Below are 57671 nucleotides of genomic sequence, written 5' to 3'. Positions count from 1 at the left end.
GAAATATGTGGCCGAGCAGTTGAAAGAGGTCATGGCCGAGGCCAAAGGCCGCGGTTACGACACCAAAGTCCTGCGTAAGATCATCGCCCTGCGCAAGCGTGATCAGAATGATCTGGCCGAAGAAGAAGCGATCCTCGACCTTTATAAACAAGCGCTTGGGATGTAATCAGCGGCCCGATATGGCCATGGCGGCGGCATGGGCGGATGACCACGCCCATTGGAAATTATAGCCGCCGAGCCAGCCGGTCACATCCACGCATTCACCGATGCAGTAAAGGCCGGGGACGGCCTTTGCCTCCATCGTGCGGGACGACAGCGCATTGGTGTCGATGCCGCCGATGGTGACTTCGGCGGTGCGATACCCTTCAGATCCCGTCGGGCGCAACTGCCAATCGCCAAGGCGCTGGGCCATGTCCTGCAGCGCTTTGTCGGACAGATCGGCGTAATTGCCGCCAAGGCCCCAGTCTTCCAACAGCACATCCACCAGTTTACGCGGCAGCAGGCCGCCTAGCACGCTGGCGATAGATTTCGCGCCCGCGCCTTTGCGCTGCGCGCGCAATTGGTCGATCACTGGTGCGCCGGGCAGCAGGTTGATCGCGATATCCTCGCCCGCCTGCCAATAGCTGCTGATCTGCAAAATCGTCGGGCCTGACAGGCCGCGATGGGTGAACAGCAGCGCCTCGGGGAAGGCAGGGCCGCGCGCGGCGCGGGCGATGACGGGCGTTGCGACCCCCGCAAGCGGCGCCATCTGATTGTCGGAAAAGGTCAGGGGCACAAGGCCTGGGGTGGTTTCGGTCACCGGCAGGCCAAAATCCTCGGCCACGCGATAGGCAAAGCCCGTCGCGCCCATTTTGGGAATGGATTTGCCGCCACTGGCCAGCACCAGATTTTGCGCGGTGACCTGCGTCCGCTCGCCTGCCTGTTCCAGCGTGACGCGGAAATGGGTGCCGTCATGCGCCACATCGACGACCGAGGTTTCCAGCCACAGGGCCGCGCCCGCGCGTTCGACCATACTGGTCAGCATGGCGATGATATCCTTGGCCGAGCGGTCGCAGAACAGCTGTCCCAGCGTTTTCTCGTGCCAGGGGATGCGGTGCGCCTCGACCAGCGCCAGGAAATCGGCGGCGCTGTGGCGCGACAGCGCGGATTTCACGAAATGCGGGTTCTGGCTGATGTAGTTTTGCGGGGCCGCATGGATATTGGTGAAATTGCAGCGCCCGCCACCTGAGATCCGGATCTTTTCGCCCGGCGCGCGCGCGTGATCAACCAGCAACGTGCCGGGACCCGCATGGGCGGCGCAATAAAGACCGGCAGCACCGGCACCAATGATCAATGTATTCACCTGCATAAGCCCTGATGCCTTGACCGCGCGCGCGGCGCAAGAGGCCGCTTTACACTGGCTTTTGCGCTGGATCGACGGGCCTGTTCGCGCTATCCTGACCGGACAGACCCGGAAAACGGGCGGTTTCGAGGCATTTTCAGGCGGAGAGCGGTGATACCATGACAGACATGGTCTATCGCGCGGCGGCGGTGCAGCAGGTCGGCGACCCTGTTCTGCCGCGCTGGTGGCGCACAATCGACAAGCTGACATTCGGATGCATTCTGGTGCTATTCGCGCTGGGGCTATTGCTGGGGCTTGCGGCCTCGGCCCCGCTGGCGCAGCGGCTAGAGCTCGACTCATTCTATTTTGTGGTGCGTCAGGCGGTCTTTGGGATCGCGGCGATCACGCTGATGCTGATGGTCTCGATGCTGTCGCCGCGGATGATCCGCCGCCTTGGGGTGGTGGGATTCGTTTTTGCTTTTGCCTCGCTGGCGGCGCTGCCTTTTGTCGGCACTGACTTTGGCAAGGGTGCGGTGCGGTGGTTTTCGCTGGGGGTGGCCAGTTTCCAGCCGTCCGAAGTGCTCAAGCCGTTCTTTATCGTCGTGACCGCTTGGCTGCTGGTTGCGGGCGGGCAAGAGGGCGGACCGCCCGGCAAGCGCATTTCGCTGCTGCTGACCGCTGTTATTGTCATCATGCTGGCACTGCAGCCAGACTTTGGCCAAGCGGCGCTGATCATCTTTACCTGGACTGTGATGTATTTCGTGGCGGGCGCGCCGATGGTGCTGTTGATGGGCCTTGCAGGCATCGTCGCGGGCGGCGGTGTGATCGCCTATAACAGCTCGGACCACTTCGCGCGGCGGATTAACAGCTTTTTGGCCGAGGAATTCGACCCGCGCAGCCAGATCGGTTTTGCCACCAATGCGATCCGCGAGGGCGGCTTCTTTGGTGTCGGTGTGGGGCAGGGCCAAGTGAAATGGTCGCTGCCCGATGCGCATACCGACTTTATCATCGCCGTCGCTGCCGAAGAATACGGCCTGTTGCTGGTCGGTGCGATCATCCTGCTGTTTTTGGTTATCGTTGTGCGCTCGCTGTTTCGCCTGATGCGCGAGCGCGATCCCTTTATCCGTCTGGCGGGCACCGGTCTTGCGACCGTTTTCGGGGTGCAGGCCATGATCAATATGGGCGTTGCGGTGCGCCTGCTGCCGGCCAAGGGGATGACGTTGCCGTTCGTCAGCTATGGCGGCTCGTCGCTGATGGCCGCAGGGCTGTCCGTGGGGATGCTGATGGCACTGACCCGCGCCCGCCCGCAGGGTTTGATCGGAGATATTCTGTTGCGTCAGGGGCGCCGATAAATGGCTGATAGATCGCCGCTTTTGATTATCGCCGCCGGTGGCACCGGCGGCCATATGTTCCCCGCGCAGGCCCTAGCCGAGGCGATGCTGGCCCGCGGCTGGCGTGTGCGTCTGACCACGGATGCGCGCGGTGCGCGCTATGTCGGCGGCTTTCCCAGTGCGGTTGAAATTGTGCAACTGAAATCCGGCACTTTCGCGCGCAAAGGGGTGCTGGGCAAGCTGCTGGCGCCCTTTGCCATTGGCGCGGGGGTGATCTCGGCTGTCGCGCAGATGATTGCGCAGCGCCCTGCCGTGGTGGTCGGGTTTGGCGGCTATCCGTCGATTCCCGCGATGGCGGCGGCCTGGCTGCTGCGTCTGCCGCGCATGATCCACGAACAAAACGGCGTGCTGGGCCGGGTGAACCGGGTCTTTGCGCCGCGCGTGAATGCTGTGGCCTGCGGCACCTGGCCGACCGATCTGCCCAAGGGGGTCGAGGGTATTCATACCGGCAACCCCGTCCGCGCCTCGGTCCTGCTGCGGGCGGGCGCGCCCTATATCCAGCCCGGCGATTATCCGATGTCGGTGCTGATCATTGGCGGCAGTCAAGGCGCGCGCATTCTGGCGGATGTCGTGCCGCCCGCGATTGCCGCGCTGCCAATGCCGCTGCGCCATAATATCCGCGTCTCGCAGCAGGCCCGTCCCGAGGATATCGACCGCGTCACCGCGCTTTATGCGGCCGAGGCGATCCCCGCCGAAATCGCGCCGTTCTTTAACGATATCCCGACCCGGATGAGCGAGGCGCAGATCGTTATCACCCGCGCAGGCGCATCGACCATTGCCGATCTGACCGTGATTGGCCGCCCCGCCATTCTGGTGCCCTTTGCCGCCGCGACGGGCGATCATCAGACCGCCAATGCCGCAGGCCTTGTTCAGCAAGGTGCCGCCGCTTTGCTGCCCGAGCGCAGCTTTGAGGTTGATGCCCTGTCGCAGCTATTGGAAGGCATCCTCAGCGATCCGCCAAAGGCGCTGGCTATGGCGCGGGCGACATTGGCGCAGGGACGCCCTGACGCCACCGACCGGTTGGTCGAACTGGTTGAAGGGCTGGCGAAACCCGCTAAATACGCCGTGAGTGAAGCAAAGGAATAAAGATGTTGCCCGCAGTGCCAGCCGTGCCCGGAATGAGAATGCCCAAAGATGTCGGCCCCCTTCATTTCGTCGGCATCGGGGGAATTGGCATGTCCGGTATTGCCGAGGTGCTGCTGACCCTTGGCTATCAGGTGCAGGGATCGGATCTGAAATCCAGCGCGATTACAGAACGGCTGGCGGGCCTCGGCGCCACGATTTTCACCGGTCAGCGGGCCGAGAATATCGACGGCGCTGGCGTGCTGGTGATCTCTAGCGCGATTAAGGCGGGTAACCCCGAGCTGGACGCGGCGCGCGCACGCGGCATTCCCGTGGTGCGCCGCGCCGATATGCTGGCGGAACTTATGCGCCTGAAGTCCAATGTCTCGGTTGCCGGGACGCATGGCAAGACGACGACGACTACGATGGTTGCGACGCTGCTGGATGCGGGCGGCATTGATCCCACGGTAGTGAATGGCGGCATTATCCACGCCTATGGCTCGAACGCGCGGGTGGGGCAGGGCGAATGGATGGTGGTCGAGGCGGACGAGTCCGACGGCACCTTTATCCGCCTGCCGACGACGATCGCGATCGTGACCAATATCGACCCCGAACATATGGAGCATTGGGGCACGATCGAGGCGTTGCGCAAAGGCTTTACCGATTTCGTGACGCAAATCCCCTTCTATGGTCTTGCCGTCCTGTGCACCGACCACCCCGAGGTGCGGGCGCTGGCCGCACGCGTCACCGACCGCCGTGTGGTGACCTTTGGTTTTAACGAAGATGCGGATATTCGCGCGGTGAACCTGACCTATGAAAAGGGACAGGCCCATTTCGATATCGCGCTGCCCGATGGTGTGATTGCGGGCTGCACCCTGCCAATGCCCGGCGATCATAACGTCTCGAACGCGCTGGCGGCTGTGGCTGTTGCGCGGCACTTGGGGATGGATCACGATGCGATCAGTGCGGCGCTGGCGGGATTTGCCGGTGTCGGGCGGCGCTTTACCAAGGTGGCCGAAGTTGATGGTATTACGATCATCGACGATTACGGTCACCACCCGGTCGAGATTGCGGCAGTCATGCGCGCCGCGCGCCAAGCCACCAGTGGCAAGGTCGTCGCCGTGCATCAGCCGCACCGCTATTCGCGCCTTGCGCATCTGTTCGACGAATTCAGCGCTTGCTTCGATCTGGCCGATTATGTCGGGATCACCGATGTATACGCGGCGGGCGAAGATCCGATCCCGGGCGCCAGCCGCGACGATTTGGTCGCGGGCATCACCGCCCACGGCCATCCCCATGCCTTTGCTGTGACATCCGAGGCTGATCTGGCCGATGTCGTGCGCAAGTATATGGCGCCCGGCGATATGCTCGTATGCCTTGGGGCAGGGACGATTTCCGCTTGGGCCTATAACCTGCCAAAGGCGCTGGCGCATGACTGATATGCCATCCGTGCGCGGCACGCTGACCGCTGACCGGCCTTTGGGCGATCTGACATGGATGCGCGTTGGGGGGCCCGCGGATTGGCTGTTCCAGCCCGCCGATCACGATGATCTGGCGGATTTCCTCAGCGCACTGCCTGCCGATGTGCCGGTGTTCACCATGGGCGTTGGGTCGAACCTGATCGTGCGCGATGGCGGGATGCGCGGCGTGGTGATCCGCATGGGGCGCGGCTTTAACGGCATTACGATTGAGGAAGGCGGCGTCGTGCGCGCAGGTGCAGCCGCGCTTGATTCTTTTGTGGCGCGCAAGGCGGCGGATGCGGGGCTGGATCTGACCTTCCTGCGCACCATTCCCGGCACGATTGGCGGCGCTGTTGCAATGAATGCAGGCTGTTATGGGCAATATGTTGCCGACCGCTTGATCGAGGTGACCGTGATTACCCGCACGGGCGAGCGGCAGGTGATCGCCGCCAAGGGCCTTGGCCTGGCCTATCGCCAAAGCGCGCTGCCGGACGGCGCCGTCGTGGTCGAGGCTGTATTCAATGCCCCCGCCGCCGCGCCCGAGGATTTGCACGCCACAATGGACGCGCAGCTGAAAAAGCGCGATGAAACCCAGCCCAGCAAGGATCGCACGGCGGGATCGACCTTTCGCAATCCGGCGGGGTTTTCCTCGACCGGCAAGGCGGATGACGTCCATGATCTGAAGGCGTGGAAGCTGATCGACGACGCAGGCATGCGCGGCGCAACCCTTGGTGGCGCGATCATGAACCCCAAACATGCCAATTTCCTGACCAATGCCGGTGGGGCAAGTGCTGCCGACCTCGAGGGTTTGGGCGAGCGCGTTCGAAAAGCTGTTTACGACGCAAGCGGCATCACGCTAGAGTGGGAAATTAAGAGAGTTGGCGAGCCAATCGTTAATTCCTAAAACAAAAATTAAAACAGGGTCATAAAATGACCCGATCACGAGGCGGTGGGAATGTCGGGCAGGACTGTTCCCAGGGTTGCTGTTCTGATGGGTGGATTCTCGGCCGAGCGCGAGGTCTCTCTGTCTTCAGGGCGCGAATGCGCAAAGGCCCTGGTCGAGGCGGGATATGATGTGGTCGAGGTGGACGCAGATGCGACCCTCGTGGATCGTCTTGCGCACGTAAAACCCGATGTCGTTTTCAATGCATTGCATGGCCGTTGGGGCGAAGATGGCTGTGTGCAGGGCATTTTGGAATGGCTGCGCATTCCCTATACGCATTCGGGGGTGCTTGCCTCGGCGCTTGCGATGGACAAGCAGCGCACGAAATCCACCTATCAAGCCGCTGGCCTGCCGGTCGTGCCCAGCCTTTTGGCGGCGCGTGACGAGGTCAGCCAGCGCCATATGATGGACGCGCCCTATGTGGTGAAGCCCGCGAATGAGGGATCGTCCGTCGGCGTCTATATCGTCCATGCGGGCGCGAACCGCCCGCCGCAACTGTCGCCCGAAATGCCCGATGTCGTGATGGTCGAGGCCTATGCCGCAGGGCGCGAGTTGACCACCGCTGTGCTGGGCGATCGCGCGCTGACTGTGACGGATATCATCACCGACGGCTGGTATGATTATAACGCCAAATATTCCGTCGGCGGATCGCGCCATGAAATCCCCGCGAATATCCCAGTGCAGATTTATGATGCATGCATGGATTATGCCCTGCGCGCGCATCGTGCCTTGGGCTGTCGCGGCCTGTCGCGCACTGATTTTCGCTGGGACGAGACGCGCGGCCTTGATGGGTTGATCCTGCTGGAGACGAATACCCAGCCGGGGATGACGCCGACCTCGCTTGCGCCTGAACAGGCGGCTTGGGCGGGGATCAGCTTTCCCGAGCTTTGCCGTTGGCTGGTCGAGGATGCGTCATGCGGCCGGTAGATAAAAAGCCGGTAGATCGAAAGATCGAGCGCGAGACCCGTTACCTGCGCCGTGATCCCGCGCCGTCGCGTTGGTCCTATCGCTATCAACGCCTGATGCTAACGCCGGCTTTTCGCGCGGGCGTGCGGCTGGGCACCCCCGTCATCATTATCGCGCTGGCCGTCGCCGTTGTCTTTGGTCGCGCTGATAGCCGCGACTGGATCATGGGGCATTACAATGCCGCGATTGCCGCTGTGACGCAGCGGCCCGAATTCATGGTCGGCAGTTTTGCCATCACGGGCGCAAGCCCTGACCTTGCATTGGCGATCGAGGGGTTGGTGGATATTCCCTTTCCGATCTCGACCTTCAACCTCGATCTGCAGGATCTGCGCACCAATATCGCGGCCCTCAGCCCGGTGCGGAATGTGAACGTGCAGGCTGGCGGCGGCGTGTTGCAGATCGTGATCGAGGAACGTCAGCCGGTTGCTGTCTGGCGTCATGTCGATGGCCTGCGCCTGATGGACGGCGAGGGCATCGCCACTGGCATGATCCTGAACCGCGCCGACCGGCCAGAGCTGCCGTTGATCGCCGGAGATGGCGCGCAAGCGGCCATCCCCGAGGCGATGGAGCTTTTCCGCATCGCCTCGCCCTTGGGGGCGCGGGTGTTGGCGCTGGTGCGCATGGGCGAGCGGCGCTGGGATCTGGTGCTGGATCGCGAACAGATTGTGCAGCTTCCCGCCGTGGATGCTGTCGCGGCCCTTCAGCGCGTCATTGCGCAAGAGGAGGCGCAGCAACTGCTGTCGCGCGACGTGGCGGTGGTCGATATGCGCAACGACGCGCGCCAGACGATCCGCATGACGCAGCGCGCCCGCGATGCGTTGCGCAGTATGCCGGGTCGCAGCGCGGGGCGTGGGTGAAAGAATGAATAAGAACGGGGCAAAGCAATGACCGACCTATACCAGAACCAGCGCGCAATGCGCCACATGCGCACCGTTGCTTTGCAACGTGGCTATGTCGCGGTGCTGGATATTGGAACGTCGAAAATTGCTTGCCTGATCCTGAAAATCGGGGCCCCGCGGCGCGGCGATCTGTCCGACAGCGTCGGCGCATTGGGCGGGCAGAACGCCATCCGCGTCATTGGCGCGGCAACCACCCGTTCGCGCGGCGTCCGCTTTGGCGAGATCAACGCGTTGGCTGAAACGGAAAAGGCGATCCGCACCGTCATCACCAGCGCCCAGACCGAGGCGCAGATGCGCGTCGATCACGTGATCGCCTGTTTCTCGGGCGCGCAGCCACGCTCGTATGGGCTGGAAGGCGCGGTCGATCTGGCGGGTAAAACGGTGGATGAGGGCGATGTCGGCCGTGTTCTGGCCGCCTGCGAGGTGCCGGACTTTGGCGATGGGCGCAATGTACTGCATGCGCAGCCGGTGAATTTCTCGCTTGATCACCGCTCGGGCCTGTCGGACCCGCGCGGGCAGGCGGGCAGCAAATTGGCGACCGATATGCATGTGGTGACCGTGGATGGGGCTGTGGTCGATAGCGTGCTGCGCGCCATCTCGCGCTGTCATCTGGAATGCGCGGGGATTGCGTCGTCCGCCTATGTGGCAGGCCTTGCAAGTCTGGTCGAGGACGAGCAGGAGCTGGGCGGTGCCTGCATTGACATGGGCGGCGGCTCGACCGGGATCTCGATCTTTATGCGCAAGCATATGATCTATGCCGATGCGGTGCGGATGGGCGGCGATCACGTCACCGGCGATATCGCGATGGGCCTGCAGGTGTCGATGGCACAGGCCGAGCGGATCAAGACTGTCCACGGCGGTGTTGTCGCCACCGGCCGCGATGATCGCGAGATGATCGACATCGGCGGCGAGACGGGCGACTGGGATCGTGACAGCCGCCGGATCAGCCGGTCCGATCTGATCGGCATCATGCGTCCGCGCCTGGAGGAAATCCTGGAAGAAGTGCGTGCGCGGCTGGATGCGGCATGGTTCGACTCGCTGCCCTCGCAAAGCATCGTGCTGACCGGCGGCGCCAGTCAGATCCCCGGCCTTGACGGGCTTGCGACGCGGATTCTGGGCCAGCAGGTACGCCTTGGTCGCCCCCTGCGGGTGCAGGGGCTACCGCAAGGCGCGACAGGGCCGGATTTCTCGGCCTCGGTCGGCCTCGCGCTGTTCGCGGCGCATCCCCAAGATGAATGCTGGGACTTTGAAATCCCGGCGGAACGCTATCCGGCGCGCTCGCTGCGGCGGGCAATGCGCTGGTTTCAGGATAATTGGTGAGGGCGGCCCGCGGCGGCAGGAATTCGCGCATTAACCACTAGGACTGGTCTGAATCGGCCCATTTGCCCCTAGATAACGCGTGAAACGCGGGTTTGGGCTGATGATTTACGGTGACGTCGGGGTTAAAGCGCGCTAGAATCGCCTGAAAGGGCACCACACCCAAGGCAGCAAGAGCCCGATACGGGCCAAACCACGAGGCGGAGAGCACAGATGCCAGAAAATACGGGCGGTCAGCGCATGAATATCACGAGTCTCTCGATGCCGGGGCATGACGAGTTGAAGCCGCGGATCACGGTTTTTGGTGTCGGCGGTGCAGGCGGCAATGCTGTCAACAATATGATCGAGCAAGAGCTGGAAGGCGTCGAATTCGTCGTGGCGAACACCGACGCGCAGGCGCTGGTGGCCTCGAAGGCCGCGTTGCGTATCCAGATCGGTCTGGAAGTGACACAGGGCCTTGGCGCGGGTGCGCGCCCCGCCGTGGGTGCGGCTGCCGCCGAAGAGTCGCTGGACCAGATCATTGATCATCTGGCGGGTTCGCATATGTGCTTTATCACCGCCGGTATGGGCGGTGGCACCGGCACGGGTGCGGCGCCGATCATCGCGCAAGCCGCGCGTGAAATGGGTGTGCTGACGGTTGGTGTGGTGACCAAACCCTTTATGTTCGAGGGTGCAAAGCGCATGCGTCAGGCCGAGGAGGGCGTTGCCGCCCTGCAAAAGGTCGTCGATACGCTGATCATCATCCCGAACCAGAATCTGTTCCGCATCGCCTCGGAAAAGACCACCTTTACCGAAGCCTTCATGATGGCGGATGATGTGCTGTATCAGGGCGTCAAGGGTGTGACGGATCTGATGGTGCGCCCCGGCCTGATCAATCTCGATTTTGCCGACGTGCGTTCGGTCATGGACGAGATGGGCAAGGCGATGATGGGCACTGGCGAGGCCGAGGGTCCGACCCGCGCCATCGACGCCGCCAAGAAAGCCATTTCCAACCCGCTGCTGGATGAAATCAGCCTGAACGGCGCGCGCGGCGTGCTGATCAATATCACCGGCGGCTATGACATGACCCTGTTCGAGCTGGACGAGGCCGCAAACCACATCCGCGAAGTGGTCGATCCCGAGGCGAATATCATCGTCGGCTCGACCCTCGATCCCGATATGGTTGGCAAGATCCGCGTTTCGGTTGTGGCCACGGGCATTGATGCCGCTGAAAAGGCGCCTGAAATGCCGGTTCCGCGTCGTTCGGTGCAGCAGCCGCTGGTGCAGCAACAGCCCCTTCAGCAGCCGGTGATGCAGCCCGCCGTCGAGGCCGTGGTGCGTGCCGAAGCGCAGCGCAACGAGCAGTTCCGCACCGAGCAATACCGCGATCCCGCGCCGCAGCCGCGTCAGGAATATGCGCCGCAGCCCGAGCCTGTCCGTCAGGAGCCGGTTCGTCAGGAGTTGGTCCGCCAAGAGCCGCGCCAGACCTATGCGCCGACACCGCGTCCGGCGGCAGAACCCTATGAAGAGGTTCCGCCCATGTATACGCCGCGTCCGCAGCCGACCATGTCGCAGCCTGCAGCCCCCGCGCACCAACCCGATCCGCGCTACATTGCGCCGCAACGTCCCGCGACCTCGGCTGCTGAGGCGCTGCAGCGCCTCAGCAACGCGGTTGATCACAATCCGGTCGCCGATCAGCGCCGCGCCCCCGAGCCGCAGCCGCGTTTTGGCATCGGCAATATTATCGGACGCATGGCGGGTGGGAACCAGGACGGGCAGGGCGCAGCCCCCGCGCGTCCCCAACCCAGCGCCTCGCGCGAAGAGCCGTCCTCTGACCCGGAGCGTGAGCGGGTGGAAATCCCCGCTTTCCTGCGTCGCCAAGCGAATTAATAGGCTGATTTCAAACGCCTTCATCAATTCAAAAGCCGTCCCAATCGGGGCGGCTTTTGATTATTTGGTTGAATTATAACAAAATTTTAACTACCGGCCTGATCTGGCTAAGCTATTGTTTCAACTCGTCGCAATCTGTGAATTGAGGGTTCGGGCGCTGATCACTACTTGCTTAACGTAAGATGATCAAAAGGCATTCTCCCGTGCAAACAACGCTTCAACAGCCGGCCACCTTTACAGGCGTAGGCCTTCATTCCGGGCAGCAGGTTTCGCTGACCGTGCTGCCCGCTGGCGCAGATCACGGCATCGTTTTCCGCCGCACGGATGCGGCTGGTGGCGGCGCTGTTATCCCGGCCTTGTGGAACCACGCGGTGCAGACCCCGCTTTGCACCCAGCTTGAGGATGCGGCCGGTCACACGATCTCGACGATCGAGCATGTGATGGCCGCCCTTGCGGGCTGCGGTATCCACAATGCGATGATCGAAATCGATGGTGCTGAAGTGCCGATCCTTGACGGATCGAGCCGCCCCTTTGTGATGGGTTTCCTGCGCGCCGGTATCGCGCAGCTGCGCGCGCCGATTCGCGCGATCGAGATCCTGCATGAGGTTTCCGTCACGCATAATGGGGCAACGGCACGCCTTTCCCCCGCGACCTCGATGCAGATCGACTTTGAAATCGATTTTCCGGATGCTGCAATCGGTCATCAATCGATGCTGCTCAACATGTCGCGCGATGCGTTTCAGCGTGAACTTGCCGATGCGCGCACCTTTTGCCGGCTCTCGGATGTCGAGGATATGCGCACGCATGGCCTCGCCCTGGGCGGCACGATGGAAAATGCGGTCGTCGTCGACGGCGACCGGATTGTGACACCTGGTGGTCTGCGTTACGCGGATGAGCCGGTGCGTCACAAAATGCTGGATGCGCTTGGCGACCTTTATACCGCAGGCGCGCCTATTATTGGTCGCTACACGGGCCTGAAGGCGGGCCATGCGCTGACGAACCGTCTGCTGCGCGCCCTTTTTGCCGATCCGACCGCTTGGCGTCGTGTCAGCTGCAATCGGGCCATGGCGGCGCGTTTGCCGGGGCAGGGCGGTTTGTTGCACGCGACCGCGCGCGTTGCTTAACCATTTGGCGGCGGTTTATCGGCATGGTTTGGTTCAGGCTGCGGCCTGATCTGGCAAAAGCCATTTTGCCGCCGGAAAATTCATGCTACAGCGTCCTGAAGTGAGGACGTGAACGGAGCCGGGACATGACAATGGCAGGCCTGATCAAGGCAACAGGCGGTCGGGGGATGTTTCTGGTGGCGGCGCTAAGCGCCACCTTGCTAGCAGCCTGTAGTAGCAACGAATCTTCGGTTCTGCGCCAACCCGGCGCATTGGATGCTTATAGCGCGGAACAGGTTTTTGACCTGGGCGAGCAGCAGCTGAACGAGAACCGCCTTGATGATGCGGCTTTCTTCTTTGGCGAGATCGAGCGCCTGTATCCCTATTCCAGCTGGGCGCGTCGCGGTCTGATTATGCAGGCTTTTGCCTATCACCGTGCACGCGACTATGAAAACAGCCGCTCGGCCGCGCAGCGGTATGTCGATTTCTATCCGACGGACGAAGATGCGGCCTATGCGCAATATCTGCTGGCCTTGTCCTATTACGATCAGATCGACGACATCGGCCGCGATCAGGGTGTGACCTTCCGCGCGCTGCAAGAGCTGCGCCGCGTGATCGAACTCTATCCCGACAGCGAATATGCGACGGCTGCAGTGCAGAAATTCGACCTGGCCTTTGACCATCTGGCTGGCAAAGAAATGGAAGTCGGGCGGTATTACCTGAGCCGTGGCAACTTTACCGCAGCGATCAGCCGTTTCCGCGTTGTTGTCGAGGATTTCCAGACCACTACCTACACGCCCGAGGCGTTGATGCGTCTGGTCGAGGCCTATATGGCCCTTGGTCTAACCGACGAGGCAAGATCCGCTGCCGCGATTCTGGGCCATAACTATCAATCGACACCTTTCTATGCAGATGCCTATGCGCTGCTGACCGGGCGCGGTCTGTCGCCCGAGGCGTCTGGAGATAACTGGCTGGTCGCGATCTATCGTCAGGTCGTGCGCGGCGAGTGGATGTAACGCGCGGGGATGCTGCGCGCCCTTGAAATCCGCGATATGGTCATCATCGACCGGCTGGACCTTGCGTTCCAGCCGGGGCTGAATGTGCTGACGGGCGAGACAGGGGCGGGCAAATCCATTTTGCTCGATGCTTTGGGGTTTGTGCTGGGTTGGCGCGGCCGGGCCGAGGTTGTGCGACAGGGCGCGGATCGCGCCGAGGTCACCGCCTTGTTTGATTTGCCAGCGGGCCATCCGGCACGTGCGATCCTGACCGAGGCAGGTTGGGACGACACCGACGAGCTGATCTTGCGCCGCACCGCCAGTCCCGATGGCCGCAAACAGGCCTGGGTTAATGATCGCCGCGCCGGGGCCGAGGTGCTGCGCGCCCTTGCCGACCATCTGATCGAATTGCACGGCCAGCAGGACGACCGCGGGTTGTTGGATGTGAAAATGCATCGGCAGTTGCTGGATCAATTCGCCGTTGCCGAGCCATTGCTGGCCGAGGTCCGCGCCGCTTGGACCGATCTGCGCCGCCTGTCGCAGCGCGCGGCCAGCCTTGCTGCCGAACGCGCCGCCCTTGCCGCCGAAGAGGATTTTCTGCGCCATGCCGTGGCCGAGCTGCAAAAGCTGGAACCGCAGACGGGCGAAGAGCAGGAGTTGGACACTGCACGCCGCCTGATGCAGGCGGCTGCGCGCATTGGCGATGATATTTCCCGCGCGCGTCAGGCGATTTCGTCCGACGGGGCCGAAGGGCTAGTCGCCAATGCGATCCGCTGGCTGGACGATGCCGCGGGTCAAGCCGAGGGACGGCTGGATAGCGCGCTGGATGCGCTGGCACGGGCGCTCGATGCCTTGGGCGAGGCCGAGCAGGGGATCGAGACCTGTCTGGATGCGCTGTCGTTCGACCCGATGCGTCTTGAGCAAATCGAAGAGCGGCTGTTTGCCATTCGCGCGCTTGCCCGCAAGCATAATGTGCTGGCGGATGAATTGCCGGTGCTGGCGGAAACGCTGGCGGGACGGCTGAATGATCTGGACAGCGCCGAGGCGCAGGATGCCGAGCTGGCCGCCGCCCTCAGCACCGCCCAGAAAGCCTATGACGCCGCCGCTACCCGCCTGACCGCGCTGCGCCAGCGCGAGGGCGCGCGCCTTGCCACGATGATCGAGGCCGAGCTTGCCCCCCTACGGATGGAGCGGGCGCGCTTTTTCGTCGAAATCGCACCTGCGTCGCGTGGCCCCGATGGCATGGACGAGGTGACATTTATTGCCGCCACCAACCCCGGCGCACCTGCGGGCCCCCTGAGCAAAGTTGCATCGGGCGGCGAGCTTAGCCGTTTTCTGCTGGCGCTAAAGGTTTGTCTGACCAAAGATCAGACCGGCCTCACGATGATTTTTGACGAGATTGACCGCGGCGTTGGCGGCGGCACGGCGGACGCGGTGGGCCGCCGTCTGCGCGCGCTAGCTGAGGGCGGTCAGGTGCTGGTCGTCACGCACAGCCCGCAGGTCGCCGCACTGGGTGCGCATCATTGGCGCGTCGAAAAGCATGTGACGGATGGTGTGACAACATCGCGGGTCGTGCCACTGGATGAAGACGCGCGGGTCGAGGAAATCGCCCGCATGCTCTCGCGCGAGCCGGTCAGCGAGGCGATGCGCATCGCCGCGCGCGAATTGATGGCGGCGGGCCGCTAGGCAGCCCGCCCGTATTGCTCAACCGCGATTCATGCGGTTTTCGATCAGATCCTCCACAACCGACGGATCGGCCAAGGTCGATGTATCGCCCAAGCTGCCAAAGTCGTTTTCGGCAATCTTGCGCAGAATGCGGCGCATGATCTTGCCTGAACGGGTTTTGGGCAGGCCGGGGGCCCATTGGATCAGATCGGGGGTGGCAATTGGGCCGATCTCGGCGCGTACCCATTTGATCAGGTCTTTGCGCAGATCGTCCGAGGGTTCTTCGCCGTTCATCAGCGTCACATAGGCATAGATGCCCTGACCTTTGATCGCATGCGGATAGCCGACCACGGCGGTTTCGGCGACGGCGGGATGGGCAACCAGCGCGCTTTCGACCTCGGCGGTGCCCATACGGTGGCCCGAGACGTTGATCACGTCATCGACGCGGCCGGTGATCCAATAATAGCCATCCTCATCGCGGCGACAGCCATCGCCGGTAAAGTAATAGCCTTTGTAATCACTGAAATAGGTCTTTTCGAACCGCGCATGATCGCCCCAGATCGTGCGCATCTGGCCGGGCCAGCTGTCTTTGATACACAGCACGCCCTCGGCGGCCACATCGGTTTGTTCGGCGCCGCTGGTCGGATCAAGGATCACCGGCTGCACGCCAAAGAATGGCAGCGTAGCAGATCCCGGCTTGGTCGGGGTCGCGCCGGGCAGCGGAGTGATCAGATGGCCGCCGGTTTCAGTCTGCCACCATGTATCGACGATGGGGCAATTGCCCTTGCCGATCGTCTCGTTGAACCAGTTCCACGCCTCGGGGTTGATCGGCTCGCCCACGGTGCCAAGGATGCGCAGCGAGGACAGGTCATACCCCTGCACCGGCCCGTCGCCATGCGCCATCAGCGCGCGGATCGCGGTGGGCGCGGTGTAATAGATGCTGACCTTGTGATCTTGCACGATCTGCCAGCTGCGGCCCGCGTCCGGATAGGTTGGAATCCCTTCGAACATCAGGGTCGTCGCGCCATTCGCCAGCGGGCCGTAAACCAGATAGCTGTGCCCCGTGACCCAGCCGACATCGGCGGTGCACCAGTAAACCTCGCCCGGTTTATAGTCGAAGGTGTATTCATGGGTCATCGCGGCATAGGTCAGATAGCCGCCGGTGGTATGCACGACGCCCTTGGGCTGACCGGTCGAGCCGGATGTATAAAGGATGAACAGCGGATCTTCTGCGCCCATCTCTGCGGGCGTGCAATAGGGCGAGGCGCTCGCTGCAAGGGCGTTGTAATCGTAATCGCGCCCCTCAAGCCACGAGATCTGATCGCCTGTGCGTTTGACCACCAGCATTTTCACATCGTCATCGCAGTGCAGCAAGGCGGCATCGGCGTTCGATTTCAGCGGCGTCTTGCGGCCGCCGCGCGGGGCGTAATCGGTGGTGACCACCAGCTTTGCGCCCGAGCCATTGACGCGCGCGCCCAGCGAATCGGGCGAGAAACCCGCAAAAACAACCGAGTGGATCGCGCCAATACGGGCGCAGGCCAGCATGGCATAGGCGGCCTCGGGCACCATCGGCATATAGAGGATCACACGGTCGCCGCGTTTGACGCCCAGACCTTTCAGCACGTTCGACATCCGGCCCACGTTTTCAAACAGGTCGCGGTATGTGATATGCTGGGCATCGGCACCGGGATCATCGGGCACCCAGATGATTGCAGTCTGATCCGCCTTGTCGACCAGATGGCGATCAATGCAGTTCGCCGCGACATTCAGCGTGCCATCGCCAAACCATTCGATATTCACCGCCCTGGGAGCAAAGCTGGTGTTTTTCACGCGGCTGAATGGTTTGATCCAATCAAGGCGCTGGGCCTGATGTCCCCAAAATGTGTCGGGGTCGCTGACCGATGCGGCATACATCTGGTCATAGGTTGCCTTATTGGCATGGGCGTTGTCCGCCAGATCTTGGCTTGGCGGATAGGTTTTGATGATCATAGGTCCCCCGGTAAATCCGCGGGGCCGGGCCCGCGCGGACAAGCAATACGTCGGACTGCGCCTGTTAGCGGTCGCAGCCTCCTCCTATCCTGAAGGGTCGTGGACAAACCGCACAGTGTCAAGCGCTGCAACCTCGGGCGAAATGCCGCGCAATTGGGCGAAATGAAAACCCGCACCGCAGGGGGCGGCGCGGGTCTTTGGGGTTATTCCAGCTCGATCAGCAGGTCTTTGGCGTCGATTTGGCTACCGGGGCCGACGTGCACCGCCTTGATCACGCCGTCGCGTTCGGCGTGGATGCCGGTTTCCATCTTCATCGCCTCGATCGTCAGCAGCAGATCGCCCGCCTTGACGGGTTTGCCGACCTGCGCCGCGATGGTGGCCACGACGCCCGGCATCGGCGCGCCGATCTGGTTCGGATTGCCTGCCGTGGCCTTGGGCCGTGCGATCAGCGTGCTGACCTTGGTGCGGTCGGCAATGCGCACGGTGCGGGGCAGACCGTTCAATTCGAAGAAGACCTTTACGTCGCCTTCCTCGGTCGTCTCGGCCACGGCTTGCAGGCGCACTTCCAGCGTCTTGCCGGGGTCAATCTCGACCGAAATCTCGTCGCCCGGACGCATGCCATAGAAAAACGTCTCAGTCGGCAGCGTGCGGACGGGGCCATAGTTGCGGTGGCGGCCCATGTAATCCAGGAAGACCTTGGGATACATCAGATAGCTGTTCAGATCCTCGTCATCGATCTTGCGCCCCTCGAGTTCTGCCGAGAGTTTGGCGCGCACGCCCTCCAGATCGACCGGCGGCATGGATGCGCCGGGGCGATCCAGCATAGGCGCTTCGCCTTTCAGGATCTTGGCCTGCAATTCGACCGGCCAGCCGCCGGGGGGCTGACCCAGATTGCCGCGCATCATATCGACGACCGAATCGGGGAAGGCGACCTCGACGGCGGGGTCCTCGACCTGCGTGCGGGTCAGGCCCTGCGCCACCATCATCAGCGCCATGTCACCGACGACCTTGGACGAGGGCGTCACCTTGACGATATCGCCGAACATACGGTTCACCTCGGCATAGGTCTTGGCGACCTCGTGCCAACGTTCCTCAAGGCCAAGGCTGCGGGCCTGCGCCTTGAGATTGGTGAACTGGCCGCCGGGCATTTCATGCAAGTAAACCTCGGAGGCGGGGGCCTGCAGGCCGGATTCGAACGCGGCATATTGTGCGCGGACCTGTTCCCAATAATTGGAAATGTCGCGGATCGCCTCGACATCCAGCGCGGTGTCGCGTTCGGTGCCGCGCATCGCCTCGACGATCGAGCCCAAAGTCGGCTGCGAGGTATTGCCCGAAAACGCATCCATCGCCGCGTCAACCGCATCAACGCCCGCGGCGCTGGCCGCCATGATCGTCGCGATCGAGGCGCCTGAGGTATCATGCGTATGCAGGTGGATCGGCAGCGAAACTTCTTCCTTCAGCACGCGGACAAGCTGGGCGGCAGCGGCGGGTTTCAACAGGCCCGCCATATCCTTGATCCCCAGCACATGCGCGCCTGCGGCCTCGAGTTCCTTGGCCATGGCGACATAGTATTTCAGGTCGTATTTGGGTCGCGCACTGTCCAGCATATCGCCGGTATAGCAGATCGAGGCTTCGAGGATTTTATTGCTGTCGACAACCGCATCCATCGCGACGCGCATGTTTTCGACCCAGTTCAGGCTGTCAAACACGCGGAACACATCAACGCCGGTTTCCGCCGCCTGTTTCACAAAGAACTGCACGACGTTGTCGGGATAGTTGGTGTAACCCACGCCATTGCTGGCGCGCAGCAGCATCTGTGTCAGCACATTGGGCATTTTGGCGCGGATATCGCGCAGGCGCTGCCACGGGTCCTCTTGCAAAAAGCGGAAGGCCACATCGAATGTCGCGCCGCCCCAGCATTCGACCGAGAACAGTTCAGACATCTTATGCGCATAGGTCGGCGCGATGCGGATCATGTCGATCGAGCGCATCCTTGTGGCCAGCAGTGACTGGTGCCCGTCGCGCATCGTCGTGTCGGTGATCAGCAGCCGCTTTTGTTTCAGCATCCAATCGGCAACGGCCTTTGGCCCCTCACTGTCCAGCAGCTGGCGCGTTCCGGCGGGCGGCGCGTCAATGGACACCTTGGGTACGCGGGGCAGTTTGATATCGGCGGGGCGGGGGCGGCCCTTGGTCTCGGGGTGACCGTTGACGGTGATATCCGCGATATAGGTCAGCAGTTTCGTCGCGCGGTCTTTGCGCTTTTTGAAATGGTAGAGGTCGGGCGTCGTGTCGATGAACTTCGTGGTATATTCATTGCCAAGGAAGACGGGGTGCTTCAGCAGGTTGATCACGAAATCAATATTGGTCGAGACGCCGCGAATGCGGAATTCGCGCAGGGCGCGGTCCATGCGGGCGATCGCCATTTCGGGCGTCTGGCCGCGCGCCGTCACCTTGGTCAGCAGCGAATCGTAATAGCGCGTGATGACCGCGCCGGAATAGGCGGTGCCGCCATCCAGCCGGATGCCCGCACCGGTGGCGCTGCGATACATCTGGATACGGCCATAATCGGGGATAAAGTTGTTCAGCGGGTCCTCAGTGGTGACGCGGCATTGCAGCGCATGACCCTTGAGCTGCACATCGGCCTGCGATGCGGCGCCCGTGGCATCTGCCAGCGACTTACCCTCGGCAATCAGGATTTGCGCGCGGACGATGTCGATGCCGGTGACTTCCTCGGTCACGGTGTGCTCGACCTGCACGCGGGGGTTCACCTCGATGAAGTAGAATTTGCCGCTGTCCATATCCATAAGGAATTCGACCGTGCCGGCGCATTCATAGTTCACATGTTGGCAAATGCGGCGGCCAAGATCACAGATCTCTTCGCGCTGTTCCTGGGTCAGGTAGGGGGCGGGGGCGCGCTCGACCACCTTTTGGTTGCGGCGCTGGACCGAGCAATCGCGCTCCCACAGGTGATAGATTTGGCCATGCTTGTCGCCCAGGATCTGCACCTCGACGTGGCGGGCGCGCAGGATCATCTTTTCCAGATAACCCTCGCCATTACCAAAAGCGGCTTCGGCCTCGCGGCGGCCTTCGCGCACCTTTTCAGCCAGTTCCTCGGGGCCGTTGATCGGGCGCATACCGCGACCGCCGCCACCCCACGAGGCTTTCAGCATCAGCGGATAGCCGATTGCCGCGGCCTCGTCGCGGACGGCGTCGATGTCCTCGCCCAGCACTTCGGTTGCGGGGATGACCGGCACGCCTGCGGCAACCGCCACTTTGCGGGCCGAGGCCTTATCCCCCAGCGCGCGCATCGTCTCGGCCTTGGGGCCGATAAAGGTGATGCCGGCCGCGTCGCAGGCTTCGACGAATTCGGGATTCTCGGACAAGAGGCCATAGCCGGGATGGATCGCATCGGCGCCGGACATTTTGGCAACGCGGATAATCTCGGGGATCGACAGATAGGCCTGCACGGGGCCAAGGCCCTCGCCGATGCGATAGGCCTCATCCGCCTTAAAGCGGTGCAGGCCCAGCTTGTCCTCCTCGGCGTAGACGGCGACGGTTTTCTTGCCCATCTCGTTCGCGGCCCGCATGACGCGGATCGCGATCTCGCCCCGATTTGCTACCAGAATCTTTTGAAATTCGGCCATTTCTGTCTGCCTCCCCATTGCAGTTGCGCTATGCGTAGGAAGTTTCCGCAGCGTCCGCAATGAAATTGCGACGTTTTGGTAAGATTGATGAACCAATCGCGCGAATTTTGCCCATGTTCACCTTTTGCAAGCGAATTCGAACGGAACGGGAACATGGGGCTTTCCAGCCATGGCGCGCTTGGATATGGTGCAGCCATGACCGAGAATAGCCCCAATATCAGCCTTTCGCAGCGCGCCATGGGCGTGCGCCCCTCGCCCTATCTTGAGGGGCTGAACCCCGCGCAGCGCGCGGCGGTCGAGACATTGGACGGGCCGGTGCTGATGCTGGCGGGGGCGGGAACGGGCAAAACGCGGGCGCTGACGGCGCGGATCGTGCATATCCTGAACACGCAGCGCGCCTATCCGCGCCAAATTCTGGCGGTGACCTTTACCAATAAAGCCGCGCGCGAGATGCGGTTGCGCATCAATGCGATGCTGGGCGATCAGGCCGAAGGGATGGCGTGGCTGGGCACCTTCCACTCGGTCTGTGTCAAGCTGCTGCGCCGCCATGCGGAACTGGTCGGCCTGCGCCCCGATTTCACGATTCTGGATTCGGATGATCAATTGCGCCTGATGAAGCAGTTGATCATCGCCGCCAATATTGACGAAAAACGCTGGCCCGCGCGGGCTTTGGCCAATGTCATCGACGGCTGGAAGAACAAGGCGATCGCGCCTGATAGCATTCCGACCTCGGATGCCAGCTTTTATGACGGGCGCGCGATGCGGCTATACGCCGAATATCAGGAACGCCTGCGCCAATTGAACGCGGTCGATTTTGGCGACCTGCTGATGCATATGGTGCGCATTTTCCAAAAGTATCCCGATGTGCTGCAGAAATACCAGCAGGATTTCAAATACATCCTCGTCGACGAATACCAAGATACCAATGTGGCGCAATATCTGTGGCTGCGCCTGCTCGCGGGCGGGCATAGCAATATCTGCTGCGTCGGCGATGATGACCAGTCGATCTATGGCTGGCGCGGCGCCGAGGTGGGCAATATTTTGCGGTTTGAACGCGACTTCCCCGGCGCGACGGTGATCCGGCTGGAGCAGAACTACCGCTCGACCGGACATATTCTGGCGGCAGCCTCGGGCGTGATTGCCAAGAACGGCGGGCGGCTGGGCAAGACGCTGTGGACGCAGTCCTATATGGGCGAAAAGGTCCGTCTGATCGGCCACTGGGATAACGAGGAAGAGGCGCGCTGGGTCGGCGAAGAGATCGAGGCCCTGCAACGCGGCACGCGCGGCATTGGCCCGTTCGAACTGGATGATATGGCGATTTTGGTGCGCGCGTCGCACCAAATGCGCGGGTTCGAGGATCGCTTTTTGGCGATTGGTCTGCCCTATCGCGTCATCGGCGGCCCGCGTTTCTATGAACGGCTCGAGATTCGCGATGCGATGGCCTATTTCCGGCTGGCGGTCTCATCCACCGACGATCTGGCGTTCGAGCGGATCGTGAATACGCCCAAGCGCGGCCTTGGAGAAAAGGCGGTGCAGACCATCCAACGCACCGCGCGCGAGCGTGGCATGTCGCTGTTGGATGCGGCGGGGGTTGTGGTGGAACAGCGCCTGCTGGGCGGTAAGGCCCTTGCCTCGCTGGGCGGGCTCGTGCAGCAGTTCTACCGCTGGCATGATGCCGTACTGGCGGGCCGGTCGCATATCGAGATTGCGGAAGAGATCCTCGACGGTTCTGGCTACACGACTATGTGGCAGAACGAGAAGACCCCCGACGCCGAGGGGCGGCTGGAGAACCTGAAAGAATTGGTCAAGTCGCTGGATAATTTCGAGAATATGCAAGGTTTCCTTGAGCATGTCTCGCTGGTGGCGGAAAACGAATCGGACGATAGCCAGCCGCAAATCTCGATCATGACGCTGCATGCGGCCAAGGGGCTGGAGTTTCCCGTCGTCTTCCTGCCGGGGTGGGAGGACGGGATTTTCCCCTCGCAAAGATCGCTGGACGAAAGCGGGCTTGCCGCGCTCGAGGAGGAACGCCGTCTGGCCTATGTCGGCATCACACGCGCCGAGCGGGTGGCGATCATCAGTTTCGCCGCGACGCGGTTCTTCCATGGGCAACGGCAGTCGATGCTGCCCTCGCGCTTTATCGACGAGTTGCCGCATGATGATGTCGAGGTGCTGACACCGCCAACGCTGAACAACGGCCATTACGGAGCCGCCAGTTCTAGCCCCGCGCAGGTCGAGGAACGTGCCGCAAAGGCCGATGTCTATAATTCCCCCGGCTGGCAGCGGATGCAGTCACGCAGCGTTCAGCGCGGCGCGGGCGGGATGAAATCCGCCCGTAATGTGGTGATTGATGCGGTGGCCAGCCCGGTGTTCGAACTGGGCCAGCGCGTGTTCCACCAAAAGTTCGGCTATGGTGCGGTCACGGCGCTGGATGCGGGCAAGGTGATGGTGGCCTTTGACAAGGCGGGGGAAAAGCACCTGATGGCGCATTTCCTGGTCCCCGCTGCACAGGCTGACGACATCCCGTTCTGATTACAGCATCAGGATCGGGATCAGCGACAGCAGCAATAACACCGCCATGGTAATGTTGAACGCGCGCAGGCGGGCCGGCGTGTTCAGCAGGCGGCGCATTTCCTGCCCCGCGACGCACCACAGCGTGACCGAGGGCAGCGCCGCGATGATAAAGGCGATCCCGACCCAGAACGTGCTGATGAACGATCCGCTGGGGGCATAGGCTGCCACGGCGGTCACGGCGCCCGCCCATGCCTTTGGGTTCACCCATTGGAAGGCGGCGGCTTGCAAAAAGGTCAGCGGCTGCGCGGTGCTGACCGTATCGTCAACCGGTGCGGCATTGGCGATTTTCCACGCCAGATAGACCATGTAAGCCACGGCCGCGACTTTCAGGATCACATGCAGCGTCGGCATGATGGCGGTGATCCCCGCCAGCGCGATGCCAAGGGTAAAGACCATCACGGCAAAGCCCAGCGTGATGCCCCACAGATGCGGCCATGTGCGCTTGAGGCCAAAATTCGCGCCTGATGCCATAACCATCAGGTTGTTCGGCCCCGGCGTGATCGAATTCACAACGGCAAAAGCCAAAACGGCAAAGAATACGGCGATCGTCATTTACGGGTCTTTCTGGTCGTTACATCGCTGGCATGGACAATTAGCCCCGCTATGAGGCCCCAAAAGGCAGCGCCAACGCCGAAAAAGCTGACGCCACTGGCGGCGACAACGATTGTGACGGTGGCCGCCAATCTTTCATCTGCCTTTGCCATTGCTGTGCCCAAAGCGCCAGCTAAAGGTGCAAGCAGCCCCAGCGCGACGACCGCCGCCAGCAATTGCGGCGGCAGGCCTTGCAGCAAGGTGATCAGCCACGGGCCGGACAAAGCCAGGATCAGCCACAGCGCGCCATAGGGCAAGGCGACCTTCCAGCGCTGGGCGGGGTCTGGGTGGGTTGCGGGGTCCATGCAAATCGCGGCGGTAATCGCGGCCATATTATGCGTATGCGCGCCGAACAGGCCCGTGATGGCCGATCCTGCGCCGGTGACCAGCAGGCTGCGCCCGACCTGCGGCTCATAGCCTGCGGCGCGCTGCACGGCGAAACCGGGCAAGTTTTGCGCCGCCATCGTGACAATATAGAGGGGCAGCGCCAGGCCAAAGACGGTGCCAAGGTTAAAGCTGGGCGTGATGAACACTAGATGGGGAAGGGCGAAACCCTGCGTGGGCAGGGTAATCTGCCCCGAGAGCGCTGCCGCCAGCAGTCCTGCAACCAATGCGACCAGCACCGCCGATGCCGCATTGATCAGCCGCATGATCAGATACACCACCAGCATCACGCCCACGACCAGCGGTGCGGCCGACAGCGCGCCGGTCACTTGCAGGCAGAATGGCAGCAGCACCCCCGCCAGCATCGCGCCTGCGATAGAATCAGGGATCATGGCGATCAGACGCCCCAATGGGCGCACAATACCCGTCAAGGCAATCAGCAGGCCCACAAGGATAAAGGCGCCGACGCCCTCGGCCATGGTGATCCCCTCGGTTGCCGCAATCAGCGCGGCGCCGGGGGTCGACCAGGCTAGAACGGTTGGGATGCGCGTCCACACCGATAGAATCACGCTGCCTGCCGCCTTGCCAAGGCAAAGCGCGAAAACCCAAGATTGCGTCTGTTCAGGCGTTGCGCCCAGGGCCTGCGCAGCGGCCAGAACCAGGGCGATGGTTGATCCATAGCCGATCAGCGCGGCAAGGATGGCAGGCGGGAAAAGCGAGGCGCGCATGAATAGTCCTGTCGTCATCGGCCCCGCGTATGCGAAGCTTATGAAACAGAATGCCATTCATATTGAAAACGCAAGCCAGCGTTCCAGCAGATGTCTTTTGCGTATTTGGGGTTTTAGAAAATACGAGACGGTGGCGCCGGGAGGAGGTGACGCCACCGTCTTGTGGCAACCTGCGATGGGAGGAGGAGGCGCAGGTTGCGGGTCCACGGGTCTCTCGAGGGAGGAGGAGAGAGAGCTCCGGGAGATGTTTGCCTTGGCGCTTTCGATCTGGCTGCTTGCCTGTTTCGTTAGCGCCCTTGCTTGAGACCATATGTAAACGAATTGACGGCCCGCACAATCGACGCCTTTACAAGGCCGCCATGCGCTGGATGCATAGGCCGCAAGCGCCTTATTTTACTGGCAAAGCGCTCTTGCGGGTTTTCCAGAAATAGGATGCTATCAAGCTGCGCATTCACAGGGGATTATTGCCCTTTTTTTGGGCAAAGTTAATATTTGCCACCGATATCGGATAGGGGCCTGGCATTCTAGCCGTCGATTATGACGGTCCCGTGACTTTGCTGCGGCCTTGCTGCGCGCCCCAAACGGGTGGCATCAGTGATTGCATAACGGATCGCCCCGGGCGATTCCCGACCTGTTAAGACTTGGGGGTGAAAATGGCGCTGACGAAAGATGTGATTCTAGAGGCGCTGCGCCAAGTGGCCCTGCCGGACGGTGGCGATCTGATCACGCGTGATCTGGTGCGCGCGCTGGCCCTGGTCGAGGGCGAGGTGCGTTTCGTGATCGAGGTGGCCGATGCCGCCATGGCCGAACGCTTTGCCGCTGTGCCCGCCGCCGCCGAGGCTGTCCTTGCCGCGCTGCCGGGCGTGCAAAAGGTAAACGTAGTGCTGACGGCGGCGCGCGGCGCGCCGACATTAAAGGTGGGGCGCCACCCCACCGCACAGCCTGCGGGGCCACAACCGGTGGCCGGGATCAAAAGCATTATCGCCATCGGTTCGGGCAAGGGGGGTGTCGGAAAATCGACCGTCACCGCAAATCTTGCTGTGGCGCTGGCGCGGGCGGGGCGTCGGGTCGGTCTGCTGGACGCCGATATCTATGGCCCCTCGCAGCCGCTGATGATGGGCGAGCACCGCAAGCCTGCGTCTCCCGATGGCAAGACGATGATCCCGGTGCAGGCGCATGGCGTGACGATGATGTCGCTGGGCCTGCTGGTCGCGCCCGGTAAGGCTGTCGCCTGGCGCGGCCCTATGCTGATGGGCGCGCTGCAACAGATGTTGGGGCAAGTCGCTTGGGGCGAGTTGGACGTGCTGCTGGTCGATCTGCCCCCCGGCACCGGCGATGTGCAGATGACTTTGTCGCAACGCACGCGGCTGACGGGGGCGATTGTTGTGTCCACGCCGCAGGACGTGGCGCTGATCGACGCGCGCAAGGCCATCGACATGTTCAACACCTTGCACACGCCTGTTCTGGGTCTGATCGAAAACATGTCCCATTTCACCTGTCCCAATTGCGGCCATGAAAGCCATATTTTCGGCCATGGCGGTGTGGCGGCCGAGGCACAGAATCTGGGTCTGCCGCTGCTGGCGCAATTGCCGATTGACCTTGAGACCCGCCTTGCGGGTGATGCCGGGCGTCCCGTCGCACTGGGCGATGGGGTGATGGCGGATGCTTTTGCGCAATTGGCCGCTGGTTTGGTGCGGGGCGGCATGGCCTGATCTGTTGCGCAAAAGGCGCGTAAGACATCTGGGCGGCTGGCCGAATGGGCTGGCCGCTTTTCCTTTTGCGCGGTTTCTGGATTGGTGGGGCATCGGCGAATCGCTGCGCTTGGTCTGAATGGGATTGGCTGGGGCACGCTGGGTGATGGGCTGATGTTCACATGCTGTTCACGGCTTCGCGAATCGGCCGTGACAAGCCCCTCGAAAAATATGCATCAAATTGCGCACTGCGACATTTATGCCGCATCCACCATATCTGGTGGGGTGCCTGCGATTCGCTACCTTATGCAGCCAGATTCGGGCGCCGGATTCCACGGATCGGCGGATAGGCGCAAGGGGGCAGCGGCTGTTCCTATGCAGATTCCAGTAAAACCCATTGCGTTCCATGAAATCCCAATGCTATTTCCTGATCCCAAGGAAGGGTCGAGCAGTTCACGAAAGTGACCTTCACAATCCAGCGGTGACCGGAAGACGCAAAATATCCGGCACTATCGAGGCAGGTTTCTACAGGCGCTTCGACACTTCTGTCAGATGAGGGCGGGCCAACTGCCCCGGACGGCAAACGACGAAAAGTCGGACGTAAAAATAGATCCGGCGCGCGCAGCGAGCAGTCATCCGCAGAGATGAGCGTGCAGCCAGACATCCCCGTAAGGGACGTGATCGGCGGATCGTGCGGTGGCAGCGGCACGGTCCGTTTTTTCATTTTCGGTGGTCTTGCAAAGGGCCGCCAAAACAATCGGCCCAGGCAAAGATGTCGGGACGAGGGACATACAAGAAAGGGTAGTGCGGCTTTGGTCAGCTTTACCGGCGAATATGTGCAAAAGATCGACGGGAAGGGACGCATGTCTGTTCCCGCCGATTTTCGCCGTGTGCTGGAAAGCCATGATCCCGATTGGGCCGCAGGCACGAACCCCGGACTTTATCTGCTGTATGGCGATCACCTAAAGAACTGCCTACGCGTTTACACCGTTGCGGCTTTTCGCCAGATCGCTGACGACATTCAGAAAATGCCACAGGGGTCGCCCGGGCGCCGCATCGCCTCGCGTTTGATCCTTGGTCAATCGGTGCGCCTTGAGGTCGACAAAGACGGCCGCACGGTGATGCCGTCGGATCAGCGTGCCAAGCTGGGTCTGGCCGAGGGCGAGTTGCGCTTTACCGGCGCGGGCGATCATTTCGAGATTTGGGAAAACCAAACCTTTGCCGATACGATCACGGCCGAGGTCGAGGCCTTCCTTGCCACGCAGGGCGATGATTTCGACCCGCTGTCGCTGCTGCAGGGCTAGGATATGGCCAACGACGCCCCGCATGTTTCCGTTCTGATCAAGCCGCTGGTGCGGGCGGTTGCGCCTGTGCAGGGCGTTTGGGTGGATGGTACCTTTGGCGCGGGCGGCTATACGCGTGATCTGCTGGCGGCGGGTGCGGATAAGGTCATCGGCATCGACCGTGACCCCAGCGTGTTCCCCCTGTCCGCCGATTGGCGCGCCGCAATGCCGGATCGCGTTGATCTGCGCCTTGGCACTTTTTCCGAAATGGACGAGATCGTCGGCGAGATGGTCGATGGCGTCGTTTTGGATCTGGGCGTCTCGTCGATGCAGATCGACCAGGCTGAACGCGGCTTTTCCTTTCAAAAGGAAGGCCCGCTGGATATGCGCATGGGCGACAGCGGCCCGACCGCGGCTGATCTGTGCAACACGCTGCCCGAAGAAGAGCTGGCCAATATCCTGTACCTGTTTGGCGAAGAGCGCGCCTCGCGCCGGATTGCCCGCGCGATTGTGCAGGCGCGTCCCATCACGCGCACGCTGGAGCTGGCCGAGATCGTGTCATCTTGCCTGCCGCGCCAAAAGCCGGGGCAAAGCCATCCCGCCACGCGCAGCTTTCAGGCGCTGCGTATCGCGGTGAATGATGAATATCGCCAGCTTTATGATGGGCTTGCGGCCGCTGAACGCATCTTGAAGCCAGGTGGCTATCTGGCCGTTGTGACCTTTCATTCGGTCGAGGATCGGATGGTCAAACGGTTCATGCAGCTGCGCGCGGGTGCGGTGGGCGGCGGCAGCCGCTATGCGCCCGAAGTGCAATCCGCGCCGCCCGCTTTCACGCTGGTCACGCGCAAGGCTATTCAGCCCGACGATGACGAAGTCGCCGCGAATCCGCGTTCGCGTTCTGCGCTGCTGCGTGTTGCAAAGCGCACTGATGCGCCCGCCGAGATGCTTGATCCGGGCGAGATCGGAATGCCCACGCTGGAGCCCGCAAAACCGCGCGGTGGCCGCAGATGAGAGCGCTGCTCAATATCGCGATCGCTTTGTTCGTGATGGGGCTGGCCTTTTGGGCTTATCGCGAGAATTATCAGACGCAGGCCGCGCAGCGCGAAGTGAACAGTCTGCGCAATCAGATTGCCGCAACCCATAGCCGCAATACGATGCTGCGCGCCGAATGGGCCTATCTGAACCGTCCCGACCGTTTGTCCGAACTTGTCGCGCTGAATTTTGGCGAGCTTGGCTTGCTTCCGATGATGCCGGAAACCTTTGGCCGCATCGATACGATCCCGTTTCCGCCGCCGACTGTTCAGCCGACGCCGCAGCCCGGCGGGTTTGATATCCTTCCCGAAGCCAATGTGACAGAGGCAATTCTGCCATGATCCGTAAACCCCTACGCCCCTTGGCCCGGATTTTGCAGGCGCGCGAAAGCGGCGAAAGCACCGACGCGATCCAGCGCGAGAATATGCGCCTGCGTCAGGAAGAGGAACGCGACCACGGCCGCCAACGCGCGGAACTGCGCCTTTTGGTGTTGGGGGCGGCCTTTGTCATGGGCTTTGTGATGGTCGGCGGGCGCATGGCGCTGCTGGCTTCGACCGATCCGGGCGAGCCGACCATGTCGTCAGGCGCGGGCGCGGTCATCACCAGCCAGCGCGGCGATATTGTCGACCGCAACGGCCGTCTGCTGGCGACGAATATCGAGACCGCCTCGGTCTATGTCCACCCGCACCAGTTGATCGATCCTGATCGCGCGGCAAGCGAACTCGCGCGTATTTTCCCCGAGCTGGATGAGGCGCGCCTGCATCAGGATTTCAATTCCGAGCGCCGTTTCATGTGGATTCGCCGCCAGATCTCGCCCGAACAGCGCCAGGCGGTGCATGACATCGGCGATCCAGGCATTTTGTTCGGCGCGCGCGAGACGCGGCTTTATCCGAACGGCCCGGTTGCGGCCCATATCATGGGCGGCGCGGGCTTTGGGTCCGAGGGCGTCGCCTCGGCCGAGGTGATCGGCGTTGCGGGGGTCGAGCGTTTCTTTGACGCCCGCCTGCGTGATCCCGCCATGGCCGCCGAGCCGTTGCAACTGTCGATCGACCTGACGGTACAAGCCGCTGTCGAAGAGGTGCTTTACGGCGGCATGACCATGTTGAACGCCAAAGGCGCGTCCGGCATCATTATGGATGCCTATACCGGCGAGATTATCGCCATGGCGTCGCTGCCCGATTTCGACCCCAATGACCGCCCGCGTGTGCTGACTACGGGCGATCAATCCGACAGCCCGCTGTTCAATCGCGCGGTGCAGGGGGTCTATGAACTTGGATCGGTCTTTAAGATTTTCGCGGCGGCGCAGGCGATTGAACTGGGGCTGGTCAATCAAGACACCGTGCTGGATACGCGCAGCCCGCTGGTTGTTGGCCGTTTCCGCATCAGCGATTTCGACAATTACGGCCCGACGAATTCGGTGCACCGGATTATTGAGAAATCCTCGAACGTGGGATCGGCGCGCCTTGCCATGCTGATCGGGCCCGAGCGGCAGCGGAATTTTCTGGGCAGCCTTGGCTTTTTGCAGCCAACGGCGCTGGAGCTGAGCGAGGCGGCGACCGGTGTGCCGCTGTTGCCGCGTACTTGGGGCGAGCTAACCTCGATCACCGCCTCTTACGGGCATGGGTTCTCGTCCTCGCCCGTCCATCTGGCTGCGGGCTATGCGACGATGGTGAATGGTGGGCATCTGGTGCGCCCGACATTGTTGCATACTGAGGAGCATGTGCAGGGCGTGCCGATTATCAGCCCTGCCACCTCGCAGGATGTACGCGAAATGCTGCGCGCTGTGGTGACATCGGGCACGGCCTCGTTCGCGGATGTGCCCGGTTATGAAGTTGGCGGTAAAACCGGATCGGCGGACAAGCCGCGTCCCACCGGTGGCTATTATGATGACAAGGTGATCGCGACCTTTGCGGGCGCGTTCCCGATGAATGATCCGCGCTATGTCTTTGTCATTACGCTGGATGAGGCCTCGGAATATATCGCCGGGATGACGCGACGCACCGCAGGTTGGACGACGGTTCCCGTCACGGCAGAGATCATCCGGCGCATCGCGCCGCTGCTGGGGGTGCGTCCTGCTGTTGAGCTTTTGGCCTCATCGGGTGTAACAGCCATCGCGCGTTGATCGCGCAATGGTCTTAATAGAATCGTTGGGGGCCATATGCCAAACGGGCAGATCACCAAATCGCTGGCCGAGCTGGGTCTGCATGGCGCAACTGGGGCGCGAGGCTCGGCCCGACGCGTCAGCGGCATTGCCATTGATAGTCGCGATCTGCGCCCCGGCATGCTGTTTGCTGCATTGCCCGGAACGCAGGTGCATGGCGCAAGCTTTGTCGAACGGGCGCTGAAAGCCGGCGCGACGGCAATTGTCACCGACCCTGCCGGGGCGGCTATTATTGGCGATACGCTGATCGGGCAAGAAGTCGGCCTGGTCGTCATGCGCGATGTCCGCGCCGCGGTCGCGGGCGCCGCTGCCCTGTGGTTTGGCGTGCAGCCAGCGATGATGGCCGCTGTCACAGGAACGAATGGCAAGACCTCGGTCACCAGCTTTTTGCGCCAGATTTGGCAATATGCAGGCCACAAAGCGATTAACATTGGCACGACGGGTGTGGATGGCGATTGGCATTTCCCGCTCAAGCATACGACACCTGATGCGCTGACCTTGCAGCGTATCCTGTCCGAGGCCGCAGAGGCGGGCGTGACCCATGCGGCGATGGAGGCTTCGTCCCATGGGATCGAACAGCGCCGTCTGGAAGGTGTGATGCTGTCTGTCGCAGGTTTCACAAATTTTTCGCAAGATCATCTGGATTATCACAAGACCTTCGACGCCTATTTCAACGCAAAGGCGGGCCTGTTTTCGCGCCTGCTGCCCGAAGATGGGATTGCGGTGATCAATATTGACGACCCCAAAGGCGCGGATATCGCGCGCGTGGCCGAAGATCGCGGGCAGGAGATATTGGGCGTTGGCAAGAATCCCGGCGCGCGAATGCGGCTGGTGGCGCAAAGGTTCGATGCGACGGGACAGGATCTGCGGTTTGAATGGCGCGGCCAGGCCTATCAGCAGCGTCTTGATCTGATCGGCGGTTTTCAGGCTGAAAATGTGCTGCTGGCGGCGGGGCTTGCGATTGCCTCGGGCGATGATCCGGCGCATGTTTTCGCGGCTTTCCCGCATCTGACGACGGTGCGTGGCCGGATGCAATTGGCAGCGCGGCGCGGCAATGGCGCCTCGGTTTTTGTCGATTTCGCGCATACACCCGATGCGATTGAAACCGTACTACAGGCGATCCGCCCGCATGTGATGGGCCGCGTTGTGGCAATTGTGGGGGCAGGGGGCGACCGCGACCGCACGAAACGCCCGTTGATGGGCGCGGCCGCCGCACGCTTTGCCGATATGGTCATCGTCACCGACGACAATCCCCGTACCGAGGACGCGGCAACCATCCGTGATGCTGTGATGGCGGGCGCGGTGGCCGAAGGCGGCTGCGACGTGCGAGAGGTCGGCGACCGCGCCGAGGCGATCTTGCGCGGCGTTGATATGCTTGAGGCCGGCGATGCCCTGATCATCTGCGGCAAGGGCCACGAATCGGGCCAGATCGTGGGTCATGACGTGTTGCCGTTTGACGATGTGGAACAGGCAAGCATCGCGGTTGCCGCCTTGGAGGGGTTGATATGAGCGCGCTTTGGACCGGGGTCGAGGCCGCTGCCGCGACGGGGGGGCGCCTGACGCGTGATTTTGCCGTAACGGGTGTCTCTATCGATACCCGCACTTTGCAGCCGGGCGATCTGTTCGTGGCGCTGGCCGCTGCGCGCGATGGCCATGACTTTGTTGCGAGCGCGCTGGAAAAGGGTGCGGCTGCTGCGCTGGTGTCGCGCGTGCCCGAGGGTCTGCCCGCGAACGCGCCGCTGCTGATTGTTGATGACGTGCTGGCTGCGCTCGAGGCCATGGGCCGTGCGGCGCGCGCGCGGACCAAGGCGAAGATCGTCGCGGTCACGGGATCGGTCGGCAAAACCTCGACCAAGGAAATGCTGCGCACCGTGCTGGCGGCTGCGGGGCGCACCCATGCGTCTGAGGCCAGCTATAACAACCATTGGGGCGTGCCGCTGACGCTGGCGCGGATGCCCGCCGACACCGAATATGGTGTGCTCGAACTGGGCATGAGCCATCCGGGCGAGATCGCGCCGCTGTCGCGCATGGTGCAGCCGCATGTTGGCGTCATCACCACCGTCGCCGCCGCGCATTTCGAGGCCTTTGGCAGTATCGAGGGCATCGCCCATGAGAAAGCGGCGATATTCGAGGGACTTTTGCCGCGCGGCACCGCTGTCGTGAACGGCGATCTAGCGGTTTCCCCGATCCTGATCGCTGCGGCAAAGGACAAAGGCGCGCGGGTCATCACCTTTGGCGAGACGCCCCGCAATCACCACCGCCTGACCGATCTGCGCGTGCGCGCCGGTGTCACGGTTGCATCAGGCCGTGCATGGCGCACGCCCTTTCACATGAAGGTCGCAAGCGCCGGTCGCCATTTCGCGGTGAACGCACTGGCGGTGATCGCGGCGGCGGATGCTTTGGGCATGGACCGTGCGCGGGCACTGGTCGCGCTGGCCGAATGGGCACCGCCTGCAGGTCGCGGTATGCGCCAGATCATCAGCCTTGATCCGCTGCGCGAGGGGCGCACCTTCGAGCTGATCGACGACGCGTATAACGCGAACCCGACCTCGATGGCGGCGGCGCTGGATGTGCTGGCCTTGTCCGAGCCGGTCGACGGCGTCGGGCGGCTGGCGCGCGGGCGACGCGTTGCCGTGTTGGGCGATATGCTGGAGCTCGGCCCCGACGAGATGGCCCTGCACGCCGCCCTTGCCGAGGATCACGCCCTGACGGCCGCCGATCTGATCGTTTGTGTCGGCACCAGGATGAAGGCGCTACACGCCGCTTTGCCCGCCGAGCGGGCCTATTGGCTGGCCACCCCCGAAGAGATTTTGCCCCATATCACCCGCATTGCAGATGCGGGCGATGTGGTGCTGGTAAAAGGTTCAAAAGGCAGCCGTGTCTCGATCATCGTGGATGCGCTGCGCAAGCTTGGCTGCGCGCCGCCTGAGACTTTGGAATAGGAAAAACAATGCTTTACTGGCTGACAGCTCTGTCCGATGGCAGCGGCCCCTTCAATCTGTTCCGCTATATCACGTTCCGGGCGGGCGGGGCGTTTTTCACGGCGTTGCTGATTGGGTTCATCTTTGGCCGTCCGCTGATCAACCACCTGCGCCGCGTGCAGGGCAAGGGGCAACCGATCCGCGAAGACGGCCCCGCCGGGCATTTCGTCAAGGCGGGCACCCCCACAATGGGCGGCCTGCTGATTATCGGCGGCGTGGTGGCGGCGACGCTGCTATGGGCGCGCTGGGACAATGCCTTTATCTGGGTCGTGCTGTTCGTCACGCTGGGCTATGCGGCGATTGGCTTTGTCGATGACTATGCCAAGGTCAGTAAGCAAACCACGGCGGGGCTTTCGGGTCGTGTGCGGTTGCTGCTGGGCTTTTTGATCGCGGCCATTGCCGGATTCTGGGCCAGCTATTACCAGCCCGATGCAATGGCGAACCATCTGGCGGTGCCGTTCTTTAAATCGCTGCTGCTGAACCTTGGCATTTTGTTCATTCCCTTTGCCGCGATTGTCATCGTGGGCGCGGCGAATGCGGTGAACCTGACCGATGGTCTTGATGGGCTGGCGATCATGCCGGTGATGATCGCGGCGGGCACCTTTGGCATTATCGCTTATTTCGTCGGACGCGCCGACTTTTCGACCTATCTTGACGTGCATTACGTCCCGGGATCGGCCGAGATCGTGGTGTTCTGCGCCGCGCTGATCGGGGCCGGCCTTGGGTTCTTGTGGTATAACGCGCCGCCTGCGGCCGTGTTCATGGGCGATACCGGCAGCCTTGCGCTGGGCGGCGCACTGGGTGCGATCGCGATCGTCGTTAAACACGAGCTGGTGCTGGCGGTCGTCGGCGGCCTGTTCGTGGTCGAGGCGATGTCGGTGATCATTCAGGTGCTGTATTTCAAGCGTACCGGAAAACGCATCTTCCTGATGGCGCCGATTCACCACCATTTCGAGAAAAAGGGCTGGTCGGAATCGCAGATCGTCATCCGGTTCTGGATCATTGCGTTGGTGCTGGCGCTGATCGGCCTTTCGACGCTAAAGCTACGCTAAGATTTACGGCCCGCCTGCCACGGTGGGCCTTTTTACGATTTCAGGAACCGTGATGTTAAAGGGCCTATTTGTGATTCTCGCCTGCCAATTGGTGGGCGAGATTGTGATCCGATTGACCGGCTGGCCATTGTCGGCGCCGGTGATCGGGATCGTGCTGCTGTTCGCGCTATTGCTGATCCAGGCGCGCCGCACCGGCGATGCGGCGGTCGAGCAAAGCGAAACAGTGAAAGTCGCGGATCGGTTGCTGTCGGTGCTGGGGCTGTTCTTCGTGCCGGGGGGTGTCGGCATCATCGTTTATTTCGATGCGATTGCACCGCAGCTGTGGCCGATGGTGGCGGCACTTGTGGGCTCGACCTTGATCACGCTGCTGGTCACTGCCGCTGTCTTCGCTTGGCTGTCAAAACGAGGTCGGGCATGATCGACCTTTTCTGGCTGACACTGACGGTTGGCGTTTTCGCCGGTGCACAAAGCCTTGCGCGCCGGTCGGGTTTTCATCCTGTGGTCAATCCAGTGCTGATCTCGATTGCGGTGATTGTGGCGATCTTGCTGGTCACCGGCACCGATTACCAAACCTATCTGGATGGGGCGCAGATGATTGCCTATCTGCTAGGGCCAGCGACGGTTGCGATTGCGGTTTCGCTGTTTCGCGCCCGCCGCCTGATCCGTCAGCAGGCCCTGCCGGTACTGGGCGCGCTGGCGGTTGGCGCGCCGGTCGGGGCGGCCTCTGGCTGGCTGATCGCCAGTGCGATGGGGGTCGATCCGGCGATGGCGCTTTCTTTTGTGCCCAAATCGATCACGGCGGGCATTGCGGTGGGCGTGTCGGAGGCCATCGGCGGCCTGCCGTCTTTGACCGTGGCACTTGCGATCATCACTGGTGTGCTGGGCGCGGTTGTGGCAGGCCCGCTGATGAACCGTATCGGCCTGCGTGATCCGGCGGCGCGCGGCTTTGCGATGGGCGTCTCGGCCCACGGCATTGCCACCGCCCGCGCCATGCAGGTCAGCGCGGTTGCCGGGGCTTTTGCGGGTCTTGGCATGGCGTTGAACGGTTTGGCCACGGCTGTTGTCGTGCCGTTGGTGTTTACGCTGCTGGGCTAAACGAACGAATGAATGAAGGAGCCTTTCATGGCCAATCCGCTTGTGCTGATGCGCACCGAAGAAGGGGATATCACCCTGCGCATTTATCTGGACAAGGCGCCGATCTCGGCGGGTAATTTCCTGCAATATGTCGACAGCGGTGCGCTGAACAACCAGACGCTGTTCCGCATCGTGACCCCGCATAACGAGGAAGCGCCGCGCGACCATTACATTCAGGCCCTGCATTGGGGCTGGCGCACCAAGGGCGAGCACGACCCGCAGCCTTTCGCGAAAATCCCGCTCGAGACGACGCGCGACACTGGCCTGCACCACATCCGCGGCACGCTGGCGATGGGGCGGTATGAGCCGGGCAATTCGGGGGCCGAGTTCTTTATCATGATGAACGAAGATCCCGACATGGATTTTGGCGGCAAGCGCCAGCCGGACGGTCTGGGCTTTGCCGCTTTTGGTCAGGTGGAAAGCGGCTGGGACGTGATGGATCGCCTCTATGCACGCGCCGAAGCTGACCAGACTCACCTGCGCACGCCAATCGCGATCAGCGAAGTGAAACGCATCGCGGGCTAATACCTTGGTAAAACCGCCCTGTGCATTGTGGATTGCGCAGGGCGGTTTTACCATAATCACCGGTGCGAATAGAACAGGGATGGATTGCACCTTTCCGCGCAGGCGCTGCGGCGTAAAGTGGCGATCATCCGTATTGATAAGAGGATAGGGCGATGGGCATCATCCCATTGGATCAAGTGGCCGAAGACGCGCGCGATATGGTGCGCCTCTATCGCGAGGCTGCGCCCACCCCCTACGCCGATATGCCGCTGCCTGATGCGCGACGCGCCTATATGCAAAGCTGCGCCCTGAATGGCCTGCCGCATGTGCCGCTGCCGCAGGTCGTGGATCATCGGATCGCCGTATCTGGGGCCGAGATTACCATCCGCGAATACCGCCCGATCATCGCGGGTGTTCTGCCTGCGGTGCTGTTCTTGCATGGCGGCGGCTGGGTGTTGGGCGGGCTGGATACGCATGACACGATTTGCCGGCACCTTGCCGCCCAAAGCGGCGCTGCGGTCTTTGCGGTGGATTACCGCCTTGCGCCCGAGCACCCATTTCCGATTCCCTATGACGATAGCGTCGCGGCGCTAAACTGGCTGATCGCGCAGGCGGATGCGCTGGCAATTGATCCCGCGCGGCTGGCCTTTGCCGGCGATAGCGCGGGCGGTAATCTGGCGGCAGCCTTGACCAATAGTCGGATTGCAAAGCCACTGGCGCAGGTGCTGCTGTATCCCGTGACCGATCTGGCGCAGCGCGCGCCGTCCTATACGCGTGTCGCGACGGGCTTTTCACTGGCTGCGGCCGGGATGGAGTGGTTCATCGACAGCTATGCGCCCGCGCCGCAAGATCGCAGCGATCCGCGTCTGTCACCCCTGCGCGGTGATATCGCCGCTGTCCCCATGTTTATCCTGACCTGCGGCCTCGATCCATTGGCGGACGAGGGGATCGCCTATGCCGAAGCCGCGGCGCAGGCCGGGGCAGAAGTCGAGCATATCCACCTGCCGCATCACGCGCATGGGCTGTTCACATCCGCTGGGCGGATCACCACCGGTGCTGTGATGCTAGAGCGTGTGGCGCAGTATCTGGCCGCGCGCTTGGCGGCCTAAGCCTCCGGCTGGCGAAGAATTTTCTCTAAACACGCCCGAAACAGATGGGATATGTCATCCTGTCCTGACACTGCGACATTCATCTTGTTGCAATGTCTTTCGTGCGACCTATGGTGCGATAAGTTTCTGAATATTGAGAAGATTGCATGACGACCCTCAGCCCATCGCCCGAAGTGACTGTCTTTCACGACAAACGCACCGGATCGCTGCAATATGTCGTGGCCGACCCGGCCGCGAAAACCTGTGTGATCATCGATCCCGTTTACGATTACGATGAAAAGTCCGGGCAAACCTGGACCGAAAACGCCGATCGCATCTTGGGTTTTGTGGCCGAGCGCGGCTATAGCGTCGCGTGGATTTTGGACACGCATCCCCATGCCGACCACTTTTCTGCCGCGCCTTATCTGAAAGAAAAGCTGGGCGCGCCAATGGCGACCGGCGCCTATGTGACCGGCGTGCAAAAGCTGTGGGCCGATTTCTATAACTGGCCGGATTTCCCCCAAGACGGCAGCCAATGGGATCACCTGTTCCACGCAGGCGACACGTTCAGCGTCGGTGGCCTTACCGGCTATGTCATGCACTCACCGGGGCATACGTTGGCCTCGATCACCTATGTCATTGGGGATGCGGCCTTTATCCATGACACGATCTTTCAGCCCGACAGCGGCACGGCGCGGGCGGATTTCCCCGGCGGCAGCGCGGCGGCGCTGTGGGAGTCGATGCAGGCGATCCTTGCCTTGCCGCCCGAGACCCGCCTTTTTACCGGCCACGATTATATGCCCGCCGGACGCGATGTGACGTGGCAATCCTCGATTGCCGAGCAGCTTGCCACGAACGTCCATCTGTCGCGCTATAAAACGCGCGAGGACTTTATCGCCGCACGCGAGGCGCGTGATGCCACCTTGCCGATGCCAAAACTGATCCTCCATGCGCTGCAGGTGAATATCAACGGTGGCAGATTGCCCGCGCCCGAGGCGAACGGTCGTCGTTACTTGAAAATTCCGGTTGATCTGCTCAGCCGTGGCAGCGGCGAGTAACGCAACACCATCGCGCGCTAGGCTGCCGATATCTTAAGGCGCGGCCCCCATCCTTGCCCTGTTTTCAAAAGGCAGGAGGGGCCGATGCCCAATGATTATTTCCAAAGCATGTCCGGCGGGCTGGAAAGCCCGGCTGCGCAGGCGGTCGCGATTACCACGTCGAATACGGCGGATCTAAGCGTGTTCCCCCGCGCGCTTTATGCGACGACGGCTGGCACGGTGCGTGTGACGATGATGGAAGGCGGCGCGATTGTGACGCTGCCCATTTTGGTGGGCGTGCCGCTGCCGGTGCGGGTACGGCGCGTTTGGACGACGGGCACCACGGCCAGCGGGATCGTCGGTGTCTGGTAGGCGCAATGAAAAACGCCCGGCAGCGTAACTGCCGGGCGTTTTCGATGGGTTTAGACGCCTTGGTCGTCGACGGGCTTCGCCAGTGCTTTTTGCTTTGATTCGCCGGTGATCGGGTCTTCGTGGCGCTGCACCGAACCCTCGAAATGGGCACCCGATTCAATCGCGATCGTCTTGTGGATGATGTCGCCTTCGACACGCGCGGTCGAGGTCAAGCGCACTTTCAGGCCGCGTACGCGGCCCACGATGCGACCGTTGATTACGATATCATCGGCAATCAGCTCGCCGCGCACGGTTGCGCCTTCGCCGATGATCAGCAGATGGGCGCGGATGTCGCCATCAACCTGACCTTCGATCTGAACATCGCCGCTGGTGCGGATATTGCCGGTGATATGCAGATCCGACGACAGAACCGAAGCCGGCGGCTTTGGCTTGACCGCGGGGGCTGCGGAATAAGACGGAGCAGGCGTTGTCGCTGCAGCGGGTTGGCTGGGCGTTGCGGCCTGTTCAGGTGTTTTGTTTCCGGGTTCGTTAATTTTGCTCTTAGAAAACATCGCGTCCAGCTCTTATGTAATTAAGGGGATTTTGCGCCGCGCCGTTCACACGCACCTCGTAGTGCAGGTGAGGGCCAGTCGATCGTCCTGTGTTACCACTATCAGCAATATGGTCGCCGCGCGATACCCTTTGTCCCACGCGCACGTTGATCTCGTTCAAATGGGCGTAACGTGTTTCAAAGCCAAATTGATGACGGATCTTAACGATACGCCCATAGCCCGACTGCCATCCGGCAAAAGTCACGGTGCCTTCGGCGGTTGCATAGACGGGCGTGCCGATGGGCATGCCGAAATCAAGGCCCTCATGCGCGCGGTTCCAGCGGGTGCCAAAATTGGATGTCAACCGCGCCGCGCCGCTGCGAAAGGGCTGTGCAACGGGCACCAGATCGACGGCGGTGCGATACATATTGATATTGTCCAGCGCCCCCAGAATGCGATTCGCACGCTCGACATCCGGGTTGATTGCGCTGCCCGAGGTGGAATATTGCAGCGGCGTCAGCGGTCCGCCCTGGCCCGAATAGCCGCGCCGTACCTGGTTGATCAGATCGTCTGGATCAAGGCCGGCGGCACGGAACATGCGCGACAGTGGCTCGACCGAGACCTGCATCGCTTCTTCCAACTGGCTAAAGATCTCGCCGTTGCGCTCTTGCATCAGGCGCAGTTCCAGCTCGAGGTCGGCGGCATTGATGGCGGCGGTTTGGGCGGTGGCGTCAGAGGCATCGCGATGTGCAGCGGTTTCGGCCAGCGCATTTGACATCATATCCAGCGTGCTGGTCAGCTCTTCGTCCGAGGGGCCTGATGTTACATCTTGCGCGCCATCAATCTGGGCCAAAAGGTTTGCGGACTGACTGCGGGCACTGTCGCGTTCCGACACCGTGCGGCGCAACGTGGCGTGGACCGCGGCAAGGCCCGATTCCAGTTCGACCCGTTGGTCTTCCAGTGTCAGCAGATCGGTCTGCATCTGCGAGACCTGCGTCAGCGCGGCTTGGAACCGTTCTTGCGCGGCGATCGCCTCGACCGCGCGGCTGTCGCGTTCGGATGACAGCGCCTCGAGCCGCGCCTCATAGAGCATCTTGTCGCGTTCGGCCTGCGCGCGGTAATTGCCGGCGCTGATCGCATCCATCAATACGATCGAGGTCGCGATCACCGACCATCCCACCAGCAGGCTACAGCCCGTAATGGCGATAATCTGCGTGACGGGACGCAGACGGATAAAGCGCGTCTGCGTGTCGGATCGAATGAACAGTCGACGCTCGGGCAAATGACGCTCAAGCGCGGCGTGAATTCTGTGTCGTAGCGGTAAGCGCACAGGTCCCTCGTTTTTCGTCTGTGGCGTGCCGTCGCTGCGACTGCCTGAGACCTGTTAGGCAACGAGGGGCGGGGCTGACAACCGTTTCGAGGGTTTGGTTCCATCCGATCGGCCAAACCACGCCGGTATCGGCGGCTATCCGCCGACGCAAAGGGCACTTACGCACGATTCGATAGCATTTGGTTAGTTTTTGGAAAGGCAGCTGGTCAAAACACTGTCAACATGACCGGCAAGTCGCGTGACCGGCCAGACCATTTCCAGACGACCATCGGTGCCGATCAGAAATGTCGTGCGCAGGATTCCCATATAGGTTTTGCCAAAGGTCGATTTCTCTTGCCAGACATCATAGGCCCCGGACACCGCGCCATCTTCATCTGTCAGCAGCGGAAAAGGCAGCGCCAGCTTGGCCGCGAATTTCGTGTGCTTTGCAAGGCTGTCGCGGTTGATCCCGATCAATTGCACACCGGCGGCGGCAAAGGCCTCGGCGTGGGTGGCGAATTCCGCATTCTCGGTCGTGCAGGTCGGGGTGTTATCGGCGGGGTAAAAGAACAGCACCACGCGCTGGCCGCGAAAATCCGACAGGTGATAGGTTTTGCCGTCATGGCCGGGAAGGGTGAAATTGGGGGCAGTATCGCCCGCTTGCAGGCGGGTCATCGGCTGGTCTTTGGGCATTTTTGGCCTTTTGGGTTCAGTTGGTTTTATTTTCTGTCGAAGCCTGCGAAGATTATGACTGTGAAGATAAAGACAAAACCCCAAAACGGGTGCCAAGGTTTGAGGTGATATGGCGGGTCGATGCCCTCCACCGCGTGTCGAGCAGCGCATGCCGCTCAGGCCCAAGGCGCCCCCTCGGCGACGCTTTGGGTTATGGGGGCTATGTTGCGGGACGGTTGCCCTGTGCCTTGGGGTGGCGTTCAGCCTTTGCCTGCTGCTGCTGGGCTATGCGATCGGCCGCGATGTCGCCGCCCCGCGCTGGCTGCGCGACGAGGTGGCCAGTATCGCCAGCGAGGCTTTGGGCGAGGGGCGGATCACCTTTGGCGGCCTCAGCGTGCATATGCAGCGCGACCTGCATCCGGTGGTGACGATTTCAGATGCGACGGTGTTTGACGGCGCGGATCGCCGCATTGCACATCTTCCGGCGGTCAACCTGCACCTTTCGCCGCGGGGGTTGGTCCTGCGGCGCGAGCTATTGGTGCAACGGATCACAAGCGCTGCGGCCGAGGTGGATCTGACACGTAATGCGGATGGCGCTCTGGCGATTGATTTTGGCATGGTGCCACAAGCGAATGGCCTGAATTACACCGAATTTGCCAGCGTTTTCCAACAGTTCGACGAGATTTTCGAGGCCCCGATTTTCGAGGCCCTGCGCGAAGTTGATATCGCGGGCGTCGTGCTGCGCTATACGGATTTGCGCGGCGAGCGTAGTCTGACGCTGGATGGCGGCACATTGCGGATGGTGCTGGATGCACAAAATACGCGTCTGACGGCGGATGCGGCGGTCTTGTCGGGGCGCGATTATGCGACACGGCTGGCGCTGACCTATCAAAGCCCGCGCCATTCACCGGCCGCAGTTGCGCAGATGCGGGTGACGGATGCGGCGGCCGCGGATCTGGGGCAAGAGATCCCTGGTCTGGGCGTGCTGAGCCTTTTGGACGCGAAACTCTCGGGCGAGTTGCAGATTGAAATGGGCGAGAGTGGCGCGATGACGGCTATGTCGGCGCAGCTCAATGTGCCCGGCGGCGCGCTGTTGCCTGATGTCGGGCCGCCGGGGGCGCGGTTCGATAACCTCGATCTGGCTCTGTCCTATGATCCGGCGGCGCAGCGGGTCGCATTGCAGCATATGCAGGTCAGCGCGCCTTGGATCTCGTATACGGCGCGCGGCACCACCTATTTGCAGGATTTTCAGGCCGGACTGCCGCAGCAGATCGTCTCGCAGCTTGAGATGGACGATATCACCGTCTCGCCGCCGGGTTTTTACGATGAGCCTGCGCAACTTGCCGCAGCGGCTGCGGATTTTCGCGTCACGCTCGATCCGCTGCGGATCGAGATTGCGGGCCTGTCGCTGCGCGATGAAAGTGGCGGGTTGCTGCAGGCCGACGGCACGGTCGCAATCTCGCCCGATGGTTGGAGCCTGATGGTCGATGCCCAGATGGATCGCCTGCCGACGGAACGTCTGGTCGGGCTGTGGCCGCAGTCGATGCGGGCGGCGCCGCATCGCTGGATGGCGGCGAATCTGTCGGGCGGCGAGGCCGTGTCCCCGCATCTGTCGCTGCGAAAGCTGGATGATGGGCCGTTCACCTGGGCGCTGTCGACCGGCTTTCGCGCGCTGGACATTCGCGGCTTGCCGCAACTGCCGTTGATCGAGGATAGCGAAGGTTTTGTTGAAATCACCGCCGGCCGATTGGGGATCGGCGTGACCAAAGGCACGGCGACCGCGCCCACCGGCGGGCCGCTGGATATGGCGGGGTCGACCTTTACCATCGCGGATATGCATGGCCCCGCGGTTGGCGCGCGGCTGGATTTGCAGGCCGAAGGTACAATCCCCGCGATGCTGTCGGTGCTGGATCTGCCGCCCTTTGGCTATATGACCAAGGCGAATGTGCCGGTGGATTTGGCCGATGGCAGGGCGCAGATGCAGGGCTGGGTGACCTTTCCGCTGCACACGCCGATGCCTGCGGGCAGCGTCGATTTCGCTTTTTCCGCCGCCATGCAAGATGTCACGAGTGACCAGATCGTGCCGGGCAAGCATTTGACATCAAACGTACTATCCGTTGATGTTGACCGCGCGCATGTGGCCGTGTCCGGCCCCGTGCAACTCAATGGCGCGGATGCGACGGCGCGGTGGCAGCATAATTTTGGCACGCCAGGATCGCAGGTGACGGCAGATGTCGCTGTGTCGGACGCGCTGCTGCAAGCGCTGGCGATCGAGCTGCCGCTGACGACGTCGGGCGCTGCGCCGGGCCAGTTGCAGGTCGATATCATCCCCGGCGCGCCGCCTGCCTTCAGTTTGACCAGCGACCTTGCGGGCCTTGCGATCAATGCGGGGGCCTTTGGCTGGCAAAAGGGGGCGGCCTCGCGCGGCAATTTGCAGGTCACGGGAACACTCAGTACCCCGGCGCAGGTTTCGGCATTGACGCTCTCGGCGCCCGGTCTTGATTTGCGCGGACAGCTTGCAATGGCGGAAGGGGGCGGTTTGGCCGAGGCGCGGTTTGACCGTATCCAATTGAACGGATGGCTGAATTCAGCGATGACATTGACTGGGCAGGGGCAGGGGCGGCCGTTGCGCACAGCGCTGCGTGGCGGCTCGGTACGCCTGAGCGGCCTGCAATCCCTGGGCGGCGCTACAACCGGCAATGCGGGGCCGCTTGCGCTGCGGCTGGATCAGTTCGAAGTTTTCGACGGGCTGGTGCTGACCGACCTCAGCGGTGATTTCAACCCGACCGGCGGCTATTCGGGGCGTTTTACAGCGCGGATCAATGGCGGCGTCGCCGTTGAGGGGGCGGTGTTCACGCAAAACGGACGTCAAGGCGTGCAGATCACCGGCGCAGATGCAGGCGCGCTGCTGCAATCTTTGCGCCTGTCAGGCGCGGCGCGAGGCGAGGGCTTTACCCTGACCTTGGTGCCCGATGGTGCATCGGATTATCTTGGCCAGTTTTCCGCACGCGGTCTGCGTATTCTGGATGCGCCCGCGCTGGCACAGGTGCTGGATGCGGCCTCGGTTCTGGGGTTGATCCAACAGATCTCGGGGCAGGGGGTGGTGTTCGACACGGTCGACGCGACATTCCGGGTCAGCCCGGGCGGCGTGACGCTGCTTTCCAGCGCTGCGGTTGGGCCGGGGCTTGGCATATCGCTGGATGGCGCATACAGCACGCGCGATGCGGTGTTGGATTTTCAGGGCGTCGTCTCGCCGGTCTATTTCCTGAACGGAATTGGACAAGTGATGACGCGGCCCGGCGAAGGGGTTTTTGGCATGACCTTTACGTTGGGCGGAACTGCGGGGCAGGTGCAGGTGGCGGCGAACCCGCTATCGCTGCTGGCCCCCGGTTTCCTGCGCGAGATCTTTCGCCGGCCAGTGCCGGATATGACGAGAGAAAGCGGATGAAACTTTCGGATTTTGACTTTACCCTGCCCGAGGATTTGATCGCGCTGCGCCCTGCCGTGCCTCGCACTGCGGCCAAGCTGCTGGTCGCGCGGGGCGATACGATCTCGGATCTGACGGTTGCGGAACTTGCGGCGCAATTTAACCCCGGCGACCGGCTGGTGTTGAATGATACAAAGGTCATCCCCGCCCGCCTGTCCGGACTGCGCCATCGCGGCGAGGCGACCGCGCGGATCGAGGTCACCTTGCTGCAGCCCACCGCCGATGGGGCGTGGATGGCGCTGATCAAACCGCTGCGCAAACTGCACGAGGGCGAGGATATCGTCTTTACCTCCCGCCTATCCGCAACCTTGATCGGGCGCGATGGCGATCAGGCCAAGCTGCGGTTCAACCTGACGGGTGATGATTTCGATGCGGCCCTGGCCGAGGCGGGCCAGATGCCGCTGCCGCCCTATATCGCCGCGCGCCGCGCCGCCGATGCGCAGGATTTGCAGGATTACCAGACCATTTGGGCCGACCGCCCCGGTGCGGTTGCCGCGCCGACCGCGTCGCTGCACTTTGACGCGGCTGTTATGGCCGCTTTGGCCGCGCGCGGTGTGACGCTGACACGCGTGACGCTGCATGTGGGGGCGGGGACCTTCCTGCCGGTCAAAGTCGACGATATCGCCCAGCACAAAATGCACGCCGAATGGGGCGAGGTCACCGCAACCGCCGCCGCTGAAATCGCGGCGACCAAAGCCGCAGGCGGGCGCGTGATCCCGGTTGGCACCACCGCGCTGCGCCTATTGGAAACCGCCGCGCGCGATACGGGTGCAATCGCGCCATGGGTGGGCGAGACGGATATCTTCATCACGCCCGGCTTTAACTTTCGCGTCGCGGATGGGTTGGTGACCAATTTTCACCTGCCCAAATCAACGCTGATGATGCTGGTTTCCGGCCTGATGGGTGCGGACCGCATTCGGGCGATTTATGATCATGCAATCGCACAGCGCTATCGGTTCTTTTCCTATGGCGACGCGTCGCTGCTGCTGCCGAAGGGCTGATCCATGTTTCGCGTCTTGATCGGGTCTTGGGCGATTTTCGTTGGCATTTTCATGCTGATGATCGGCAATGGTATGCAGGGCACGCTGCTGGGTCTGCGCGGCGAGCTGGAAGGCTTTTCGACCTTCTCGATGGCGATGGTGACATCGGCCTATTTTGTAGGGTTCATGCTGGCCTCGACCATCGCACCAAAGATGATCCGGCAGGTGGGGCATGTGCGGGTGTTCGCGGCGCTGGCGTCGATGATCTCGGCGATTTTCGTGCTATATTCGCTGTGGCCCAGCCCCATCGCCTGGATGATTGAACGCGCGATGATCGGCTTTTGTTTTTGCGGCGCCTATATCGTCGTGGAAAGCTGGCTGAACAGCACGGTCTCCAATGAAAACCGCGCGCAGGCGCTGTCGCTGTATATGTGGATGCAAATGGCGGGCATCATCATGTCACAGGTGTTGGCGGCCAGCGGTGATGTGGCGGGGTTCCAACTGTTCGGCATCGCCTCGATCATTATCTCGCTGTGTTTTGCGCCGATGCTGCTGACGACCAGCCGCGTGACGCCGACCTTTGATCAGACGAAATCACTGCCGCTGCGGCGTCTGGTGCAGGCCTCGCCCCTCGCTTGCGCGGGGATGTTCCTGCTGGGCAGTGTGTTCGCCGCGCAGTTCGGGATGGCCGCGATTTACGGCGTGCGCGTTGGCATGCCGGTCGAGCAAATCACCTTGATGATCGGACTGACTTATCTTGCAGCGCTGATCCTGCAGTTTCCGGTCGGGTGGCTGGCGGACCGTATGGATCGCCGCATCCTGATCGGAACTTTGGCGGCGATTGGCGGCGCGGCTGCGCTGCTGGCGTTTTTGATCCCCGGCCAGATCTGGCTGATCTTGGTGGCGGCTGCCGTGGTGGGGGGCACATCGAACACGGTTTATCCGGTGATTATCGCCCATGCGAATGACTATCTTGAGGCGGATGAGATGCCAGCCGCCTCGGGCGGGTTGTTGTTTATCAACGGGATGGGGTCGATTTCCGGGCCGCTGATCTTGGGCTGGATGCTGGACAATGTCGGGCCGCAGGGGTTCTGGCTGGTGATCGCCGTGGTCATGCTGGCGCTGGGCCTTTATGCCGCTTGGCGCTTGCGCCGGGTGCCGAACAAAGAGATCGTGGGCGAGCCTGCGGCCCACCAACATTTGCTGGCCGGGTCATCGGCCGTTGCGGTTCAGGTTGTGGCCGAGGCAGTTGCCGAAGCGGCATCTGGCGATGCTGCGGAAAATGGTTTAACGTCAAACTAATTTCCGGTCGCGCCCCTTAGTGCGGCCTGATCGCAGATAGCGAAAATAGGAGCAGACCGATGCAAAAGTTCGATATGATCGTGATTGGTGCCGGCCCCGGCGGCTATGTTGCCGCCATTCGCGGCGCACAGCTGGGGTTGAAAGTCGCGGTCGTGGAACGCGCCCATCTGGGCGGCATCTGCCTGAACTGGGGCTGCATCCCGACCAAAGCGCTGCTGCGCTCGGCCGAAGTGTTCCACCTGATGCACCGCGCCAAGGAGTTCGGGCTGAAGGCCGAGGGGTTGGGCTTTGATCTGGATGCTGTCGTGCAGCGCTCGCGCGGCGTGGCGAAACAGCTGTCGGGCGGCGTCGGCCATCTGCTGAAAAAGAACAAAGTCACCGTCATCATGGGCGAGGCGACCATCCCCGCCAAAGGTCAGGTGCGCGTGACAACCGATAAGGGCACCGAGGATCTGACCGCCCCCGCCATCGTGCTGGCCACTGGCGCGCGCGCGCGCACCCTGCCGGGCCTTGAGGCGGACGGCGATCTGGTCTGGAGCTATCGCGAGGCGCTGGTCGCCAAGCGGATGCCGAAAAACCTGCTGGTGATCGGCTCTGGCGCGATTGGCATCGAATTTGCCAGCTTCTTCAATACGCTGGGCGCGAAAACCACCGTGGTCGAGGTGATGGACCGTATCCTACCTGTCGAAGATGCCGAGATTTCCGCCTTTGCGAAAAAGCAGTTCGTCAAGCAAGGCATGACGATCATGGAAAAGGCCACCGTCAAGCAGCTTGATCGTGGCAAGGGCAAAGTCACCGCCCATATCGAGGCAAACGGCAAAGTCGAGCAGCTTGAGTTTGACACCGTGATCTCGGCTGTTGGGATCGTAGGCAATGTCGAAGGCCTCGGCCTAGAGGCGCTGGGCGTTAAGATCGACCGCACCCATGTCGTTGTCGATGAATTCTGCCGCACCGGCGTCGACGGCCTTTATGCGATCGGCGATATCGCGGGCGCGCCGTGGTTGGCGCATAAGGCCAGCCATGAGGGCGTGATGGTTGCCGAACTTGTCGCAGGCCAGCATCCCCATGCCGTGCGCCCCGAAAGCATCGCGGGTTGCACCTATTGCTATCCGCAGGTCGCATCGGTTGGCTTGACCGAGGCGAAGGCGAAGGAAAAGGGCTATGAGGTCAAGGTTGGCCGCTTCCCATTTATCGGCAATGGTAAGGCCATCGCGCTGGGCGAGCCGGACGGTCTGGTGAAAACCATTTTCGACGCCAAAACCGGCGAGCTGCTAGGCGCCCATATGGTTGGCGCCGAAGTGACCGAGCTGATCCAGGGCTATGTCATCGGCCGCACGCTGGAGACGACCGAGGCCGAGCTGATGGAAACCGTCTTCCCGCATCCGACTCTCAGCGAGATGATGCACGAATCGGTGCTGGACGCCTACGGCCGCGCCATTCATTTCTAAAACGTGAAGGGGGGACGAAAGGCCCCCTTTTTACATCGCCGCGCCGTCGTAGAAATGCGACTTCAGCGCGCGCGGATCGACATCATCCATCGTATTGCAATTCACGGCGACAACCGGGCCATCGGGGCTGTCGCCGCGCGCATAGACCTGAATGCCGCAGGTCGGACAGAAGGTATGTTCGATGTGCAACTTGTTGAATTTATAGCTTGTCACCGGCCCATCCTTGGTCAGGTGAAAGGCGCTGGCGGGCACAAAGGTCATCACCGACCCCAGCCTTTTGCAGCGCGAGCAGTTGCAGGTGACGGTGCTGTCCAGATCGGCATCGACCGTATAGGCAATGGCGCCGCATTGGCAGCTGCCGGTGTAATGCGCGGTTGTCATGGCGAACTCCCTAATGTTCAGCTAATGTTCTCACTTCGCGCTTGAGTTTGCAACGTCGCAGACCTATTCCTTAACAGAATGTGCAAAGGACAGTGACATGGAACAGAAGTTCATCGAAGTGCGCGGCGCGCGCGAGCATAATCTGAAGAATGTGTCACTGGATATCCCCCGCAATCAGCTGGTGGTGATGACGGGCCTGTCGGGATCGGGGAAATCCTCGATTGCCTTCGACACGATCTATGCCGAGGGGCAGCGCCGCTATGTCGAAAGCCTGTCGGCCTATGCGCGGCAGTTCCTCGATATGATGGAAAAGCCGGATGTCGATCACATCACGGGCCTGTCGCCCGCGATCTCGATTGAACAGAAAACCACGTCAAAGAACCCGCGCTCGACCGTCGGGACGGTGACCGAGATTTACGACTATCTGCGCCTGCTGTTCGCGCGCGCCGGCACCCCCTATAGCCCCGCGACCGGCCTGCCGATCGAGGCGCAGCAGGTGCAGGATATGGTCGACCGCACCATGGCCATGCCCGAGGGGACGCGCGGCTATTTGCTGGCGCCCGTCGTGCGCGACCGCAAGGGCGAGTATAAGAAAGAGATGCTGGAGCTGCGCAAGCAGGGCTTTCAGCGGGTGAAAGTGGACGGCGAGTTCTATGAACTCGACACGCCGCCCACGCTGGACAAGAAATTCCGCCATGACATCGACGTGGTGGTTGACCGGATTGTCGTGCGTGCTGGTATGGAGACGCGGCTTGCGGAAAGCTTTCGCACGGCGTTGAATCTGGCTGATGGGATCGCCGTGCTGGAAACCGCCCCCAGCGAGGGCGACCCAGAACGCATCACCTTTTCGGAAAAATTCGCCTGTCCGGTATCGGGTTTCACCATCCCCGAGATCGAGCCGCGCCTGTTCTCGTTCAACACGCCGCTGGGCGCTTGTCCCGATTGTGACGGCCTTGGGGTCGAGTTGTTCTTTGACGAGCGGCTGATCGTGCCGGATCTGACCCTCAGCCTGCTGAAAGGCGCGGTCGCGCCATGGGGGAAAACCAAATCGCCCTTCTGGCTGCAGACGATCGAGGGGCTGGCCAAGCATTACGCATTCGACGCCAAGACGCCGTGGAAAGACCTGCCCGAGAGTGTGAAACAGGTCGTGCTGCATGGCTCGGGCACCGAGGAGCTGGCCTTCCGATATGATGACGGGGGTCGCAGCTATAACGTCACTCGTACGTTCGAGGGGGTCGTCCCCAACCTGCAGCGCCGCTATCGCGAGACCGACAGCAATTGGTCGCGTGAGGATATGGAGCAGTATCAGAACAACCGTCCCTGCCAGACCTGCGGTGGCTATCGTTTGCGCCCCGAGGCGCTGGCCGTACGTGTGGGCGATATGCATGTCGGGCAGGTCGTCGCGCAATCGGTGAAAGAGGCCTATGCTTGGGTGCAGACCGTGCCCGAGGCCCTCAGCCAGCAAAAAGGCCAGATCGCCGTCGCGATTATCAAGGAAATCCGCGAACGTCTGGGGTTCTTGAACAATGTGGGGCTGGAATATCTGACGCTCAGCCGGGCATCCGGCACGCTATCGGGCGGTGAAAGCCAGCGGATCAGGCTGGCCAGTCAGATCGGCTCTGGCCTGACAGGCGTGCTTTATGTGCTGGACGAGCCCTCGATTGGTCTGCACCAGCGCGACAACGACCGCCTGCTGGACGCGCTGCGCAACCTGCGTGATCAGGGCAATACCGTGCTGGTGGTCGAGCATGACGAGGATGCGATCCGCACCGCTGATTACGTCTTTGACGTGGGGCCGGGGGCGGGCGTGCATGGCGGGCAGATCGTCTCGCAGGGGACACCCGCGCAGATCGAGGCTGATCCGAATTCGCTGACCGGGCAATATCTGTCAGGACAGCGCCGGATTTCCGTGCCGCAAAAGCGCCGCAAAGGCACCGGCAAAAAGCTGACGGTGGTCAAGGCCAGCGGCAACAACCTGCATGATGTGACGGTTGATTTCCCGCTGGGCAAATTCGTTTGTGTGACCGGCGTGTCGGGCGGTGGTAAATCCACCCTGACCATCGAGACGCTGTATAAGAACGCGGCGATGAAGCTGAACGGCGCCCGCGAAGTGCCCGCGCCGTGCGAGACGATCAAAGGGTTCGAGCATCTTGATAAGGTCATCGACATCGACCAGCGCGCCATCGGCCGCACGCCGCGGTCGAACCCCGCCACTTATACCGGCGCGTTTGACCAGATCCGCCAATGGTTTGCCGGCCTGCCCGAGGCAAAGGCGCGCGGCTATGGCCCTGGTCGTTTCAGCTTTAACGTCAAGGGCGGTCGCTGCGAGGCCTGTCAGGGCGACGGCCTTTTGAAGATCGAGATGCACTTTCTGGCCGATGTCTATGTGACCTGCGAGACCTGCCACGGCGCGCGCTATAACCGCGAAACGCTCGAGGTGAAGTTCAAGGACAAAAGCATCGCCAATGTCCTTGATATGACCATCGAGGAAGCGGCAGACTTTTTCAGCGCGGTGCCGCCCATCCGCGATAAGATGAATGCGCTGTGCCATGTCGGCCTTGGCTATGTGAAAGTCGGCCAACAAGCGACCACCCTGTCGGGCGGCGAGGCGCAGCGGGTGAAGCTGGCCAAGGAACTTTCGCGAAGATCCACGGGGCGCACGCTTTATATCCTTGATGAACCGACCACGGGTCTCCATTTCGAGGATGTGCGCAAATTGCTCGATGTGCTGCACGAGTTGGTAGATCAGGGGAATACCGTGGTGGTGATCGAACATAACCTTGATGTGGTGAAGACCGCAGATTGGGTCATTGATATCGGGCCCGAGGGCGGCACCGGCGGTGGCTATATCGTCGCAACCGGCACGCCTGAACAGGTGGCCGAGGTGGCGGAAAGCCATACCGGCCATTACCTAAAGCCGCTGCTAGAGCGCGGCCATGCACTGGAGGCGGGCCATGTGGCGTAACTTATTTGCGGCCACCGCCTTTGTGCTGGCCGCACAATCCGCCAGTGCCGAGGTTGATCAGGCCAAGGCTGATGCGCTGTTCGAGGCCCTGCTGTTTCCGCAGATCACCGATGTGATGGCACGCGAAAGCACGGATTTCGGCCTGGAATTATCCGAAGGCATGACCGGCCTGCCGCCGAGCGCCAAATGGCAAGAGGCGGTCGCGGCTATTCATGATCGCGATTGGATGATGTCGCAGGTGCGCGGCGATTGGTATGCGGCGCTGGACGGCGTCGATCTGGACGCGCTGCTGACCTTTGCGACCACCGCCCCCTCGCGCGAGATGCTGCAGCTGGAACTCGCCGCGCGCGAGGCGATGCTGGCGGATGATGTGCGCGACGAGGCCATTGAATACGCGGCCGTGACGATCGCCCGCAAAACGCCCCGGGCCGAGCTGATCGCCGATCTGGTTGCGCGCGGTGATCTGGTGGAAATGAATGTCGCCTCGGCACTGAATTCCAATCTGGCCTTTTATCGCGGTATGGCCGAGGGCGAGGGGGACGTCACCGACGATATCATCCTGTCCGAAGTGATGGCGCAGGCCGATGATCTGCGCGCGGGCACGGTGGAATGGCTTTATGCTTTCATGCTGATGGCCTATGCGCCGGTCAGCGACGAAGATGTGCAAGCCTTTGTCGCTTTTGGGGAAACCGATGCCGGAAAGGCGCTGTCGCGGGCAACGACTGCGGCCTTTGATCCGATGTTCGAAGAGATCTCTTTTAACCTTGGCCGCGCGGCGGCGCAGCTTCTGGCATCCGAGGCCCTATAGCCGCTTGACTTCGGGTCGGAATGCCAAGATAAGCCGCCATCTGGACGGCTTTGCCCCCAGTATGGTTTACGGATTCGTAAGGATTCGGCCATAAGTTTTAGAAAACGCCCCTCGCGGGGCGCGCTGTCCGAAGGTGGCGATAATCGCCGCAACATCCACTGTCACGGTGGGGACCAAAGGATGCGGATCATGAAGGACGTGAAACATGTTTGCGGTTATCAAAACCGGCGGCAAGCAGTACAAAGTTCAGAGCGGCGACGTTCTGCGCGTTGAAAAGCTGGACGCTGCTGCAGGTGAAACCATTCAATTCAACACCATTTTGGTTGTTGGCGATCAAATCGGCGCGCCTGTCGTCGCCGGTGCAGCTGTGCAAGCTGAAGTGATCGACCAGATCAAAGGTGAGAAGACGATCCATTTCGTGCGTCGTCGTCGTAAGCACTCGTCGAAGCGCACCAAGGGTCACCGTCAGCAACTGACGCTGGTTCGTATCAAAGACATCCTCGCCACTGGCGCGGACGCAACCGGTGTGAAGGCGGCTGTCGGCGCCTCGAGCAAGGAGTAATCCCCCATGGCAACGAAAAAAGCAGGCGGTTCCTCGCGCAACGGTCGTGATTCGGCTGGCCGTCGTCTTGGCGTGAAGAAATTCGGTGGCGAAGCCGTCATCGCGGGCAACATTATCATGCGTCAGCGCGGTACCAAGATGTGGCCGGGCGCTGGTGTCGGTATGGGCAAAGATCACACGATTTTTGCGACCGTTGATGGTGCTGTAAAGTTCCACACTGGCCTCAAGGGCCGCACTTTCATTTCGGTTCTCCCGGTGGCGGAGGCCGCTGAGTAAGCCGAACCTGGAAGGGCAAAAACCAGGAAGGGGGTCGGCGCAAGCTGACCCCCTTTTCGCATTTGCGTCATGCTGGGGATGTATCGCCCGGCACATCGGGCAGCGGTGGGCAATCAGGTCTAGGAAAAGGCCAGCCTGCCATTCAAAAGGAGGCCGTGATGAATATTGCTACGATCAACGCACAGCCAGAGATCCGCACCTCGCGTTTCACGCTGCGCCCTTTGCGCATGTCGGATACCGGGCTGATCAGCCTTTACGCCGGCGATCTGCGCGTGGCGACTGGCACGCGTTCGATTCCGCATCCTTACCCGCCGGGGGCTGCTGCGCAGCTGGTCACCCGCGCCAACGGCGTTAAACGGGACGAGGATTTCTGGGCGCTGGATGCCAGCGAACAGGGCGGGGCAGAGTTCATGGGCCTCATTTCCCTTGATCGCATGGATCGCGGCCAAAGCGAGGTGCGCTATTGGATCGCGCCCGCGTTCTGGAACACCGGAATGGCGTCCGAAGCCGTCCGTGCGATCATCAACGCGAACCCCCATGGCGCGACCCGTATTTTTGCCGAAGCGTTTCAGGACAACCCCGGTGCGGCACGTGTCCTGACGAATTGCGGCTTTGAATATCTGGGCGATGCCGAAGCATGGTCTGTTGCGCGCGGCGGTGCCGTGCCCACCTGGACCTATACATTGAAAACGGGGCTTTGACCGTAGGGGTCAAAGTCGCTATGCCGCGATAAAACGCGGTTCGGAAAGGGCTGACATGAAATTCCTGGATCTGGCCAAGGTCTATATCCGCTCGGGCGCGGGGGGGAACGGTTGCGTTTCCTTCCGCCGCGACAAATTTGTCGAATATGGCGGGCCAGACGGTGGGGATGGCGGCAAAGGCGGCGATGTCATCATCGAGGCGGTCGAAGGGCTGAATACCCTGATCGACTTTCGCTATCAGCAGCATTTCTTTGCCAAAAACGGCCAGCCGGGCATGGGCAGCCAGCGCACCGGTGCGCATGGCGCGGATATCATCCTGCGCGTGCCGGTCGGGACCGAGATCATCGACGAAGATGAAGAAACGCTGATCGCCGACCTGTCCGAGGTCGGCCAGCGCATCACGGTGGCACAGGGCGGTAACGGCGGTTTCGGGAACCTGTTCTTTAAAACCTCGACCAACCAGGCGCCGCGTCGTGCCAACCCCGGCCAGCCCGCGATTGAACGCACCCTGTGGTTGCGGCTGAAACTGATCGCGGATGCGGGCCTTTTGGGGATGCCGAACGCGGGTAAGTCGACCTTCCTTGCCGCGACCTCGAACGCGCGGCCCAAGATTGCGGATTATCCGTTTACGACTCTGGTGCCAAACCTTGGTGTCGTCGGCGTTGATGATGTGGAATTTGTCATGGCGGACATCCCCGGTCTGATCGAAGGCGCATCCGAAGGCCGCGGTCTGGGCGATCAGTTCCTGGCGCATGTCGAGCGTTGCTCGGTGTTGCTGCATCTGGTTGACGGCACCTCCGAGGACCCGGTCAGCGATTATCACACGATCATCGAGGAGCTGACGAATTACTCGGAAGACCTCGATAGCGATCTGATCAACCGTCCGCGCATCACCGCGCTGAACAAGATCGACGCGCTGGACGAGGAAGAACGCGCCGCGCTGCAGGCCGAGATGGAAGAGGCCGTTGGTGGCCCCGTCATGCTGATGTCGGGTGTCACCCGCGAGGGCGTGGTTGATGTGCTGCGCGCGCTGCGGGCCGAAATCGACGAGAACCGCCTGCGTTTTCGCATCGCGCAAGAGCCGGAGGCCCCCCGTTGGGAACCCTGATCGGCGCGCGGCGTCTGGTTGTAAAAATCGGATCGGCCCTCTTGGTTGATCGCGACACGGGGCAATTGCGCCGGGCGTGGCTGGAAAGTCTGGCCGCCGATGTCGCCGCTTTGCGAGCCCGGGGGACACAAGTCATTCTTGTGTCCTCGGGCTCGATTGCTTTGGGGCGGGGCGTTTTGGGGCTGCCTGCGGGCAGTCTTGCGCTAGAGCAAAGTCAGGCCGCCGCCGCTGTCGGGCAGATCCGCCTTGCGGGCGCCTATGAAGAAGTGCTGGCCCCCCATGGCATCGTCACCGCGCAAGTGTTGGTGACGCTGGAGGATTCGGAAAACCGTCGTCGCTATCTGAATAGCCGTGCGACGATGGAGACGTTGCTGTCGTTGGGCGTCACCCCCATCGTCAATGAAAACGACACGGTTGCCACTGATGAAATCCGTTATGGCGATAACGACCGCCTTGCGGCGCAGGTCGCGGTGACAACGGGCGCGGATAAATTGGTGCTGCTGTCGGATGTCGATGGCTTCTACGACGACAACCCGCATCTGAACCCCGATGCCAAGTTCTTCCCTGTGATCGAAATCATCACCCCCGAGATCGAGGCGATGGCCGGCGATGGTGTATCTGGTGTTTCCAAAGGCGGCATGATCACCAAGCTGATGGCCGCTCGCGTCGCAACCGATGGTGGCTGTGACATGGCGATCACGCTGGGCGCGCCGCTGAACCCGCTGCAAAAGCTGGAAGAAGGCGCCCGCGCCACATGGTTCTTGGCACTTGAAGATCCGCAGATCGCGCGCAAGCGTTGGATCGGGGCGATGAAACCCAAGGGCGAGGTCTCGATCGACGCCGGTGCCGTTGCCGCCTTGCAAGAGGGGCGTAGCCTGCTGCCCGCCGGTATCCGGCTGGTGAACGGCCGCTTTGGTCGCGGTGATCCGGTGGCAATCGTCGGCCCGGCTGGCAATCGCATCGGCATTGGCCTGACGCGCTATACCGCCGAAGAGGCGCATATGATCCGTGGCCATCGCAGCGCTGAAATCGAGGCGATGCTGGGCTACAAAGGGCGCGCGGCCTTTATTCACCGCGACGATATGGTTCTATAGGGGAAAGATATGCAGGATATGCAGCAAGACTATACCGCTTTGATCGCTGACATGGGTACAAAGGCCCGTGCCGCGGCCCGCGTATTGGCCACTGCATCTCCAACCGCCAAGGCCGAGGCTCTGACCACTGCCGCCAAACTGCTGCGCGCGCGCACCGCAGAGATTATCGCCGCCAATGCCAAGGATCTGGAATTCGGGCGCGAAAAAGGCCTGAGCCCCGCGATGATGGATCGTCTGGCGCTGGATGCGGACCGGATTGCCGCGATGGCGGCGGGGCTGGACAGTGTCGCGGCGCAAAAGGACCCGGTGGGCGAGGTGATTGCCGATTGGGATGTGCCCTCGGGCCTGAATATTCGCCGCGTGCGCACGCCGATTGGTGTGATTGGCGTTATCTATGAAAGCCGCCCCAATGTGACGGCGGATGCCGGGGCGTTGTGCCTGAAGTCCGGAAATGCCGTGATTCTGCGCGGCGGCTCGGAAAGTCTGCATTCGGCGGCGGCGATTCTGGCCTGCCTGCGCGCGGGGCTGGCCGCGGCTAGCCTGCCCGAAGATGCGATCCAAATGGTGCCTGTGCGCGACCGTGATGCCGTTGCCGCGATGCTGGGCGCCGTCGATTTCATCGACGTGATCGTGCCGCGCGGCGGCAAGGGTCTGGTCGGTCTTGTCCAACGCGAGGCGCGCGTGCCGGTGTTTGCGCATCTTGAGGGGATCTGCCACGTCTATATCGACGGCGCTGCCGATCCTGATATGGCGCGGGCCGTGCTGCTGAACGCGAAAACGCGCCGCACCGGGATTTGCGGCTCGGCTGAATG

General features: G+C 62.0%; 48 protein-coding genes and 1 pseudogene (2 of these 49 only partly in view). 39 read left to right on the top strand and 10 right to left on the bottom strand.

The window, feature by feature from the left end; all coding sequences use genetic code 11:
- Positions 1–166, top strand: partial view of a DUF2312 domain-containing protein gene (locus KVU_RS07800; RefSeq protein ID WP_013383194.1) — the 3' portion only. Its footprint begins 83 nt before the window's first position; only the last 166 of its 249 coding nucleotides appear in the window; its start codon lies beyond the left edge, outside the window; its stop codon occupies positions 164–166.
- Here KVU_RS07800 and KVU_RS07795 read toward each other — a convergent pair whose 3' ends face one another.
- Positions 167–1348 carry a BaiN/RdsA family NAD(P)/FAD-dependent oxidoreductase gene (locus KVU_RS07795; protein ID WP_013383195.1) on the bottom strand — a complete coding sequence of 394 codons (1182 nt, stop codon included), beginning with the start codon at positions 1346–1348 and terminating at the stop codon, positions 167–169.
- A gap of 152 nt (positions 1349–1500) precedes the next feature.
- On the opposite strand from KVU_RS07795, the gene KVU_RS07790 reads away from it, so the two are divergent.
- The 11 genes from KVU_RS07790 to recN all read left to right on the top strand — a co-directional run bounded on the left by KVU_RS07790 (position 1501) and on the right by recN (position 15012).
- Positions 1501–2673, top strand: a complete 1173-nt coding sequence (locus KVU_RS07790; protein ID WP_013383197.1) for a peptidoglycan glycosyltransferase FtsW — start codon at positions 1501–1503, stop codon at positions 2671–2673.
- Positions 2674–3798, top strand: a complete 1125-nt coding sequence (locus tag KVU_RS07785; protein ID WP_013383198.1) for a UDP-N-acetylglucosamine--N-acetylmuramyl-(pentapeptide) pyrophosphoryl-undecaprenol N-acetylglucosamine transferase — start codon at positions 2674–2676, stop codon at positions 3796–3798.
- Between the two features lie 2 nt (positions 3799–3800).
- Positions 3801–5213, top strand: a complete 1413-nt coding sequence (gene murC, locus KVU_RS07780; RefSeq protein ID WP_013383199.1) for a UDP-N-acetylmuramate--L-alanine ligase — start codon at positions 3801–3803, stop codon at positions 5211–5213.
- Positions 5206–6138, top strand: coding sequence for a UDP-N-acetylmuramate dehydrogenase (murB, locus tag KVU_RS07775; protein ID WP_013383200.1), 933 nt, complete (start codon positions 5206–5208; stop codon positions 6136–6138). The genes murC and murB overlap by 8 nt, the downstream gene beginning before the upstream one ends.
- A gap of 51 nt (positions 6139–6189) precedes the next feature.
- Positions 6190–7104, top strand: coding sequence for a D-alanine--D-alanine ligase (locus KVU_RS07770; RefSeq protein WP_081447053.1), 915 nt, complete (start codon positions 6190–6192; stop codon positions 7102–7104).
- The gene (locus tag KVU_RS07765) at positions 7092–8000 is read left to right on the top strand and encodes a cell division protein FtsQ/DivIB (protein ID WP_013383202.1); all 909 of its coding nucleotides are present in this window, start codon (positions 7092–7094) and stop codon (positions 7998–8000) included. The genes KVU_RS07770 and KVU_RS07765 overlap by 13 nt, the downstream gene beginning before the upstream one ends.
- A 27-nt stretch (positions 8001–8027) precedes the next feature.
- Positions 8028–9362 (top strand): cell division protein FtsA, encoded by a 1335-nt coding sequence (gene ftsA / locus KVU_RS07760; RefSeq protein ID WP_060486266.1) that lies wholly within the window; start codon positions 8028–8030, stop codon positions 9360–9362.
- Between the two features lie 237 nt (positions 9363–9599).
- Positions 9600–11228, top strand: a complete 1629-nt coding sequence (gene ftsZ, locus KVU_RS07755) for a cell division protein FtsZ (RefSeq protein WP_013383204.1) — start codon at positions 9600–9602, stop codon at positions 11226–11228.
- Positions 11229–11431: 203 nt separating this feature from the next.
- Entirely contained in the window at positions 11432–12352 is a 921-nt protein-coding gene (gene lpxC, locus KVU_RS07750; protein WP_044007993.1) for a UDP-3-O-acyl-N-acetylglucosamine deacetylase, read from the top strand.
- Between the two features lie 131 nt (positions 12353–12483).
- Positions 12484–13347: an outer membrane protein assembly factor BamD gene (locus KVU_RS07745; RefSeq protein WP_193365328.1), complete on the top strand. Its 864-nt coding sequence runs from the start codon at positions 12484–12486 to the stop codon at positions 13345–13347.
- Between the two features lie 9 nt (positions 13348–13356).
- Complete coding sequence (gene recN / locus KVU_RS07740; RefSeq protein WP_013383207.1) at positions 13357–15012, top strand: DNA repair protein RecN; 1656 nt, start codon at positions 13357–13359, stop codon at positions 15010–15012.
- 18 nt (positions 15013–15030) lie between these two features.
- Here recN and acs read toward each other — a convergent pair whose 3' ends face one another.
- Positions 15031–16980 (bottom strand): acetate--CoA ligase, encoded by a 1950-nt coding sequence (gene acs, locus KVU_RS07735; protein ID WP_014537853.1) that lies wholly within the window; start codon positions 16978–16980, stop codon positions 15031–15033.
- Between the two features lie 203 nt (positions 16981–17183).
- Positions 17184–20624, bottom strand: coding sequence for a pyruvate carboxylase (locus KVU_RS07730; RefSeq protein ID WP_013383210.1), 3441 nt, complete (start codon positions 20622–20624; stop codon positions 17184–17186).
- Between the two features lie 195 nt (positions 20625–20819).
- Here KVU_RS07730 and KVU_RS07725 point away from each other — a divergent pair, with 195 nt between their 5' ends.
- The gene (locus KVU_RS07725) at positions 20820–23156 is read left to right on the top strand and encodes an ATP-dependent helicase (protein WP_060486311.1); all 2337 of its coding nucleotides are present in this window, start codon (positions 20820–20822) and stop codon (positions 23154–23156) included.
- Here KVU_RS07725 and KVU_RS07720 read toward each other — a convergent pair whose 3' ends face one another.
- Both KVU_RS07720 and KVU_RS07715 read right to left on the bottom strand, forming a co-directional pair.
- The gene (locus tag KVU_RS07720) at positions 23157–23750 is read right to left on the bottom strand and encodes a LysE family translocator (protein WP_013383211.1); all 594 of its coding nucleotides are present in this window, start codon (positions 23748–23750) and stop codon (positions 23157–23159) included.
- Positions 23747–24901, bottom strand: a complete 1155-nt coding sequence (locus KVU_RS07715; protein ID WP_013383212.1) for a benzoate/H(+) symporter BenE family transporter — start codon at positions 24899–24901, stop codon at positions 23747–23749. Before KVU_RS07715 ends, KVU_RS07720 begins: the two co-directional genes overlap by 4 nt.
- 653 nt (positions 24902–25554) lie before the next feature.
- Here KVU_RS07715 and KVU_RS07710 point away from each other — a divergent pair.
- Positions 25555–26613 (top strand): Mrp/NBP35 family ATP-binding protein, encoded by a 1059-nt coding sequence (locus KVU_RS07710; RefSeq protein ID WP_013383214.1) that lies wholly within the window; start codon positions 25555–25557, stop codon positions 26611–26613.
- A 352-nt stretch (positions 26614–26965) separates the two neighbouring features.
- Here KVU_RS07710 and KVU_RS07705 read toward each other — a convergent pair whose 3' ends face one another.
- Positions 26966–27316, bottom strand: a complete 351-nt coding sequence (locus KVU_RS07705; RefSeq protein ID WP_148639076.1) for a hypothetical protein — start codon at positions 27314–27316, stop codon at positions 26966–26968.
- Between the two features lie 88 nt (positions 27317–27404).
- Between KVU_RS07705 and KVU_RS07700 the strand changes: the two genes are divergently transcribed.
- The 13 genes from KVU_RS07700 (at position 27405) to KVU_RS07640 (ending at position 39236) form a co-directional block, all read left to right on the top strand.
- Complete coding sequence (locus KVU_RS07700; RefSeq protein WP_013383216.1) at positions 27405–27896, top strand: division/cell wall cluster transcriptional repressor MraZ; 492 nt, start codon at positions 27405–27407, stop codon at positions 27894–27896.
- Between the two features lie 3 nt (positions 27897–27899).
- Positions 27900–28886, top strand: coding sequence for a 16S rRNA (cytosine(1402)-N(4))-methyltransferase RsmH (rsmH, locus tag KVU_RS07695; protein WP_013383217.1), 987 nt, complete (start codon positions 27900–27902; stop codon positions 28884–28886).
- Positions 28883–29248, top strand: a complete 366-nt coding sequence (gene ftsL, locus KVU_RS07690; protein WP_013383218.1) for a cell division protein FtsL — start codon at positions 28883–28885, stop codon at positions 29246–29248. Before rsmH ends, ftsL begins: the two co-directional genes overlap by 4 nt.
- The gene (locus tag KVU_RS07685; protein WP_013383219.1) at positions 29245–31029 is read left to right on the top strand and encodes a peptidoglycan D,D-transpeptidase FtsI family protein; all 1785 of its coding nucleotides are present in this window, start codon (positions 29245–29247) and stop codon (positions 31027–31029) included. Before ftsL ends, KVU_RS07685 begins: the two co-directional genes overlap by 4 nt.
- Before the next feature lie 36 nt (positions 31030–31065).
- The gene (locus KVU_RS07680) at positions 31066–32577 is read left to right on the top strand and encodes a UDP-N-acetylmuramoyl-L-alanyl-D-glutamate--2,6-diaminopimelate ligase (RefSeq protein ID WP_013383220.1); all 1512 of its coding nucleotides are present in this window, start codon (positions 31066–31068) and stop codon (positions 32575–32577) included.
- The gene (locus KVU_RS07675) at positions 32574–34010 is read left to right on the top strand and encodes a UDP-N-acetylmuramoyl-tripeptide--D-alanyl-D-alanine ligase (RefSeq protein ID WP_013383221.1); all 1437 of its coding nucleotides are present in this window, start codon (positions 32574–32576) and stop codon (positions 34008–34010) included. The genes KVU_RS07680 and KVU_RS07675 overlap by 4 nt, the downstream gene beginning before the upstream one ends.
- A gap of 8 nt (positions 34011–34018) precedes the next feature.
- Positions 34019–35101 carry a phospho-N-acetylmuramoyl-pentapeptide-transferase gene (mraY, locus tag KVU_RS07670; protein ID WP_013383222.1) on the top strand — a complete coding sequence of 361 codons (1083 nt, stop codon included), beginning with the start codon at positions 34019–34021 and terminating at the stop codon, positions 35099–35101.
- Positions 35102–35153: 52 nt separating this feature from the next.
- Positions 35154–35519: a CidA/LrgA family protein gene (locus tag KVU_RS07665; protein WP_013383223.1), complete on the top strand. Its 366-nt coding sequence runs from the start codon at positions 35154–35156 to the stop codon at positions 35517–35519.
- Positions 35516–36196, top strand: coding sequence for an LrgB family protein (locus tag KVU_RS07660; RefSeq protein ID WP_013383224.1), 681 nt, complete (start codon positions 35516–35518; stop codon positions 36194–36196). The genes KVU_RS07665 and KVU_RS07660 overlap by 4 nt, the downstream gene beginning before the upstream one ends.
- Before the next feature lie 27 nt (positions 36197–36223).
- Complete coding sequence (locus tag KVU_RS07655) at positions 36224–36760, top strand: peptidylprolyl isomerase (RefSeq protein WP_013383225.1); 537 nt, start codon at positions 36224–36226, stop codon at positions 36758–36760.
- A 152-nt stretch (positions 36761–36912) separates the two neighbouring features.
- Positions 36913–37848, top strand: coding sequence for an alpha/beta hydrolase (locus tag KVU_RS07650; protein WP_013383226.1), 936 nt, complete (start codon positions 36913–36915; stop codon positions 37846–37848).
- 146 nt (positions 37849–37994) lie between these two features.
- A complete protein-coding gene (locus KVU_RS07645; protein ID WP_013383227.1) occupies positions 37995–38885 on the top strand; it encodes an MBL fold metallo-hydrolase in 891 nt (296 codons plus the stop codon).
- 84 nt (positions 38886–38969) lie between these two features.
- Positions 38970–39236 (top strand): spike base protein, RCAP_Rcc01079 family, encoded by a 267-nt coding sequence (locus tag KVU_RS07640; protein ID WP_013383228.1) that lies wholly within the window; start codon positions 38970–38972, stop codon positions 39234–39236.
- Between the two features lie 50 nt (positions 39237–39286).
- Here KVU_RS07640 and KVU_RS07635 read toward each other — a convergent pair whose 3' ends face one another.
- The 3 genes from KVU_RS07635 to KVU_RS07625 all read right to left on the bottom strand — a co-directional run bounded on the left by KVU_RS07635 (position 39287) and on the right by KVU_RS07625 (position 41750).
- Positions 39287–39787, bottom strand: coding sequence for a polymer-forming cytoskeletal protein (locus KVU_RS07635; protein ID WP_013383229.1), 501 nt, complete (start codon positions 39785–39787; stop codon positions 39287–39289).
- Complete coding sequence (locus tag KVU_RS16250) at positions 39777–41096, bottom strand: M23 family metallopeptidase (protein ID WP_014537851.1); 1320 nt, start codon at positions 41094–41096, stop codon at positions 39777–39779. The genes KVU_RS07635 and KVU_RS16250 overlap by 11 nt, the downstream gene beginning before the upstream one ends.
- Positions 41097–41279: 183 nt before the next feature.
- Positions 41280–41750 (bottom strand): peroxiredoxin, encoded by a 471-nt coding sequence (locus KVU_RS07625; protein ID WP_044008114.1) that lies wholly within the window; start codon positions 41748–41750, stop codon positions 41280–41282.
- A 250-nt stretch (positions 41751–42000) separates the two neighbouring features.
- Here KVU_RS07625 and KVU_RS07620 point away from each other — a divergent pair, with 250 nt between their 5' ends.
- Genes KVU_RS07620 through lpdA form a run of 4 tightly spaced genes read left to right on the top strand, consistent with a single transcriptional unit; the run spans position 42001 to position 48964 of the window.
- Positions 42001–45195 (top strand): hypothetical protein, encoded by a 3195-nt coding sequence (locus KVU_RS07620; RefSeq protein ID WP_060486265.1) that lies wholly within the window; start codon positions 42001–42003, stop codon positions 45193–45195.
- Positions 45192–46235 (top strand): tRNA preQ1(34) S-adenosylmethionine ribosyltransferase-isomerase QueA, encoded by a 1044-nt coding sequence (gene queA, locus KVU_RS07615; RefSeq protein ID WP_014537849.1) that lies wholly within the window; start codon positions 45192–45194, stop codon positions 46233–46235. Before KVU_RS07620 ends, queA begins: the two co-directional genes overlap by 4 nt.
- A gap of 3 nt (positions 46236–46238) precedes the next feature.
- Entirely contained in the window at positions 46239–47516 is a 1278-nt protein-coding gene (locus tag KVU_RS07610) for an MFS transporter (RefSeq protein ID WP_013383234.1), read from the top strand.
- 59 nt (positions 47517–47575) lie between these two features.
- Positions 47576–48964 carry a dihydrolipoyl dehydrogenase gene (gene lpdA / locus KVU_RS07605; RefSeq protein WP_013383235.1) on the top strand — a complete coding sequence of 463 codons (1389 nt, stop codon included), beginning with the start codon at positions 47576–47578 and terminating at the stop codon, positions 48962–48964.
- A 30-nt stretch (positions 48965–48994) separates the two neighbouring features.
- Here the strand turns inward: lpdA and KVU_RS07600 are convergent, their stop codons facing one another.
- Positions 48995–49345 carry a GFA family protein gene (locus tag KVU_RS07600; RefSeq protein WP_013383236.1) on the bottom strand — a complete coding sequence of 117 codons (351 nt, stop codon included), beginning with the start codon at positions 49343–49345 and terminating at the stop codon, positions 48995–48997.
- Between the two features lie 97 nt (positions 49346–49442).
- Here KVU_RS07600 and uvrA point away from each other — a divergent pair, with 97 nt between their 5' ends.
- From uvrA to KVU_RS07560, 8 genes and pseudogenes are all read left to right on the top strand, one after another.
- Complete coding sequence (uvrA, locus tag KVU_RS07595) at positions 49443–52310, top strand: excinuclease ABC subunit UvrA (protein ID WP_013383237.1); 2868 nt, start codon at positions 49443–49445, stop codon at positions 52308–52310.
- On the top strand, positions 52300–53118 hold the full coding sequence (locus tag KVU_RS07590) for a hypothetical protein (RefSeq protein WP_013383238.1): 819 nt from the start codon (positions 52300–52302) through the stop codon (positions 53116–53118). The genes uvrA and KVU_RS07590 overlap by 11 nt, the downstream gene beginning before the upstream one ends.
- Before the next feature lie 205 nt (positions 53119–53323).
- Positions 53324–53671 (top strand): annotated as a pseudogene (gene rplU / locus KVU_RS07585) (50S ribosomal protein L21); the annotation flags it as partial.
- A gap of 15 nt (positions 53672–53686) precedes the next feature.
- A complete protein-coding gene (gene rpmA / locus KVU_RS07580) occupies positions 53687–53956 on the top strand; it encodes a 50S ribosomal protein L27 (protein WP_013383240.1) in 270 nt (89 codons plus the stop codon).
- A gap of 158 nt (positions 53957–54114) precedes the next feature.
- The gene (locus tag KVU_RS07575) at positions 54115–54657 is read left to right on the top strand and encodes a GNAT family N-acetyltransferase (protein WP_013383241.1); all 543 of its coding nucleotides are present in this window, start codon (positions 54115–54117) and stop codon (positions 54655–54657) included.
- Between the two features lie 55 nt (positions 54658–54712).
- Entirely contained in the window at positions 54713–55765 is a 1053-nt protein-coding gene (gene obgE / locus KVU_RS07570; RefSeq protein ID WP_013383242.1) for a GTPase ObgE, read from the top strand.
- A complete protein-coding gene (proB, locus tag KVU_RS07565) occupies positions 55753–56859 on the top strand; it encodes a glutamate 5-kinase (protein ID WP_013383243.1) in 1107 nt (368 codons plus the stop codon). Before obgE ends, proB begins: the two co-directional genes overlap by 13 nt.
- 9 nt (positions 56860–56868) lie before the next feature.
- Positions 56869–57671: the 5' portion of a glutamate-5-semialdehyde dehydrogenase gene (locus KVU_RS07560; protein WP_014537848.1), read on the top strand. The gene runs 466 nt beyond the window's last position; 803 of the gene's 1269 nt are visible here — the first part of the coding sequence; it begins with the start codon at positions 56869–56871; its stop codon lies off the right edge, out of view.

Source organism: Ketogulonicigenium vulgare WSH-001 (assembly GCF_000223375.1).
Lineage (GTDB): Bacteria > Pseudomonadota > Alphaproteobacteria > Rhodobacterales > Rhodobacteraceae > Ketogulonicigenium > Ketogulonicigenium vulgare.
The sequence above is the reverse complement of the archived record's forward strand: the minus strand, read 5'-3'. Positions and strand labels throughout refer to the sequence as shown.

What these genes read in the sequence shown, in the direction of transcription:
- KVU_RS07795 (WP_013383195.1), bottom strand. Translation starts at nt 1,348, where the DNA reads ATGCAGGTGAATACATTGATCATTGGTGCCGGTGCTGCCGGTCTTTAT.
- KVU_RS07790 (WP_013383197.1), top strand. Translation starts at nt 1,501, where the DNA reads ATGACAGACATGGTCTATCGCGCGGCGGCGGTGCAGCAGGTCGGCGAC.
- KVU_RS07785 (WP_013383198.1), top strand. Translation starts at nt 2,674, where the DNA reads ATGGCTGATAGATCGCCGCTTTTGATTATCGCCGCCGGTGGCACCGGC.
- murC (WP_013383199.1), top strand. Translation starts at nt 3,801, where the DNA reads ATGTTGCCCGCAGTGCCAGCCGTGCCCGGAATGAGAATGCCCAAAGAT.
- murB (WP_013383200.1), top strand. Translation starts at nt 5,206, where the DNA reads ATGACTGATATGCCATCCGTGCGCGGCACGCTGACCGCTGACCGGCCT.
- KVU_RS07770 (WP_081447053.1), top strand. Translation starts at nt 6,190, where the DNA reads ATGTCGGGCAGGACTGTTCCCAGGGTTGCTGTTCTGATGGGTGGATTC.
- KVU_RS07765 (WP_013383202.1), top strand. Translation starts at nt 7,092, where the DNA reads ATGCGGCCGGTAGATAAAAAGCCGGTAGATCGAAAGATCGAGCGCGAG.
- ftsA (WP_060486266.1), top strand. Translation starts at nt 8,028, where the DNA reads ATGACCGACCTATACCAGAACCAGCGCGCAATGCGCCACATGCGCACC.
- ftsZ (WP_013383204.1), top strand. Translation starts at nt 9,600, where the DNA reads ATGAATATCACGAGTCTCTCGATGCCGGGGCATGACGAGTTGAAGCCG.
- KVU_RS07745 (WP_193365328.1), top strand. Translation starts at nt 12,484, where the DNA reads ATGGCAGGCCTGATCAAGGCAACAGGCGGTCGGGGGATGTTTCTGGTG.
- recN (WP_013383207.1), top strand. Translation starts at nt 13,357, where the DNA reads ATGCTGCGCGCCCTTGAAATCCGCGATATGGTCATCATCGACCGGCTG.
- acs (WP_014537853.1), bottom strand. Translation starts at nt 16,980, where the DNA reads ATGATCATCAAAACCTATCCGCCAAGCCAAGATCTGGCGGACAACGCC.
- KVU_RS07730 (WP_013383210.1), bottom strand. Translation starts at nt 20,624, where the DNA reads ATGGCCGAATTTCAAAAGATTCTGGTAGCAAATCGGGGCGAGATCGCG.
- KVU_RS07725 (WP_060486311.1), top strand. Translation starts at nt 20,820, where the DNA reads ATGACCGAGAATAGCCCCAATATCAGCCTTTCGCAGCGCGCCATGGGC.
- KVU_RS07720 (WP_013383211.1), bottom strand. Translation starts at nt 23,750, where the DNA reads ATGACGATCGCCGTATTCTTTGCCGTTTTGGCTTTTGCCGTTGTGAAT.
- KVU_RS07715 (WP_013383212.1), bottom strand. Translation starts at nt 24,901, where the DNA reads ATGCGCGCCTCGCTTTTCCCGCCTGCCATCCTTGCCGCGCTGATCGGC.
- KVU_RS07710 (WP_013383214.1), top strand. Translation starts at nt 25,555, where the DNA reads ATGGCGCTGACGAAAGATGTGATTCTAGAGGCGCTGCGCCAAGTGGCC.
- KVU_RS07705 (WP_148639076.1), bottom strand. Translation starts at nt 27,316, where the DNA reads ATGAAAAAACGGACCGTGCCGCTGCCACCGCACGATCCGCCGATCACG.
- rsmH (WP_013383217.1), top strand. Translation starts at nt 27,900, where the DNA reads ATGGCCAACGACGCCCCGCATGTTTCCGTTCTGATCAAGCCGCTGGTG.
- ftsL (WP_013383218.1), top strand. Translation starts at nt 28,883, where the DNA reads ATGAGAGCGCTGCTCAATATCGCGATCGCTTTGTTCGTGATGGGGCTG.
- KVU_RS07685 (WP_013383219.1), top strand. Translation starts at nt 29,245, where the DNA reads ATGATCCGTAAACCCCTACGCCCCTTGGCCCGGATTTTGCAGGCGCGC.
- KVU_RS07680 (WP_013383220.1), top strand. Translation starts at nt 31,066, where the DNA reads ATGCCAAACGGGCAGATCACCAAATCGCTGGCCGAGCTGGGTCTGCAT.
- KVU_RS07675 (WP_013383221.1), top strand. Translation starts at nt 32,574, where the DNA reads ATGAGCGCGCTTTGGACCGGGGTCGAGGCCGCTGCCGCGACGGGGGGG.
- mraY (WP_013383222.1), top strand. Translation starts at nt 34,019, where the DNA reads ATGCTTTACTGGCTGACAGCTCTGTCCGATGGCAGCGGCCCCTTCAAT.
- KVU_RS07665 (WP_013383223.1), top strand. Translation starts at nt 35,154, where the DNA reads ATGTTAAAGGGCCTATTTGTGATTCTCGCCTGCCAATTGGTGGGCGAG.
- KVU_RS07660 (WP_013383224.1), top strand. Translation starts at nt 35,516, where the DNA reads ATGATCGACCTTTTCTGGCTGACACTGACGGTTGGCGTTTTCGCCGGT.
- KVU_RS07655 (WP_013383225.1), top strand. Translation starts at nt 36,224, where the DNA reads ATGGCCAATCCGCTTGTGCTGATGCGCACCGAAGAAGGGGATATCACC.
- KVU_RS07650 (WP_013383226.1), top strand. Translation starts at nt 36,913, where the DNA reads ATGGGCATCATCCCATTGGATCAAGTGGCCGAAGACGCGCGCGATATG.
- KVU_RS07645 (WP_013383227.1), top strand. Translation starts at nt 37,995, where the DNA reads ATGACGACCCTCAGCCCATCGCCCGAAGTGACTGTCTTTCACGACAAA.
- KVU_RS07640 (WP_013383228.1), top strand. Translation starts at nt 38,970, where the DNA reads ATGCCCAATGATTATTTCCAAAGCATGTCCGGCGGGCTGGAAAGCCCG.
- KVU_RS07635 (WP_013383229.1), bottom strand. Translation starts at nt 39,787, where the DNA reads ATGTTTTCTAAGAGCAAAATTAACGAACCCGGAAACAAAACACCTGAA.
- KVU_RS07625 (WP_044008114.1), bottom strand. Translation starts at nt 41,750, where the DNA reads ATGACCCGCCTGCAAGCGGGCGATACTGCCCCCAATTTCACCCTTCCC.
- queA (WP_014537849.1), top strand. Translation starts at nt 45,192, where the DNA reads ATGAAACTTTCGGATTTTGACTTTACCCTGCCCGAGGATTTGATCGCG.
- KVU_RS07610 (WP_013383234.1), top strand. Translation starts at nt 46,239, where the DNA reads ATGTTTCGCGTCTTGATCGGGTCTTGGGCGATTTTCGTTGGCATTTTC.
- lpdA (WP_013383235.1), top strand. Translation starts at nt 47,576, where the DNA reads ATGCAAAAGTTCGATATGATCGTGATTGGTGCCGGCCCCGGCGGCTAT.
- KVU_RS07600 (WP_013383236.1), bottom strand. Translation starts at nt 49,345, where the DNA reads ATGACAACCGCGCATTACACCGGCAGCTGCCAATGCGGCGCCATTGCC.
- uvrA (WP_013383237.1), top strand. Translation starts at nt 49,443, where the DNA reads ATGGAACAGAAGTTCATCGAAGTGCGCGGCGCGCGCGAGCATAATCTG.
- KVU_RS07590 (WP_013383238.1), top strand. Translation starts at nt 52,300, where the DNA reads ATGTGGCGTAACTTATTTGCGGCCACCGCCTTTGTGCTGGCCGCACAA.
- rpmA (WP_013383240.1), top strand. Translation starts at nt 53,687, where the DNA reads ATGGCAACGAAAAAAGCAGGCGGTTCCTCGCGCAACGGTCGTGATTCG.
- KVU_RS07575 (WP_013383241.1), top strand. Translation starts at nt 54,115, where the DNA reads ATGAATATTGCTACGATCAACGCACAGCCAGAGATCCGCACCTCGCGT.
- obgE (WP_013383242.1), top strand. Translation starts at nt 54,713, where the DNA reads ATGAAATTCCTGGATCTGGCCAAGGTCTATATCCGCTCGGGCGCGGGG.